This window comes from Streptomyces corchorusii (genome assembly GCF_001514055.1).
In the GTDB taxonomy this organism is placed as follows: domain Bacteria; phylum Actinomycetota; class Actinomycetes; order Streptomycetales; family Streptomycetaceae; genus Streptomyces; species Streptomyces olivaceoviridis.
Genome location: NZ_KQ948359.1, coordinates 206,826 through 250,240, shown reverse-complemented (window position 1 = coordinate 250,240; position 43,415 = coordinate 206,826). Strand labels below are relative to the sequence as shown.

Here is a 43,415-nt window from a genome sequence, read left to right as displayed (position 1 = left end):
TCCGCTGGACGGTGTCGCGCCGTTCGTGTGGCACGGCTCGATCCGCTCCCCGGAGATCGCCGAGCAGGCCGCGTACTACGGCGACGGCTTCTTCCACAACAACATCTTCTGGCCCAAGGAACACACCAAGAAGCTGATCGACCTGTACCGGCAGCGGTACGCCCACTACGGGCACGGCACGCCCGAGCAGGCCATCGTCGGACTCGGCGGTCACGTCTACATGCGTCCGAACTCCCAGGACGCCGTCCGGGAGTTCCGCCCGTTCTTCGACCACTCGCCGGTGATGGGAGGCGGGATCCCGATGGAGGAGTACATGGAGCAGACCCCGCTGACCGTCGGCACGCCCGAGCAGGTCATCGAGAAGACGCTCACCTTCCGTGAGCACTTCGGGGACTACCAGCGTCAGCTGTTCATGGTGGACGGCGGCGGAATACCGCTGGAGACCGCGCTGGAGCAGATCGAGATGCTCGGTGCGGAGGTCGTACCGGTACTGCGGCAGGAGTTCGCGAAGCACCGGCCGGCCGACGTGCCCGACGCGCCCACCCACGCGTCCCTGCGCGCGGCCCGCGACGCGGAACGCGCGCACACCACCGGCCCGGCGGCCTGAGGCCGAGGCACACGCAAGCCCCACGGCAGAGGAGAACGAGGAACGATGACCGACAACTTCACCGGGTACACGGCGGGCGACGGAGTCGCGCCCGACCGGTGGGCGAGCGCCCTGCACCTGTTCGACGACGGCGCCGGCGCGCCGCACGAGGAGACCACCACCGAGCGCTGGGAGCGCGCGCAGCTGCTCTTCGAGGCCAAGGACTACATCGGGGCCGCGCGGCTGCTCGCCCTCGTCGTGGAGGAGGCCCCGGAGCAGACCGGTCCCCGGCTGCTGCTGGCCCGTGCCTACTACCACTCCGCTCAGCTGCGGCGGGCCGAGGAACAGCTCCGCGCGATCATCGAGCGTGATCCGGTGGAGCACTACGCCCACCTGATGCTGGGCCGCACCTTGCAGCGCCAGGGGCGGCAGGACGAGGCCGAGCCCTTGCTGCGCATGGCCGCCGCGTGGTCGGGCGAGTTCCCGGAAGACGACTGAGGGACGCGGCGGCAGGACCCGTCCCGTGGGTTCCGTACGGGGGGTCCGGGGTCACAGCCCCGGACCCCCCGGCGGCTTTTCGTTCAGCCGCTCAGAGACGCTCGACGGGTGACCGTGTCGACGAATCCCTCCAGCACCTGGGCCACACCGTCCTCGTCGTTGGAGGGCGCGCGGTGACGCGCCGCCGCCAGGACGTCCGGGTGGGCGTTGGCCATGGCGTAGGAGCTCCCCACCGCGCCGAGCAGGGGAAGGTCGTTGGGCATGTCGCCGAAGGCGGCGATCTCATGGGCGCCGATGCCGAGCCGGCCGCTCCAGGTGACGAGGGTGGTGGCCTTCGTGACGCCGGGCGCACTGAACTCCACCAGCGACAGACCGGTGGAGTGGGTGGTCTCGGCGTCCGGCCCGGCGGCGTGGCGCGCCCGCTCGTAGAAGGCGTCGAGCGGGAGTTCCGGATGGTGGGCCAGGATCTTCAGCGGCGGTCTGCCGGAGCCGGGGGCGAGGATCTCCTCGGCCGTGCCGATCAGTTCGACGGCCTCGTCCCCGAACGACCAGGCCGGGTACGCCGGTTCGTGACCGAAGGCGCCGTCGAACTCGACCGCGAACGAGACGCCCGGGATCGCGGCGCGTACGTGTTCCACCAGCCGGGTGGCCTCGGCGGCCGGGAGGGGGAAGGTGTGGGCGACGGTGCCGTCCGGTGAGTGGACCGCGGCGCCGTTGGCCGCGATGACGGTGTGGGGCCCGACCCGCTCCAGCAGGTCCGGCACGCCGCGTGGCGGGCGGCCCGTGACGAGCACGACACGTATTCCGGCTCCCTCGGCCGACGCCAGCGCCGCTCGCGTGCGCCGCGACAGCGTGCCGTCGCTCCGGAAGAGGGTGCCGTCCAGGTCTGTCGCCACCAGTTTCGGCGGTGTGACCAGCGGTGCGGCGGGCGTGGGTGCCATGGGTGCCGGTACCTCCTGCAACCTAGATGAAGCATCAACTGGGCTTTCACTGTGCCTCACTGGGCGAGCCGACGCGTCGGCCGGCGCTGGGGGAGCGGCGCGCGGGCCGGGGCTCGGCCGTGTCCCGAGGGACGGTCATGGCGCCTGCGCGGCAACCCGGCGAGGGGCCGTGCCGGGTATCGCGGAACCGGCGACCCGGCGCGCGGTGAACGCCTTCGGCACCGGGCAGCGCAGCCGGGTGTGGTCGGGCGGGCCGGAGCGGAGAGGGTGCTCGTCATCGAGGCACGTGCGAACACGGTGAGCTGCGCGATGAGGCGGAGTCCGCCGCGTCGCGGACATGGCTGCCCGGCCTGGGCCGGACAGCGCGGTGAGCCCGTCCCCGTACCGGGTGACCAGCCGGGCCTCCGGACCGCGGGCGATCACCGCACGCCGGACCGGGCTGTCCTCGCGCGGCTTCCGGTGGAGCGGGACGGGGTTCGCCGGGAGGGCCGGGCCGGAGTACGGCAGGAGCACCGGCTGCCGACCCGTCGTGCCTTCCAGGCCGCCCCGGCCCATGCACGGCTCCGCGACCATGCCGCACGTCGGTGCACGGACGTGCACCGACGTGCGGCAGGTGACGGTGTGCAGCGGGGTACCCGGCTCGGGCGTGCGGCTCGGTCGCTCACCGGCGCCGCCCCCGTCGCCCTGTACCGCGCGGTGCTCGCGCTCTCCAGGGCAGCCGGGTGCCGGTCAGCGCGGCCCGTGGCCGAGCAGGGCGGCCCGCAGCTCGTGCTCGGTGATCTGTTCGGCGGGGCGGTGGAGCACCCAGCGGTGGGGTTCGCCCTCCATGGGCAGCACCGCGACGACGGTCTCCCGCGGTGGGTGGCCGGCCCGGCCGCAGCCGAGCTGACGGATGATGACGGCGGTGTCGTCGTCCAGGCCGAGCAGGGCGCGTACGGCGTCGTTCAGTTCGCGCAGGCGCGGGCTCGGCCAGGCGATTCCCGGGCGTGGTTGCAGGTACATGGGGTGTCCCTCGGGCGGTTCAGCCGGGTGGTGTGCGGGTGGTGGCCCAGGCGGCCGTGCCGACGGGCGGCCGGGCGGCGCGGGGGCGTCCGGCCAGGGTCACCTGCCAGACGGTGAGGAGCAGCAGCGTGCCGGTTTCGGCGAGGAGGCTGAGGAGGGCCTGTGGCGCGGGTCGCAGGCCGTGCTCGGTGAATCCGAACACTCCGACGGTGCGCGAAGCGATGAAGCCGCCCAGGGCGCCGAGCGCGGTGCCCGCCGCGGCCATCCTCAGCAGCAGGGGTGGTGTGCCGATCAGCAGCAGGACGGCGAGGGCGATCGAGGCGCCGGCCTGGAGCAGGAACAGGGGGCCGATGACGGGGATGGAGCGGTAGCCGTCGATGTAGAGCTGGGCGTGGAGGTATCCGCCGGCGGCGAGGGTCGCGGCGGTCGCCGTCCGCAGGGCGGGGGCGAGGAGCCGTCGGGTGTTCATGTGAGCCTCTGGTCCGTGATGGCCAGTTCGCGCTCGCCCCGGCGGTAGCCGACGGTGCGGATACCGAGTGCCTCTTTGAGCTGCCGGGCGGGGACGACCTGCGGGGTGGGGGCGGGAGCCCGGCCCGGGTGGGGCAGGGGGTAGGCGGTGGTGGTGGCGGAGTGGAACGTGATGTTGCCCTCCGTCTTGGTGAAGAGCTGGTGGACGTGCCCGTTGAGGCAGGTGACGGAGGAGAAGCGGCGCAGGAGGGCGATGACCTTCAGGGCGTCGTCCGTGCTCCAGCCCCACTTCGGGTACATGGCGAACAGCGGGATGTGGCTGAAGACCACGATGGGGGTGTCCGACGACAGTCCGGCGACGTCCTTGCGGACGAAGTCGATCTGGGCGTTGCCGAGGTGGCCGAGCTTCTCCAGGCTCAGGGTGTTGACCAGGGCGATGAAGTGCACGCCGTGGGTGTCGAAGCTGTACCAGCCGTCGCCGAGCGTGCCCGTGCCGAACGTCCGCCGGTAGGCGCGGCCCGCGTCGCCGATGGAGTCGTGCTCGCCCGGCACGGTGAAGACGCGGTCCGTCCGCATACCGCTCATCATCTGCTTGACCTGGTCGAACTGCCCGGCCGTGGACAGGTGGGTCAGGTCGCCGCTGTGCATCACGAAGTCGGGCCGGAAGCCGAGCGTGTTGACCTGGTGGATCGCCTCGGAGAACGAGCCGGCCACATCCATGTTGGCCGGACCCTGGAACCCGATGTGGCTGTCGGAGACCTGTACGAACCGCAGCGCCCCGCTTTCCGCGGCGGCGGCCCCGGCGACGCCCCGGGCGGTGCCTTCCCGGGCGTCGGCGATCTGGCTGATCACCTGTCCGCCGGCCACGGTGAGCACCACGGCCCCTCCGAACCAGGCGGTGTGCCGCATGAGTTGACGCCGGGTCATACCGTGCTCGGTGTCGGGCCGGCCGGTGTCGTCGGCCGGTGCTCCGTCGTGGCTGTTCCAGTGGGCGGTCATCGGGTCACCTCCACGGTGGCGGTCATGAAAGGATGGATGGTGCAGAGGTAGGCGTAGGTGCCGGGCTTGGTGAACGTGTGGCGGTAGGTGGCGTGGGTGGCCAGGGCGGCCGAACGCAACGGGCCGCCCGATCCGGTGCTGGTGACGGTGTGGGCGTCGGTGTCCTGATTGGTCCACGTCACCGTCGTGCCCACCTTGATCTCCAGCTTGGCCGGGGAGAACGCGAAGTTCTTGATCGCCACCGCGTCGCCGGTGACCGGCGCGGTCTGCGCGCCCTTGGCCGACGGGCTCATGGTCATGCTCATGCTCGGCATCGGTGAGGCGCCGGGAGCGGAGCCCGCCGCGCCCCCCGGCCCCGTGGCGCCGGACATCCCTGCCATCCGGTGCTGACCCGGGCCGGGTGTGAGGGCACCGGCTCCGGCCGCCGGGGAGTGCGACGACTGGCCGCATGCGCTCAGCAGCCCCAGAGCGCCGCCGGTGGCGACGATGACGACGGCCATCCCGGCCGCGGCGCGTGACCGGCGGCCCGGCGCGCGAAGGTTCAGGTACATGGTGTCCGTTCCTCGTTGATCAGGCGGAGGCGTGGACCGCGCCGGACCGGCGCGCGCACCCGCGCGAATGTGTGGTGGATGCCGTGTTCGTGGGCGCGTGCCCCTCACCGGCCGGCCGGCGGACGTACAGGGGTGCCGCCCCGTGCACGCCGCTCGCCTCGACGTGTCCCGCACCGCACCTGCGCCCCTGCGCACCGCGAAGATGCGGACGGGGCAGGGCGGACGGCGCCGGAAGCGCTTCCGTCGCGTGGCGTGTCCCGGCCACCTCTGCCCCCTCCTTCGCTGTGCGGGGGACCGGTGAGGAACCGCGCCGGAGTCGGCTCTTGTCCGGCTTCACGGACGGCGGGGGCCCCACGGTTCGACAGATGGGCACCTTTCCGGGACGAATCGGTATCCCCGGAGGTCAGACAGGGTTCCGGACGTCCCGCACGCCGGCCGTCGGCGGCGCCGCACGGTCCGAAGGAGCGCCTCGCCCGCGAGGCCCGCCGAACGCCGTCTGCGCCTTCTTGTGCATTACAGGACAAAGCGGTACATATGCGCGACGATCGACTCATGCCCTGGAACCAAAAACGTGGCCCGCGGACCCGTCCGGATCGCTCCGCAGACCGTGTCTCTGGTGAAGGGACCCTTTCGACCGCGGACGAGGAACTGCTGCGCGCTCTGTACGCCGAGCACGCGGGACCTCTGTTCCACTACGTACTGCGGCTGACCTCGGGAGACTGGCAATGGGCGGAGGACGTCGTGCAGGAGACACTGCTCCGGGCGTGGCAGCACCCCGCCGCGTTCGACCCCGCACGCGGCCCGGCCCGGGCATGGCTGTGCACGGTCGCCCGGCACCTGGTCATCGACGCCCACCGGGCCCGGCAGGCGAGGCCGGCCGAGGCCGGCGGCGAGGCGCTGGAGCGGGCCGCCGAGCAGAACCCGGGGGAGGACGAGATCGATCAGGCACTCCAGAGCTGGGCGGTCGCCGACGCCGTCCGGTCGCTGTCCCCGGACCACCGCGCCGTCCTGCTGGAGACCTATTACCAGGGCCGGACCATGGCGGAGGCGGCACGCGTGCTGGGCATCCCGCTCGGCACGGTGAAGTCGCGGACGTACTACGCCCTGCACGCGCTGCGGCTGGCGTTGCAGGAACGCGGGATCGAGCCATGACAGAGGTGTGCGGGAGGTGGCGACCGTGAGCGCGGAGCACGACGATCTCCGGCTGGCGCTCGGAGCGTACGTCCTGGGCACCCTGCCGCCGGAGGAAGCCGAACTGGTGCGCGCCCACCTCGCGCACTGCGCGGAGTGCCAGGCGGAACACGCCCGGCTGGCGGGACTGCCCGCGCTGCTGGCGACGGTGACCGCGGCGGAGGCTTCGGGGCGTACGGTGCCGGCGGCCGACGGGAACCTGGCCGACCGGCTGGTGGCACGCGCGGGCGAAACCGTGCGCGGCCCTTCACCCGAGGAGCCCACGGCGCCCGCCGCGCCCGCCGTGCCCGTGGCACCGCCCACGCCGGAGAGAGGCATGCTGGAGAGACTGCTCCAGCAGGCCGCGACCCGGCGCCGCAGAACCCGGCGCCTGCAACTGGCCGGCGCGGGCGCCTCACTGGTGCTCGTCGCGGCAGCGGCCGGCGGCACATGGCTGGCCGCCGTCGGCACCGTGGGCAGCGTGGCTACGCCGCCCGGGCCGAGCGCGCCCACGTTCACGCGCACCTTCTCCGGAAGCGATCCGGCCACCGGCGTCTCCGCCTCGGTGAAGGTCTCGCCCTCCGTCTGGGGCAGTGTCCTCCAGGTCTCGGCCAGGGGGGCGCCCGCCGGGACCACCTGCCGGCTGCAAGCGGTCGGGCCCGGCGGAGTCAGGGCGGACGGCGCCACCTGGTGGGCCGGCAAGTACCCCGCCGGCACTACGATCCCCGGGACGGTCGCCATGGCCCCCGAGGCCATCCAGCACTTCGAGATCCTCGCGGACAACGGCCAGAAGCTGGTCACGATCCGGGCGTGACCCGGCGACGGCCGCCGGAGGTGAGCGCGGGACGGGACGAGGAGCCGGGAGGGGTCCGGGCGGCCGACGTGAGGTGAGCCGCCCAGGACCGGCGGACCAGCCCGAGGGAGCGCGCCCAGGACGTCCGGCGTACGGCCTCTTCCGGCACGCGCGGGGCCACCGTCGCCGGCCGGCCCCACCACGCGGCACGGCTCCGGCGGCGGTGCGGCCGTCCGGCCACGGCAGCTCACGGGTCAGCGTGGGCCGTTCGACCACGGCAGCTCACGGATCAGCGTGGGGCCGTCCGACCACGGCAGCTCACCGATCAGCAAGGCGACCTCGGCAGCGGGCACCGGTACCTCCGTGGCCGAGGGGCTGACCGGCGTGTCCCGGTCCGGTACGCGGGCGGGGGCGTTGCTCTCCGGCTTCGTGCGCGACGGTCCACAGGGGCGTTGCTCCCGGCTCCGCGGCGCGACGGTCCGCAGGGGCGTTCCTGACCGGTTCAGTGACGCCGCGTACCGGCACCCCGCGTGAGCCCGGCCGGGCCGCCGCCCCGATGGGAGCCGTAAGAAGCCGAGCAAAAGGGGCCGACCACCGAACCGTTCAGCGTGCGTCAGCCGTGAAACCGGATGAGCGCGCCATGCAGGACCAGCCCGCCGACAACCCGAAAGGTTGCTGCTGGTGGTCCCCCTTCCCGGTCTCCGCATCCTCACAGAAGAGCCAGAAGACCATGTTCGTGACCGACTCCCCCCGCACCAGTGCACAGCCCGGCCGGCCCTGCCGCCACGAGGCGCTGCTCACCCTGCCCGCGCAGGAGGCGCACGTCTGCGCCGTCCGTCACTTCGCGGCGGATCTGCTGGAAGCCTGGCAGGTACCCACGAGCGAGCGGGACTCCGCCATTCTCATCGTCGACGAACTCGCCGCCAACGCAGCCCAGTACGGCCGCGAGCGCATGACCCTGCGGCTCGTCCTCCACGACGGCACGCTGCACATCGTGGTCACCGACTCCGGCGGGGCGGTGGAGCGGCACCGCCCCGACATCGCCGCCGACGAGCACGGCCGCGGCACCGGCATCGTCCAGTACCTCGCCCAGTCGACCGAGGCCCACCAGACAGGCGGTGGCCGCGAGGTCCGCGCCTGCCTGAGCGCTCGTCACGACGAGGAGGAGTGACCGTGGACAGCGCGCCGGACGACGGCGAGGGCATCGACGTCCCGCCTCCGCACGAGGCGTACGCCAACGCACCGGGCCTGCGCCGCGAGATGCACCAAGTGCTCGCACTCGATGCCGAGCGCGACGGCCGCCGGGCCGGGCCCGGCACCGGTTCCCCGGCCGATGCGACGGCCGCCGAACGCGCCCGACTGCTGCGCCGGGCCGCCCTCATGGACCGACTGGCCTGCGCCGCCCCCGGTCCCGGCCCGATCGCCGCCGCCGCGGAAACCGCCGAACAACTCGTCCTGTACGACCGCCGCCACCCCGACCTGGTGGCCGGTCCGCACCGTCCCGACACGATCACGCTCGCCCGCAGCCACCGCCTCTACGTCCGCCAGGAGTACGCCGCTTGGACGGCTGCCGGGCGCCCCGGAACCTGAACGGCCCCGACCCGACCGGGAGCCGGCCCCGACCCGACCGGAAGAAGGAAACATGACCAGCTACGACCGCGACACCCGGCCCGGCTCCGCACCGGCCGCCCAAGCCCCCTCACCTCGCCTCCCCGGGCCCACAGCCGTGCGGGAACGCGCCGACCGGCAACAGGAACGGTCACGCGGTACGGGCGCCGACACGTTCGAAAGGGCGGTGTGACGATGTTCCGCAACGCGCTGGAGCCCTGGCACCTGCTGATCCTGGTCGCCGTGGTGATCATGATCTTCGGCTCGAAGAAACTGCCCGACACCGCCCGGGCGCTGGGCAAGTCCCTGCGGATCCTCAAGAGCGAGACCAGGGCGATGAAGGACGACGGCGCCTCCGACGAGGCTCCTCCCGAGGTGGAGCCCGGACCGGGCCGACGGACGGCCCCGGACGCTCCCACGGACGCCGCCACCGCCCGCACCACGCCCACGCACGGCACGACCGGCCACCCGGACTGAGCGGGTCCGCCGCACGAGATGAGGACATGGCATGCCCCAGTCGGTCCGAAACAAGAAGAAGGACCCCGAGGGGCGGATGCCGCTCGCGGAGCACCTTCGTGAACTCCGTTACCGGCTCGCCAAGGCCGTCCTCGCCGTCCTGGTCGTCACGGTCGTCGCGGCCTTCTCCTACAAGAAGATCATCAACTTCCTCACCAGGCCGGTCCTGGCGTCGGTCGGCTGCCCGGCCTCCTTCGCGGATCTGGCCCGGCGGCCCACGCACAGCGCCTGCGCGCACCTCACGATCAACGGTCTGCTCGCGCCCTTCACCCTGGCGCTGAAGGTATCGCTGGTGGCCGGCGTGGTGCTGGCCTCTCCGGTCTGGCTGTACCAACTGTGGGCGTTCGTCGCCCCCGGCCTGCACGAACGCGAGCGGAAACACGCCTACGCGTTCGTCGGCGCGGGCGTCCCGCTGTTCCTCGGCGGCGCCTTCTTCGCCTACAAGGTGCTGCCCAGGACCGCGAAGGTGTTGATCGGCCTCACACCGCACGGGGTGAACAACCTGCTGCCGCTGGACGACCTCCTCGACCTCGTCACCCGCATGGTGGTCGTCTTCGGTCTCGCCTTCGAGATGCCGCTGCTGCTGGTGATGCTCAACCTCACCGGAGTGCTGTCCGGCCGGCGGATGCTCGGCCGGTGGCGCGCCATGGTCGTGGGCATCACGGTCTTCTCGGCCGTGGCGACGCCGAGCACGGACCCGCTGACCATGCTGGCGCTGGCCGCGCCGATCTGGGCGCTCTACTTCGCCGCCGTCGCCTTCTCACTCCTCGGTGACCGGCGCAAGGCACTGCGCGAGCATCCGTTCTAGCCGCCCTCTCGTTCGCCGGCCGGGGCCCCTTTCCGGGACCCCGGCCGCGTGCCGGTGAGCGCGCACGACCGCGGAGTGCGCCGCGTGAACGCGATGCCGATCAGATGATCCGAACGGAAGGGCCTAGCCGCGCCAGGGACCGGTCACCGCGAACGTGGTGCCGGGCGTGTAGCAGTTGACGTACATCGTCTCGCCGTCGGCGGAGAAGGTGACCCCCGCGAACTCGCCCCACTCCGGCTCCTGTGCCGTACCGCCCGCCGTGAGGACCTGGCGGCCCCGGGCCATCGGGTACACCTCGCCCTTGCGGGTCACGCCGAAGACGTGCTGGGCCCCGTTGCCGTCCTCGCACACCATCAGGCCGCCGCCGGGGGCGAGGCAGATGTTGTCCGGGGACTCGCCGGGCAGCTGCACATCGGTGTCCGGGCCGAACACGACGACCAGCGTCAGCCGGCGGCGCGCCGGGTCGTAGCGCCAGATCTGGCCGTAGTGGTCGGCCGCGGAGCCGTCCGCGCCGCGGGCGAAGGACGACACGAAGTACACACAGCTGCCGCCCCAGTAGCAGCCCTCCAGTTTCTGCGCGTGGGTGATGCCGCCGGGTCCGTAGTCCTGTAGGCGGGTGGGGGTGGAGGCGGCCAGCGGGTCGGGTACGTCCACCCACTCGATGCCGTCGAAACGCGTCCCCGGCTCCTGGACCGGGGACAGGTCCGGCACGCCGGGCACCCGCATCGCCTGGAGCCGGCCGCCCGCGCGCAGCGAGCCGACTCCGCCGAGCGGCTTGTCCGGCAGGAAGCGGTAGAAGAGGCCGAACGGCTTCAGGAAGGCGTCCTCGGTCTCGTAGACGATGCCGGAGCGCGGGTCGATCGCGACCGCCTCGTGCTGGAAGCGGCCCATCGCGGTCAGCGGGACGGCGCCGGTGCGGTGCGGGTCGGTGGGGTGGACCTCGAAGATGAACCCGTGGTCCTTGGTGTAGCCGTTGGTGCCCGCCTTGTCCTCGGTCTCCTCGCAGGTCAGCCAGGTGCCCCAGGGGGTGCGGCCGCCCGCGCAGTTGACGGCCGTACCGGCGATGGCGACCCGCTCGGACAGCACGTGCCGGCGCGCGTCGAGCGTGAGCGCCGTGCAGCCGCCCTTGCCGGCCGGGTCGTAGGTGAGGCCGCTGACGGTCGGGACCGGGATCGGCGCGGTGACGCGGTTCTCGTGGTTGCGGACGAGGTGGGTACGGCCCCCTCGGCCGGCGAAGGCGGCCATGCCGTCGTGGTTCGAGGGGACTCTGCCCTCTCCGGAGCGGAGCTGGTCGCCCTCGCGGGAGAGCACGGTGTAGCGGAAACCTTTCGGCAGGTCGAGCAGGCCATGCGGATCGGGGACGAGCGGGCCGTAGCCGGTGTGGCCCAGGCTCTGCGCGGCGGCGGTGCCCGCGAAGAGCTCGGACAGGGCCCCGGTGAACGCGATGCCCGCTCCCAGGGCGCTCGCTCGGGCCAGGACCTGACGGCGTGTTGCAGACATGCGGCGGCAACCTTCCTGTTGGCGGACAGGAACTGTGATCCCGCAGTGTCTATCACCTGCCGCGGGCCGCGGGAACCACGCGTGCACCACGTGTCACGCATGGTGACGCACCCCGGGGTGGGCATCCGGTATTACAATATTCAAGCGCAGTCGGGGGAAAGGGCGGACATGTCCGGACAGGAGGTCGCGTTCGGGCCGTTGCTGCGCTCGATGCGACGGGCGAAGTCGCTGACCATCGAGGCCCTGGCGGAGGTCTCCGGGGTCAGCGAGCGGGGCATCGGCGACCTGGAACGCGGCCGGCGGGCCGCACCGCAACGGCGGACGGTGGCCGCGCTCGCGGACGGCCTCGGCCTGGACGACGCCGACCGGGAACGGCTGCTCGCCGCCGCCCGCGCCGGACGCACCCCGGGATACAGCCCCGTCGGCGTCCGCTCCTTCCCGCGGGGCATCGACGACTTCGCCGGCCGCGCGGACGAACTGGCCGAGCTGGAGGCGCTGGCCGCGCCGCCCCGGCAGGACCGCGCCGCCGGGGAGGGCGGCGGTGTCCCGGAGGGCCAGCCCGTCGTGGTCGTCATCCACGGACCGCCCGGCACCGGAAAGACCACCCTCGCGCTGCGCGCCGCCCGCCGGCTCGCGGACCGCTTCCCGGACGGCCAGCTCATGGTCGACCTCAGGGGGACCGACGACAGCCCGCCCGCCCCTTCCGAGCTGATGGTCCGGGTGCTCAAGGCCTTCGGCGTGCCCGACCGCGACCTGGCCAAGGCGGGACCGCAGGCCCACCCCGCCCTCTACCGGCAGGTCCTCGCCGACCGCCGCTGTCTGCTGGTGCTCGACAACGCCCGTGACGAGGCGCAGGTGCGCCCGCTGCTGCCGGGCTCGGGCGGAACCCTCGTCCTGGTGACCAGCCGCCGCGTGCTCACCGGACTGGACGACGTGCACCGGCTGCCCCTCGGCCGGCTCGAACCCGCCGAGTCGGCCGCCTTCCTGACCTCCCTCGTCGGCGAGGCGCGCGCGACGGCCGAACCCGAGGCCCTGGAGGAGGTCGCCCGGCTCTGCGAGCACCTGCCGCTGGCCCTGCGGATCGCGGGCAACTGGCTGGCGACCCGCACGGGATGGACCGTGCGACGGCTCGCGGACCGGCTGGCGAGCGAGGAACGGCGGCTGGACGCGCTGTCCGCCGGCGACGTACGCGTCGCGACCGCCTTCGACCTGTCCTACCGGCAGCTCACGCCCACGGCCGCCCGCCTGTTCCGGCGCCTGTCCCTGGTCCCCGGCCCCGACCTGGGTGCCGCCTGCGCCGCCCGGCTCACCGGCCAGGACGTCCACGACGCCGAGGACACCCTGGAGGAACTGGTCGAGGCCGGCCTGCTCGGCAGCGCCGAGGACCGCTACCGGCTCCACGACCTGCTGTGCCTGTACGGCCGTGGCCGTCTCGTCGCGGAGGACGACGAGGCCGACATCGAGCGGGCCCGCCGGTCGATGTTCCGCTGGCTGCTGGAGACGGCCGTCGTGGCGGGGCGGTGGTACGAACCCGGCCACGGAGCCCCACCCGCCTCCTGGCGCGGCACGGTCGACCTGTCCAGCGCCGACAAGGCCCGCGAGTGGCTCCAGACCGAGTCCGCGAACTGGCTGGCGGCCCTGCACGCCGCCGCGGCGGAGGGCGACCACGCCACCGTGGTCGAGGTGGCCGAGTCCCTGCACTGGTTCTCCGACCAGTGGATCTTCTGGGGGCACTGGCCGGAGGTCTTCGGCGCCGCCGTCCGCTCCGCCGAGGCGCTCGGCGACCCCCTGCTCGAAGCGACCCAGCTCAACTACCACGCCTGGGCCGTGATGCTCTGCGAGGGCCGGCCCCGCGACAGCATCCCGTACACCGCCCGTGCGCTCGACGCGGCCCGGCGGGCCGGTGACGCCGGGCAGCAGGGGTGGGCGCACGCGTACGCCTCCTGGGCCCACCGTGCGCTGGGCGAGGACGGCCCGGCCGCCGAGCACAGCGACCACGCCATCGCGCTGTTCGAGGCCGCCGGCGACCTGCACGGCCTGCTCCAGGCCCTGATCTCGCGCGCCGCGCACCTGAGGGGCGTGGGCCGCGACGAGGAGGCGATCGAGACCTACCGGCAGGTCCTGACCCGACTGGACGAGGCCGGTGACCGCCTCGAACCGCACATCGCCGCCTTCACCCGGGCCAACGCACTGGCGGGCGTCGGCGGCTGCTACGGCAGCCTGGGGCGCTGGGAGGAAGCGGTGGAGTACCTGCGGACCTCGGTCGAGCTGTCCCGGACGGACGGCAACATCGCCCTGGAGAGCCGCTACCTCCTCTCGCTCGGTGACATCCTCCTCCAGGCCGGCCGTCCCGCCGAGGCCCGTGAGGCGTTCACGCGGTGCGTCGCCCTCGGCAGCGACGCGGACCCGCGACGGGTCGCCGAGGCCCGCTCCCGGCTCGCCCGCCTGGACGGCGACCGGCACCGCCCGCCGCCTGGCGTGGGCGTCAGGTGAGGGTCGGACCCGCCGGCTGCTCGTCCTCGCCCCGCTCCAGGTGCAGGGTGCGCCATTCCCGGGGGGAGACCCCGTACGCGGCGCGGAACGCCCGGCTGAAGTGGGCGGGATTGACGAAGCCCCAGCGCCGGGCCACCGCCGAGACGGTGGGCGTCACCCGTCCGCGACGGGCGAGTTCGCGCCCGCACGCCTCCAGTCGCCGCTGCTGGATGAGACGGCTGACGGTGATGCCCTCGCCCTCGAAGAGCCGGTGCAGATAGCGGACGGATATGTGGTGCGCCCGGGCGATGGATTCCGGTGACAGGGAGGGGTCGCCCAGCTTGCGGTCTATGTGATCCCGGACGCTCAGCACGAGATGGTCGCGGCCGTCGTCCGGGTCCCGCAGGGCCTGATCGGTGATCAGGGTGGCGAACAGGTCGACGACGTGGCCGGCCAGCCGGTGCCCGACGGCCGCCGGGTAGGAGGGGGCCGCGTCGGCCAGCGTGGCGAGGAAGGGCCGCAGCACCGCGCCCAGGCCGTGTGCCGTGCCGATGGCGGTGCCCGTGACCCGCCGGATGTCACCGTCCGCGACGCCCAGCACATGCCGCGGCAGCTGGAAGACATGGGTGGCGAACCGCTCCGGATAGGTGAAGGAGAACGGCCGCGCGGTGTCGTAGAACACCAGGTCGCCCCCGGCCATCTCGGCCCGCCGGCCGTCCTGGATGAAGGTGGCGCTGCCCGACACCAGCAGGCCGACCGCCACGAGGGCCTCGGGCGAACGCTCGATCAGGGCCGGCGTGCGGCTGACCCGCCCGGCGTCGGCCTCCATGCGCGAGACCCGCAGGTAGCCCAGGCAGTCGCTGGCGATCCTGCCGTCGAACCGCCGGCCGTCGCGGGGGGCCACGGTGACCGGCACGAGTGCCCTGCTCACCGCGTCGTTCCAGTACGCGACCTTCTCCTGGTCCGGCACCGTGTCGGTCGTCAGCACCAGGCTCAATTGGCTCTCCCTTGGCATGCGTGGCACCGGGGCGCCGTACTGGTTCTGTTCCCTCGGCCAGCCAAGCAGCGGGAACCGGCGAGCACCAGGAAGGAAGCAGGCAGAAATTGATCAAGCGAAGTGCCGCCACAGCGCGGCCACCGCCGGTGACGCCTCACCCGGAGGGCGCACCAGCATGATCTTCCAGCGGGGTGCGTGGTGCCGGAAACCATACGCGGTCAGGTCGGGGAAGCGGTCGGCGATCGACCTGGGCAGGATGCAGACCCCCAGATCGTTGCGGACCAGCTCGGCCGCCGCAACGATGTCGTTCACCTCGAACGTCGTGCTGCGGTCGACGCCCGCGGCCCGGAAGGCGCGGTCCACCGAGTGACGGATCGCCCAGCCCGGGCTGAAGTCCACCAGCGGCAGCCGGGCGGCATCGGCGAGTTCCACCTCGCCCCGGGGCGTCGTGGCCCCTACGACCCGGCGCGGGGAGGCGACCAGCACCATCTCCTCCTCGGACAGCAGCCGGGTGGTCAGCCCGCGCTGCTGCTGGCGGTCCAGCGCCACCACGGCCAGATCGACCGTGCCCTCCCGCAGCGCCTGCCGGATGTCGGCGACCGCCGCCTGCCGCAGCTGCACGCCGAGCCCCGGGTGCTCCGCCCGCAGCGCGGCCAGGGCGTGGTGCAGCCCCGCCCAGACCCCCTGCATCGTGCCCACCGTGATCCGGCCGCGCAGTTGCCCCCGCACCGCGTCGACCGCCTCCCGGGCGGCTTCCGCGGCCCGCAGGGCGGCGCGCGCCGCCGGCACGAACGCCTCGCCCGCCGGCGTCAGCGCGACGCGGTGCGTGGTGCGGTCGAAGAGCGGCGTGCCCAGCTCGCGTTCGAGTGCGCGGACCGTGCCCGACACCGCCGACTGGACCACGTGCAGCTGTCGCGCCGCCGCCGTGAAGCCGCCCGCGTCGGCCACCGCGACGACGACCTCCATCTGCCGCAGATCCATCGTGTGCTCCTTCGGGCGGGTGCGGGGGTGGTCGCCGGCGGGCGGGACCCGTGCCGCATCGTAGGGGTGCGCCTGACGGCGGGAAGTCCGTCAGGCGCCTGTGAGGGGTGTGTCGGCCGGCCTTGCCCGGCGTCCTCAGTCGCGGGTTTCCGCGGCCGGGGTCCGCCGCGCGGCGCCGGGCCGCTCGAAGGCCCAGTAGACGAGCGCGGCCAGCGGGAGCGCGGCGCCCAGGACGGTGAGGCCGGCCCAGCCTCCGGCGTGGTACACCATGGACCCGAGCTGGGAGCCGGCGGCGCCGCCGACGAAGAACATGGCGATGAAGGCGCTGTTCAGACGGGCCCGGGCGCCGGGGTCGAGCGCGTAGATGGTGTGCTGTCCGAGGATGAGCGTCGCCTGTACGGCCATGTCGATCAGGATCGCGGCCAGGGCTATCAGCACGATGCTGTGTCCGCCCAGACCCGCGAGCAGGAAGGCCAGCGCGGCGACCACGAACGCGGCACCGGTCATGGGACGCGTCAGCCCCCGGTCGGCCCAGTGGCCGGCGAACGGGGCCACCGCCGCGCCCGCCGCGCCCACGAGCGCGAAGACACCGACGCCGACCGGCGAGTAGTGGAAGCGGGGACCGGTCAGGACGAAGGAGACCGTGGTCCAGAAGGCGCTGAACGCACCGAACATCGCCGCCTGGTACAGCCCGCGGCGCAGCAGCGCGGGATGGGTGCGCACCAGCCGGACCGTGGACCGCAGCACGTGGTGGTACGGGACGGAGGTGGTCGGGGCGTGATCGGGGAGAGCGACGCGCAGCGCCACCGTGAGGACGGCCATCAGGGCGGCGGAGCCGAGGAAGACCACCCGCCAGCCGGCGACGTCGGAGACCAGACTGCTCAGGGTCCGGGAGAGCAGGATGCCGGTGAGCAGACCGCTCATGACCCGGCCGACGACCCGGCCCCTGGAATGGTCCGGGGCCAGGCTGGCCGCGAAGGGCACCAGGATCTGGGCCACGACCGAGGTGGCACCGCTGACCAGCGCGGCGATCAGCAGCACGGGGAAGTTCGGGGCCAGTCCCGCCACCACGAGGGCGGCCGTCGTGACGATCAGCAGGACGGAGACCAGGTTGCGCTTCTCCAGCCGGTCGCCGAGCGGCACCAGGAAGATCATGCCGAGGACGTAGCCGATCTGGGTCAGGGTGATCAGCGTGCCGGCGGTGGCCTCGCTGATCCCGAACACTCCGCTCAACGACGACAGCAGGGGCTGCGCGTAGTAGAGGTTGGCGACCGTCATCCCGGACGCGACGGCCAGGAGCGCGACCAGCCAGCCGGGCACGCCCTGGGCCTCCCGTACGGCGTGGGTCCTGCGGCGGAGATCAAGTGGTGTGGACATGGGCACCTTCTTTCGTCATGCAGCACAACGACCTGACCGCCGGCCGCCTTCCTCACCTGGCGCGATCGTTCGGGATGTCAGTCATCTCGCATGGAGATGAGCATGCGAGCGCCGGGCGTCGACCCTAGAGGCGGGTGGACGGTGCTTCTTGCCAGGTGACGCACGCGACGATGCCTCACCGCGCACGACTCATGCCCCTGCCCGCACGGAACGCCGGACGGCCCCCCGCGCGCTGCCCGGGCGCCCCAGGCTGACATGCGTGGACTCCCCACCGGACGTCCACCGCCGGACCGTCCCGGCGCGGAAACACCGTTTCAACCAGGGGACCCCATGAATCCGATGCCCCCGCCCACCGGAACCGGCAGCGCCGCCGGCCGACCCCCGTACCCGGACCTGACCCTGGCGAGCGCCCCGGTGCCCGCGCTGACGCGCGCCTTCCTGCCCGCCCACGTCCGTGCCACCGCCCGCTTCACCGCACCGGCACAGGTCCGCATGCTCGGCCTCCTCCAGGTCAGCACCTACCGCGGACCGGCACGGTCCTTCGTCCGCTCCACCGAGGACACCACCGAGCCGCATCTGACGCTGGGCGTCCACTCCTCCGGCAGGGCGACCCTGGTCCGGGGGGACGGCACCACGGCCTGCCGTCCGGACGACATCTTCGTCTGCGACCACGCGGTGCCCTTCCTGCTGCACGAGTCGGTGGACTTCGAACTGCACCTCGTCCGGATCCCACGGATCGCGCTCACCCTGACCGACCGCCAGGTGCGGGCGCTCAGCGCCCGGGCACCCTTCGCCGACGGCCCGGTGGCGCCCCTGCTCGGCCCCCTCCTGCGGGGGCTGCTCGACACCCTGCCCGCGTACCCGCCGGCGACGGCCCTCCGCCTGGCCACGACCGTCACGGGGTTCGTCGGTTCGCTCGCGGCGGAGGGCCCGGGGCACGGGCAGGACGTGGAGGACACCGTGGACGTGGCGAGGCCGGAGGGCGCGGCGGGCGCCGAACCCGCGTCCGGACCGGCGCAGGAGCACCAGGACCTCCTGTGGCGCGTGCGTGCCTACGTCGACGCGCGGCTGTGGGACCGCACCCTGACCCCCGCCACGATCGCCGCGGCCCAGCACATCTCGGTCCGCTATCTGCACAAGCTCTTCGAGGGCCAGGGCAGCACGATCGGCCGGTGGATCCAGCACCGCCGCCTGGAGGAGGCACGGCGCGAGCTGGCCCGGCCCGAGGCGTGGGACGTCGCGGTGGGGGCGGTGGCCAAACGGTGGGGCTTCGCCAACGCCACCCACTTCAGCCGCAGTTTCCGCGCGGCCTACGGCATGTCACCCCGCGAGTGGCGCAACCGTACCCGGCCGTCCGAGGACCCGGCGAGCGGGGACGGCTGACGGCGGAAACTGTGCACGCAGCGGCAAGTATCCACAGCACGGTGCCGCCCGCATCCCGTTCGCCGCGCCCTAGGCTGGGCACTTGTGCCGGTGGAGCCGCCTTCGGCGCCGCACGCCTGCCTGCCCGGTCGCGGGGGAGGGGCCGGCACCCTTTCCGACGGCCCGGTCCCTTGCACGGCCGGGCCCCCGCGCAGGAGTTCTCTTGCAAGATGACGTTCCCGCCCCTGGGGCCGCACCCGTCCTGGAGCGGCTGGCACGCGCCTTCGTCGAGACGTACGCGCTGCCCGCGTCCTCGGACCCGGACGCGGCCGGCGCCAGGGCGCGGATGGCCTCCTTGTGGGCCGGTGACGACGGTGACGAGCCGGACATCGAGGAGGAGTGGCTGGCGCTGCCGGGCAGCGACGGCCACCGCGTCCGGGTGCGCATCCTCCGCCCCGCCGGCAGTGACGAACCGCTGCCGGTGGTGCTCTACCTGCACGGACTGGGCTGGATGCTGACCGATGCGTACGCGCACCGGCACCTGCTGACCGACCTCGTCCTCGGAACGGACGCCGCCGTGGTCATACCGGAGTACGACGCGCCGGAGGACGTCCGCTACCCGGGCGCCGTCGAGCGGGCGTACACCGTGGCCCGGTGGATCGCCCTGCACGGCTCGGGATGCCGGCTGGACGGGAGCAGGATGGCCGTCGTCGGCGCCAGCGCGGGCGCCCAGCACGCCGCCTCGCTCGCCCTCCTGGCGCGGCAGCGCGGCGGCCCGGCCCTCCGGCACCAGGTGCTGCTCTGCCCGGTGACCGACGCCGCGATGGACACCCCCTCCTACGCCCAGTTCGCCGACGGCTACTTCCTGAGCCGCGCGGCCATGCGCGACTACTGGGAGCAGTACGCACCCGACCCGCGGATCCGGACGCACGACACCGTCTCCCCGCTGCGCGCACCCACCCGGTCGCTGCGCGGCCTGCCGCCGACGCTCGTCCTCACCGCGGAGGCGGACGTGCTCCGCGACGAGGGCGAGGCCTACGCCTCCCACCTGAGGGAGGCGGACGTCCCCGTGGTGTCCCTCCGCTACCACGGCACGATCCACGGCTTCGTGCTCTTCGACCCCCTCCGCGACACCGACGCCTCCCGCGCGGCCCGCATCCAGATGACGGACACCCTGCACACCGCGCTGCACGCCGCCTGACCCGTCCGCCCGGGGCGCCGACGCGTGCGGCGCGCCCGGCTCACCCGGCCGCGCCCATCGCCTCCTCGCGCTTCAGCCGCCGCCACTCGCTCGGCGCCACCCCGTACGCCGCCTGGAAGCGCCGGCTGAAATGGCTCGGGCTGCTGAACCCGCAGCGGGCGGCGATCGCCGCCACGGTGAGACGGTCGTACCGGGCGGAGGCGAGCATCCCCCGTGCCTTGCCGAGGCGCTCGGTGATCAGCCACTGCTCCAGGCTGAGCCCCGCCCCACTGAGCAGCGCGTAGAGCCGGCGCACGGAGATCGCGTGCTCCGCCGCGATCCGTTCGGGCGTCAGATCGCGATCCGCGAGGTGGCGCCGCGCATGGGTCATGATCCGGGTGAGCAGGGTGTCGTCCATCACGGACCGGACCGCGGCGGACTCCTCGGCGTGCGCGGCCGACACCAGCAGCGCGCGCACCAGATCGGTCGTCGCGGACGCCAGGTGCCGCGCGCCGGGATCGGCTTCCAGGCCGTCCGGGTCGCGCCACACCCCGCGCAGATGAGTCAGGACCAGGTCGTGCAGCGGGCTGGCACGCAGCCGTTCCGCCGCCCGCACCACCACGTCCACCGGCAGGCCGAGCCGGTGCATGTCGAACATCATCGACTGGGACGCCCCGTCACCGGACCAGCCGTACACCCGCGGCGACAGCTCGTGGAAGACACAGATGTCGTCCGCGCCCAGCAGCCGCCGTGCGCCGGAGACCTCGGCCCGGTGCACACCCTCGGGCTGGAGCGAGACGGACACGATCGGGTCGCTCCGGTGGTGCCGGACGTGCCGCTCCGTGCGCCGCACCTCGAACCCGGAGTTGCGGGTGGCGAAGAGACACAGATCGCCCACCCGCCACATCCGCATCCGGGCGTGGATGCCGGACGCGGGCTCCTCGTGGACCACGTCGTTGGGTACCGACGAGTCCGTCAGCGCGTGGTGGAACGCGTCCGCCCGGTCCCGTGGCGCCACGGTGGCGAGATCGAGCAGCAGCACACAACCCCCCGAATCGACTTCCCAAATGCCGCGGTCCCGACGATACGACGCCCCCGGACGGGCCGGTGGCCGCTGAGCGCGCACAGGCCACAGATGGTGCACAGACAGTCAATCCGCCCCCTTGCGCCCGCCCTAGGGTCTCGGAGGTACCGGCGGCTTCGCCCACGGCGCGGTGGCGCGTTCCCCGCGCAGGAACCGGACCATCGACCCGTCCGGACGTCTCACGGCCCCGGCACCACCCACGAGCCACCCACCCGCCCGGCAGCCGGGCACGGGCCGGCACCCACCCCACCGATCAGAGAGTCCTCCCATGTCCCGTACCGACGGACCGACCGTCGTCCTCGTCCACGGAGCCTTCGCCGACGCCTCCAGCTACGCGGAGGTCATCCCCCGGCTGATCGCCCGCGGCCTCGACGTCGTCGCCCCGGCCGTGCCCAACCGCAGCCTCATCGGGGACGCCGCCTACGTCGCCGACATCGTCCGCCAGATCGACGGCCCCGTCGTCCTGGTCGGCCACTCCTACGGTGGTGCCGTCATCACGGTCGCCGGCACCGAGGACAACGTCAGCGCCCTGGTCTACCTGGCCGGCTACGCCCTGGAGGAGGGCGAGAGCCTCGGCGAGCTGCAAGGCCGCTTCCCCGACTCCGACCTGGCGGGCGCCCTCGTCTACACCCCGTTCCCGGTCGAGGGTTCGGACCAGCCCGGAACCGACGTGTCGGTCCAGCCCGGCAAGTTCCCGGCCATCTTCGCCGCCGACGTCGACCCCCGCCTCGCCTCGGCCCTCGCCGTGTCCCAGCGCCCGCTGGCCGCCCTGGCCTTCACCGAGGCGGCCCCGGCCGCGGCCTGGAAGACCAAGCCGTCCTGGGGCCTGGTCGCCTCCGCCGACCACACCATCAACCCCGACGTGGAGCGCTACGGCTACCGGCGGGCCGGCATGACCACCGTCGAGGTGGACTCCTCCCACCTGGTCATGCTCGCCCACCCCGAGCGGGTCGTGCGCCTCATCGAGGACGCCGTCCGGGCCACCTCCCGCTGACCCCGGCCCGCACCCACCCTTCCACCCCTGACAGAGAGCGAACGATGAATCCTCCGATCTCGCGCCGTACCGTGACCACGTCCCTCCTGGCCGGTGCCGCTGCCCTGGGCACCGCCGGCATCGCGAACGCCGCGCCGGCCGCGGGCCGTCCGGCCACCGGACACGGCCGCCCGGCCGACCCCACCGTCGTCCTGATCCACGGCGCGTTCGCCGACGGCTCAAGCTGGCGCGCCGTCGTCCAGCGCCTGCTGCGGCAGGGCCACCGCGTGCTGGCGCCCGCCCTGCCCCTGCGCGGCCTGGCGAGCGACGCCGCCTACATCCGCAGCGTCCTGGAGAGCGTCAGCGGACCGATCGTCCTGGTCGGGCACTCCTACGGCGGCGCCGTCATCAGCCAGGCCGCGGCCGGTCTCCCGAGCGTCAAGGCGCTGGTCTACATCGCCGCCTTCGTTCCCGAGGTCGGGGAGAGCGCGCTCCAGCTCACCGGCAAGTTCCCCGGCAGCACCCTGGGAGAGGCGACTGTCACCCAGCACTACCCGCTGCCCGACGGCGGCCAGGGCGACGAACTGGTCATCAGGAAGGACCTGTTCCGCAACCAGTTCGCCGCCGGTGTCCCCGTGCCGACCGCCCAGGTCATGGCCGCGGGCCAGCGCCCGATCACCCTGGCCGCGCTCCAGGAACCGGCCACCGCCGCCGCGTGGAAGAAGATCCCCAGCTGGTACCTCGTGGCCACCGAGGACCGCAACATCCCGCCGGCCGCCGAACGCTGGATGGCCGAGCGCGCCCACGCCCACACCGTCGCCGTGCGCGCCCCGCACGCGGTGTCCGTGAGCGACCCCGGTCCCGTCACGGACCTGATCCTGCGCGCGGTCCGCTCCGTCCGCACCGGCCACTGACCCGGCCGCCGCACGTCACCGCGCCGGCCCGGTGCCGGCGCACACCCCTGCCGCGGCGCCCGTGAACCCCGAGCGCCCGTGAGCCCCGAGGAAGAAGCACCATGACGCTCCGTCGCATCCTGCCCGCCGTACTCGCCTGCTGCGCCGTGCTGACCGCGTGTACGAGCCACAGCGCGGACGGCACGTCCGGCGGCGCCCCGCCCACGTCCGCCGCGGCCACCGGTACGCCGTCGGCGACCGCCTCGGGGCCCGCCGGCGGCGACACCGCCGACCCCTCCGAACCGACCGGCACCGGTACCGGTACCGGTACGGCGGCGGCGTCACCCGCCGCCCCGGCCCCCAAACGCTGCCGCACCTCCGACCTCAAGGCGTCCCTCGGGTCCGACCACCCCGGGGCCGGGCAGGAGAACTTCGCCCTCGTGCTGACCAACCGGTCCCCGCGCACGTGCAGCCTGTACGGCTTCCCGGGCGTGGCGTTCGTCGACGGAGCGGGCGACGCCGTCACCCCGGACCCCGAGCGGGCCATCGACCAGCCGCAGCAGCGGGTGACGCTCGCCCCGGGGGCCGACGCCTGGTCGGCGCTGAGCTACACCGATCCGGCGATCACCGGCGTCACCACCGTCACGCCGCAGGCCCTGCTGGTCACCCCGCCCGACGAGACCACCTCGCTCTCCGTCCCCTGGACCGGCGGCAAGGTCTCCAACACGGGAAAGGCGTCCGTCCCCCGGGTGAGCCCCCTCAGGCCGGGCAGCGGGGCCTGACACACCCGTCACGGCCCCGGCCCCACCCCGTCCCGTTGTGAACCAGCACGTCAGGAGCCAGTGTGTCCCGCGCCCGCCTCCGCGGTTTCTCCCGATCCGACACCACCCGCGCGGAGGCCTTCAGCGACGGCGTGCTGGCCATCGCCGTCACGCTGCTGGCCCTCGGTCTCTCCGACCCACCGCACCGGCCGGGCGGCCTCGGCCACGCCCTGCTGGCCCAGTGGCCCGCCTACCTCGGCTATCTGGCCTCCTTCGGATACGTGTCGGTCATCTGGCTCAACCACCACCAGGCCTTCGTGCGGGTCCGCGTGATGGACCGGGGGCTGCACGCCGCCAACCTGCTGCTGTTGTTCAGCACGGCGGCGCTGTCGTTCCCCACCGCGGTCGTCGCGGACGCGCTCCAGGCCGACCCCGACGGTTCCGACGCCCGGGTCGCCGTCGCCCTCTACGCCGGCCTGGCGGCGGTGATGTGCCTGAGCTGGGTGGCCTTCTACCACCAACTGGCCCGCCACCCCGAGCTGTTGACCCCCGAGGTGGAGAGCACGTACGTACGGCACGGCCGCCTGCGCTCCTGGGCGGGAGCCCTGGCGTACAGTGCCGCCGGGCTCCTCGGCGTCGTCGTCGCGCCGCTGGTGGCCGTCGCCGTCTTCGTCGTGCTGCCGGTGTTCTACTTCGTCACCAGCGACGGGTTCCCCGAGGGACGGTGAGCGGACGCCGCCGCGTCAGGCGGCGGGGTCCTGCGGCGTCCGGGCCGGGAGGGTGAGCACGGCCAGGAAGGCCAGGGCGGCCACCGTGGCGAAGAAGTAGAAGCCCCAGGGGTGGCCGATCCCGGCGGAGACCAGGGCGCCGGTGACCGACGGGCCGACGATGGAGCCGATGCGGCCGATGCCGGACGCGGAGCCGAGCGCGGTGCCGCGGACGGAGGCCGGGTAGTACTGCGTGACGTAGGCGTAGACGAGCACCTGCGCCGAGAAGACGAACACGCCGGTGAGGAAGACGACCGTGTCGAGCAGCAGGTCGCTGTCCATCTTGACGCTGAGCCAGGCCAGCATGCCCACCGAGACCGCGAACCAGCCCAGCGTGGTGAGCTTGATGCCGCGCCGGTCGGCCACGAAGCCGCCCAGCACCAGACCGGCCACACCGCCGGCGTTGAGTACGAGGAGCTGGGTGACCGCCGTGGGGACGGGGTATCCGGCGTCGTTCATGAGCTTGGGCAGCCAGGTGTTGAGGCCGTAGACCAGCAACAGGCCCATGAAGGAGGCCACCCAGATCCCGATGCCGGCGCGGAGGTACGTCGGCTTGAGCAGCTCGGTGAACGATACGCGCTCGGCACCCGGCGCCTCCTTGGCGCGGACGAACGCCTCCGACTCCGGCAGGCGGAACCACTGGACGACCGCTACGGCCAGTCCGGCGACGCCCAGGACGTAGAAGAGGACCTCCCAGTCGTCGGTCACCCGCAGCGCGAGCAGCGAGGTGATCACGGCGCCGGTGTGGTAGCCGGTCATGGTCAGCGTGCTGGCGCGCGCCCGCCGGTCCGCCGGCATGTGTTCGGCCATCATCGTCAGGGACACGGGCATGCACGCGCCGAGCCCCAGGCCGGCTATGAGGCGGAGTACGGCGAACATCGTGACCGAGCCGGCGCGCGGCACCAGCAGGGTGAAGACCGAGAACAGCACCACCGAGCCGATGAGCAGCAGGCGCCGGCCGAGCCGGTCGGCCAGCGGACCGACCAGCACCGCGCCGATGGCGACGCCGACGAGCGACAGCGTGGCGACGGTGGTCGCGTCCCCCGCGGTCATGCCGAGGTGACGCGTCTTGAGCAGGGTCGGGATGATGGCGCCGAGGACGACGAGGTCGTAGCCCTCCAGCAGGACGGTGGTCCAGCACAGGACCACCGTCCAGAGGTTGCGTCCGGCGGTGCCGGTCCCCGTGGTGGTGCCGGACGCGCCGGACGAGGCGATGGATGCCATGGCGGTGTTCCCCCTGTGAGCGGCTGCGGGAGATGGAGATGGAGATGGAGATGGGGTGAGTGCTGAGCGGTGGTGCCTGGGGCGGTGCCGGACTCTCGTTCAGAACGGGTAGTCGGCGATGTCCGGCCGCACGGTGAGCCACTGCGTCTCGGTGAACGCCTCGACGTTGGCGGCTGCTCCGCCGAACCGGGAGCCCGTGCCCGACGCCTTGACCCCGCCGAAGGGCGCGTGAGGTTCGTCGCCGACGGTCTGTTCGTTGATGTGGACCTTGCCGGAGTCGATCCGGTCGGCGAGCCTCATCGCCGTACCGACGTCCCCGAGGATGCCGACGGACAGCCCGTACTCGCAGTCGTTCACGATCCGCGCGGCCTCCTCCAGCGTGGAGAAACCGATGACGGGTGCGACGGGTCCGAAGATCTCCTCACGCCACGCCGGCATGTCGGCGGTCAGGCCGGTCAGCACGGTGGCGCGGTACCCGGCGCCCACGATCTCGCCGCCCGCGGCCAGTGTCGCGCCCGCCGCGACGCTCTCGGTGACGATGCCGTGCACCCGTTCCAGCTGCCGCCGGTCGATGATCGGGCCGAGTGCCACGTCCTCCCGGGCCGGGTCGCCGACGGGCAGCGCCCGGGCCTTCACGGCGAGCGCGGCGGTGTACTCCTCCAGCAGGGACTCGTGCACGACGTGCCGGCCGGTCGTCATGCAGATCTGCCCCTGGTGCAGGTACGAGCCGAACGCACCGGCCGAGGCCGCCTTGCGTACGTCGGCGCCGGGCAGCACCACCAGGGCGTTGTTCCCGCCGAGTTCGAGGTGGGCCCGCTTGAGCAGACGGCCGGCCCGCTCGCCGATGGCCCGCCCCACCGGCGTGGACCCGGTGAACGAGACGACCCGCACCTCGGGGGCCTCGACGACCGCCTCGCCGACCGAGCCGTCACCGGGGAGCAGATGGAGCACACCGGAGGGCAGTCCGGCCTCCTCGAAGACCCGCGCGATGACGACACCGCCGCTCACCGCCGTACGGGGATCGGGCTTGAGCAGCACCGCGTTGCCCAGCGCGAGTGCGGGAGCCACCGAGCGCAGCCCCAGGATCAGCGGGAAGTTGAACGGCGCGATCACGCTCACCACCCCGGCCGGGCGACGGCGGGCGAACGACCAGCGGGGGTCCTCGGACGCCAGCACCTCACCCTGCGGATGCGTCGGCAGCGCCGCGCACTCGAAGCACTCGCCCCGCGCCAGCCCCACCTCGAATCCCGCCTTGGCCCGGACGGAGCCCGCCTCCCGCACCAGCCAGTCCTCGATCTCGGCGGCGTGCTCGGTGAACAGCTCGCCCGCGCGGCGCAGTACGGCCGCCCGCGCCTGCGCGGGGGTGGCCGCCCAGGCCCGCTGCGCCTCGGCGGCGCGGGCGGCGGCGCGGCCCACCTCCTCGGCCGTGGCCAGGCCCACGGTGCCGATCCGGTCCCCGGTCGCCGGCTCGACGACCGGCTGCTCGCGGGTGGCGTCCGTCCAGCCGTCGCCGAAAATCTTCTTGCTCCAGACGTCGCTGTCCAGGAGTGTCATCGCAAATTCCCTTCGTGGAGCTGCCGTGGAACGGAGGACTCGCGGGCGCGGCGAGTTCAGGAGGGCGTGGTGAGCGCCGTGTCCACCTGGACGAGCCGGGGGCCGTCCGGGCGTTCGGCGAGGACCGCCCGCAACTCGTCCACGCCGCCTGCGTGCAGGGCGGGCATCCCGTAGCCCTCCGCGATACGGGTGAAGTCCAGACCCGGGATGTCCAGGCCCGGAGCGTCCGGCACGCCGAGGAGGTCGCCGAACCAGCGCAACGCGCCGTACGTCCCGTTGCGCAGCAGCACCACGGTGAGCGGAACCCGGTGCCGGGCGGCCGTCCACAGCGCGGTGATGCCGTAGTTGGCCGAGCCGTCCCCGATCACCCCCACGACCGGCCGGCCGGGTTGGGCCATGGCGACCCCGACCGCGCCGGGCAGGCCGAACCCGAGACCGCCCGCCGCCGGGAAGTAGTAGGAGCCGGGCCGGCGCAGATCCATCTGGCGCCACCAGGAGGAGTTGGTCGAGGTCGACTCCACCACGTACGCGGTGTCGGCGGGCAGTTCGTCCCGCAGGGCCGCGAAGACCTCCTCCGGGTGCAGGCGCGGCCCCTCGGCGGAGCGCGGCGCCGGCACGGGCCGGTAGTCGGCCAAGGGCACCGGGGACGCGTCGAGCGCGTTCGCCAGCAGTTCGATCACCGCGCCGGGATCGGCGACCAGCGCCTCGCCCATCGGCGCCCGCGCGGCGGCGGACGCGTCCTCCGTCACCTGGATCAGCCGGGTGCCCGCCGGCAGGTACCGCCCGGGGAGATGCTCGTGGTAGCGGAACACAGGGGCGCCGAGCACCAGCACCAGGTCGTGGCCCTCGAAGGCCCGGCGGACCGGCTCGATGCCGGCCGGGAGCACACCGCGGAACAGCGGGTGGCGGTTGGGGAAGGGCAGCCGGAAGAGGGAGGGCGCCGCCCACACCGGGCCGCCGAGCCGCTCGGCCAGCCGCACCGCGTCGTCGAAGTGCCCGGCCGTGTCGATGTCACCGCCCAGGACGAGCGCGGGCCGCCGGGCGCCGGCCACCGCCTCGGCCAGCCGGTGGCCCTGCTCACCGGCGGGCACCCCCGCGCGCCCGACCCACCGGTCCAGCACGGCCGGCGCGTTCTCGCCGGCGTCGGCCGCCCAGTCGTCGTACGGGACGGAGAGGTAGGACGGCCGGCGCTGCAACCGCGCCTCGAAGACGGCCTGGGCGAGCGCGCGCGGCACGTCCTGGGCGCACGCCGGTTCGGCGGCCCAGCCGACGAGCGGCCTCATCAGCGCCGGGGCGTCGACGTTGGCGAGGTTGGCCTCCGGCCCGATGGCCGGCCGCACCTGCTGACCGGCCACGATCACCAGGGGCGTCCGCGAGGCCACGGCGTTCGTCAGCGCCCCCATCGCGTTGCCGGAGCCGGAGGCGGCGTGCAGGTTGACCAGCACCGGCCGGCCCGTGGCCTGGGCGTAGCCGTCGGCCATGCCCACGACGGCACCCTCGTGCAGGCCGAGCACGTACCGGAACCCGTCGGGGAGACCCGTGAGGAAGGGCAGCTCGTTCGAACCGGGGTTGCCGAAGACGGTGGTCAGCCCCTGGCGCTCCAGGAACTCATGGGCGATGCGGCGCACGGACGGCACAGGCGTTCCTCTCCGAAGTGACGCAGCACACGCTAGGGAGCGCGCGACCAGGCCACCAATAGATGTTGGCGCGCCGCGATATAGAGTCGATCGATATGAGCAGCTTCGATCTCAACCTCGCCCGGGTCTTCGTGCTGCTCTACGAGACGGGCAGCGTCACGGCCACCGCCGAGACCCTCCACGTCACCCAGCCGACCGTCAGTTACAGCCTGGCCAAACTCCGCCGGCACTTCGACGACGACCTCTTCCGCCGCACCGGCCGCGGCCTGACCCCGACCGCCGGCGCCCGCCGCCTCTACGAGCCGCTGCAACGCGCCCTGGCCGACATCGACGGGGCGATCCGCCAGGGCGACGACTTCGACCCCGCGACCATGGCGGGCCGCTTCACCCTCGCCCTGTCCGACCTCGGCGAGGTGACCCTGCTGCCCCGTCTCGTGGCGGCGGCCCGCGCCCGCGCGCCCCGGGTGTCCTTCACCGTCCGCGCCCTCGACGTCGACGACGCCGAGGGCCAACTGCGCCGCGGCGAACTCGACGCGTTCGTCGCCACCCCCGTCCTGACCTCCCACCGCACCGTGCGCATCCCGCTCTTCCACGAGCGCTACGTCGGCATGGTCGCCGCCGACCACCCGCGCGTCCGGGGCGCGTCCGTCACCCTGGCCGAGCTGGCGGCCGAGCACCACGCCACGGTGTACGGCCCCAGCGGTCACGTCGTCCCCCGGTCCGTGCTCGCCACCTACGGGCTCCTGGACCGCGCGGCCGTGGACGCCACCCGCTTCTCGATGCTGCCGTACCTGCTGGAGCGCACCGACCTGATCGCCATCGTCCCCGAGTACGTCGGGGAGGTCTTCACCGCCTCCCACCGCCTGCGCCTGGTGCGCCTGCCGTTCGAGACCGAGCCGATCGAGGTCGCCCTCTACGCCCGGCACGAGGCCTCCCGCAGCCCGTCCCAGCGCTGGCTGGTGCAGTTCATGGCGGAGGTCCTGGGCGAACGGGTCAGCCCGGCCCAACTGCCGCCCAGCGCCTAGGGGATCCGAGGACAGGACCGGTCCCGCACCGGCGTGCCGCCGCCCGGCCGGTCACGCCGGCCGGGCGGTGGGGGCCTGCCGTGTGCCGCCGCCGCTCAGCCCGCGGGATCGAGGACGACCGGCAGCTCCGCCAGGCCCCGGAAGGCCGGGAACGGGACCTCCAGCCACCGCGGTGCGCCGGCGGGGTCGGCCAGTGCCATCCGGGGGAACCGCTCGAACAGGCGGGTGAGGGCCAGCTGGGTCTCCAGCCGGGCCAGCGGGGCTCCCAGGCAGTAGTGGCTGCCGTGCCCGAAGCCGAGATGGGCGTCCTGCGCGTTGCCCGGCCGCCGCACGTCCAGCTCGTCCGGCGCGTCGAACTTCCGCGGGTCGCGGTTGGCCGAGCTGATCGCGATCTGCACCAGGGCGCCCTTGGGGATCAGTGTCCCGCCGTACTCCACGTCCTCGGTCGCGTAGCGGAACGTCGCGCTCTCCACCGAGCCGTCGTAGCGCACCAGTTCCTCGACCGCCGCGCGGATCAGCTCCGGGTCCTCCCGTACGGCGCGCAGCTGGGCGGGGTGGGACAGCAGGTGGTGCACGGCGTTGCCGATGAGGTACGCGGTCGTCTTGTGCCCCGCGAACATCAGCAGGAACGCCGTGGAGACCAGTTCGCTCTCCGTCAGCCCGCCGTCGTTGTCGCGGGCCGCGATGAGCGCGCTGAGCAGATCGTCACCCGGACGCTCGCGCTTGGCGGTGAGGAGGTCGGTGAAGTAGGCGTGCAGACCCTCCTCCGCCTGCTGCTGGGCCCGCTTGGCCTCCTCGCCGAAGCCGGTCTGCGCCACCGTGGTGGACAGGTGCTGCATCCGCGTCCGGTCCTCGGGGGGCACGCCCAGCAGATCGCAGATCACGATGATCGGCAGCGGGAACGCGAACGCGGGCAGCAGGTCGAAGCGCTCCCGGGCCGGGCACTCGTCCAGCAGGTCCCGGACGATCTCCTCGATCCGGGGCCGCAGCGCCTCCACGCGCCGCGGGGTGAACGCCGAGTTGACCAGCCGGCGCAGCCGGGTGTGCTTCGGCGCGTCGGAGTTGAGCATGTTGTCGTCCAGCGCGACGGACGAGTCGCCGAAGATCCTCCGGTAGGCGTCCATGGCCCCGTACATGTCCTTGCTCAGCCGGGGGTCCGACAGGGCGGCCCGCGCGTCGTCGTACCGGGTGACCAGATACGTCTCGTTGCCGTGCGGGGGTCTCATGGGGCAGACGGGCGCCGAGTCGCGGAGGTGGGCGTAGACCGCGTGCGGGTCGCGGCGGAACTCCGGGGTGCACCGCTCGGCCGCGGCGACGGCCTCGTGCGTGGTGGTCACGGACGGCTCCTGAGGTCGAAGAGGGTCTGGGCGTTGCCGCCGAGGATGAGCCGCTGGGACGCCTCGTCGACCGGCAACTTCTCGATCATGTGGATGAAGTCCTCCAGCGGCGCGGCCATCGGCGGCGAGTCGGTGCCGAACAACATCCGTTCCGGGCCCAGCACTTCGGCGTTCAGACTCAGGTGCGCGGCGCTGAACGGGCTCGTGTCGACGTACATGCGCCGCAGGGCGGCGGCCGGGTCGGCGGCGGGCCGGCCGGCCGCTCGCTCCTCGGCCGCCCGGTCGCCGGCCGCCCGGGACTTCGCCTCCGGTGGGGCGGAGGCGGGCGGGCCGGCCGTGGGCCGCCCGGAGGGCGGCGCGCCCCCGGCCCAGTGCCGGGGGCGCGCCGCCGTCCGCAGGCGCTCCGGCAGCAGCGCCATCGCGCCGCCGCCGGTCGCGCCGATCAACCGCAGACCCGGGTACTTGTCCAGCCACCCCGCGAACGCGATCATGGCCATGCCCATCGTGACGTCGCCGAAGCGGCCGATCTGCTCGACGAACCCGGTCTCGTCCACCCGCTCGGTGCCGGCCGGCTCGGCCGGCGCGTGCACCAGCACCGGCACCCCCGCCTCCGCGGCCAGCGCGAAGAAGGAGTCGGCGCGGGGCGAGCCGAGCAGCTCGCCGTGCACGCTGGACGTGGTGATCAGACCGACGAAGGCCGGGTCCGCGAGGGTCTCCCGGACTCCTTCGAGGTGGTCGTCGTCGCCGAACGGGTTGGCGTACACGTAGCCGCGCAACTGGTCCGGGAACGTCCGGATCAGCCCCGACATCCAGTCGTGGAAGCGGCGCAGCCGGTCGCGGGGCTGGGCGTAGTTGTCGACGCCCGGCACCCGCGCCATCGCACCGGCCCCGACGGGGCTGCCGATGACGGTGAGGTCGATCCCGGCCTCGGCGCGGGCGGCGAGCATGCCGTCGACGTCGGTCAGGCTCGGGGGCATGGGGAAGCGTTCGGCCGCTTCCGGTGGGGACAGATGCCCGTGGATGTCGATGATCACGTGTCGGTTTCCGGTTTCGGTACGAGTGCGCGGGTGACCGCGGCACAGTCCTGGTCGCCCAGTCCCTGCTCGGTGGCACGGACGTGGGTCTCCGCCGCGGCGGTCGCCAACGGCAGGCTCAGGCCGACTGTCGCCGCCTGCTTGGAAGCGAGCATGAGGTCTTTCGCCATCAGCCGCAGCCGGAAGTCCGGCTCGTCGAAGCGGCCGGAGGCCAGGCGCCGGGACTTGAACGCCATGACCGGCGAGGCGAAGCCGCTGCCCGCGATGGTCTTGAGGACCTGCTGCCGGTCGAGGCCGCAGGCGCCCGCCAGTTCGGTGGCCTCGGCCAGGGCCTGCACCTCTATGCCCATGAGCAGGTTGAGGAGCAGTTTCATCCGCATGCCGGACCCGAGTGCGCCCAGATGGACGACCTCCTTGCCCAGCGTCTTCAGCAGCGGGCGCGCGGCGTCGAAGACGCGCTTGTCGCCGCCGGCGAACAGCCGCAGCTCTCCGTCGCGGGCGTGGTCGCGGTTGCCGAGCATGCCGACGTCCAGGACGGAGGGCGCCTCGCCGGCGATCTGCACGACCTCGTCGGGGGCGACGGTGCTGGCGCAGATCAGGACGCCGGGGTACGGGCCGTCGGCCAGCACGCCGTGCGGCCCGTGCAGCACGGCGCCGAGGGCCTCGCCGTCGGAGACGACGCAGAGGGCGGCGCTCGTGCCCGCGACGGCGTCGGCGGGGTGGGCGGCGGCGTGGGCGCCCGCCTCGGCGAGCGGCTCGGCGCGCTGCGGGGTGCGGTTCCAGACCCGGACCTGCATCCCCTGGTCGAGGAGGCGAGCGGCCAGGCCGGCGCCCATCGTGCCGAGACCCAGGACGGCGACGGGGCCGTTGACGGTGCCCGTCATGCGGACACCCCCTTGGTCTCCTTGACCACCCGGAACCGCATCGACTGCCGCTGGTCGACCCACTGGCGCAGCGGGGCCACCAGCTCCTGGTGCTCCTCGCTCTGCTGCCAGGCGAAGAAGTCCTCGGCCGACCGCCACTCGCTGGTGATCACCCACTGGCGGGAGTCGTCGGCGGGCTCTCCGAGCCGCTCGACGATGTGACCGGGGGTGTTGGACACGGACTTCCGGAGGTGCTCGTACAGATCCAGGAAGCCCTGCTCGCCGCCCTCGACCACGCGGACCGCGAACACGACGTTCAGCTTCTCGGCCGGCAGGCCGTTGTGGTTGGTGCCCATGTGTCTCCTCCTGAGTGAGATCCGGCAGGACACGACACCAACGGACTCATGTCCCTCGTACGGCCGCAACTCCGAACGGGGGAGGGGCCAGTCGGCACAAGGGGCACCCGTTCCGGCATTAGTCATTTCGAGTGACTGAGGGGCGCCACTCCGACGGGTGACCCGCCGTACGGCGGCCGGGTGACGGCTCGTCGCCGGGGATGAAAGGATGATCACCCTGTGAGGTGACACCGGGGCGGACCTCCCCGGGAGGGGAGTGGCGCGGCGTGCCCGACAGGCCGGCGGAGGAAACGGCAGGCGAGGCGGCGAGGACGACCGGTGCGGCGCCGTGCCGGGTCGTGGTGTGCCGGGACTGCTGCTGCGGCAGCCCGAAGGTGACAGGCGTCGACCACGCGGCGCAGACCGCGCGGCTGCGGGCCGAGGTGCCCGTGCGGGTCTCCGACTGCCTCGACGTCTGCGACCAGGCTAACGTCATCGTCGTCCAGCCGTCCGCCGCCGGCCGGGCCGCCGGCGCGCGGCCGGTCTGGCTGGGGCTCGTCAACGATCCGGACGCGACCGAGGACATCGTCACCTGGGTGCGCGCGGGCGGCCCGGGCGTGGCTCCCCTGCCGGACATCCTCGGCCTGTACGCCTTCACACCGCCCCGGCGGCGCACGGATCCCTGAGACTCCGGGCCGTGCGGGGGTGCCCTGCACGGTCGCGCCACGGCGTGGGGGGCCCACGGGGGCGCCCATGAGCCGGCCGCGCACTGACTACCGCCGACCACCGGCGGGCCCGGGTGCCGTCCCCGCACAATCCCCGTGCGGCAGGCGGCTGTTCGGTGCCCGGTGCCCGGTGCGCACAGCGGACGCCCCAGCCGCAGATTCCACCGCCCGGCCCGGCCGCTGAGTTCGGTGACGGTCAGGGGCGGGCGGGTACCTCCGGGCGCCGGAAGGCCGCGACGGGCAGGCCCAGTGCCGCGGCCGTTTCGCGATCGGGGCGTCGACGACGCGGAGGCCCGGCGTGCCGGCTTTCCGGCGGAGGGTGTCCCGGCGGTGCTCCGGGGCGGTGCCCGCGCGCCGAGCCGGCGAGAGTGGTGTGCTCCTCCGCGGGGGTGGTGCGGGCAGCGCGGGCCGAGGGGCCGGACCCCGTGCGGCCGGGCGGGCGGCCTGCGCCCTGGTGATCGCCGAACGAGTGGGCAAGGCGGTGCGTTCCCCGGCCAAGGACACCCTCCTCTCGCACGCCACGACCGCGACCGGACGCGGCCGGGGCTTCGCCGTCCACGAGGCGATGGACCGGGTGGGCGCGCTGGTCGGTCCGTTGACCGTGGCGGGCGTGCTCGCGCTGAGCGGGAACGCCTACGGCCCCGCGCTCGGCGTGCTCGCCGCGCCCGGCGCCGCGGTGCCGGCGCTCCTGTTCTGGCTCCGGCCCGCTGCCCGCCGCCTTCTGGACGTACGCGGCGTTCACCGCGGTCACGACGGCCGGCTTCACCACCTTCGGTGTGCTGTCGTACCACCTCGTCCAGCGGCACCTGATGACGACGGCATGGGTGGGCGGCGCGCTGACCGGAGCCCTGTACGGCTACTCGGTCCCGCTCCTGATCACGGTGGTCACCGCGATCCAGGCCGTCGCGTTCGTCCTGCTCGCCGTCCTGCGCGGGCCGGACGCCCGCAGGGGCGGGCGCCGGCTGCCGGTGAACAGGGCTGCGCAGAACGGTGCGGACGGACAAGCGTGGGGCAGGGAGCCGCGGGGACCATCGAGTGGCACGAGCACGTGCAGAAGTCCGGGGCGGGGAGTTCAGCGGGCCCCGCGGTGCAGCAGGAGGTCGGCGACCACCGGGCGGTGATCGGAGGCCGTGGTCCCGGACTCGTGCGTGGCGGTGACGGTGACGTCCGGTGAGACCGTCACGAGGTCGATGCGCTTGACCGGGTCCACCGCCGGATAGGTCTTGCCGCCGCTTGGGGCCGCGTCGGCCAACGGGCCCCAGAGTCGCGCCAGTTCAGGGGCGTCCGGCTCGGCGTTGAAGTCGCCGAGGAGCACCTTCGGGCCGGAGTCCGCGGCCAGGACGCCCAGCATGTCGTCGACCTGGGCGCGCCGGACCGAGGGGTCGGTGCGGTAGTCCAGGTGGGTCGCGTACACGTGCACCAAGGTGCCGCGGACCTTGACCGCCACCTCGGCGAAGCCGGGCGCGGGGGCCGGCACCGGGTCGGGCGTCTGGGTGGACAGCCGGGTGATCTCGTGGTTCCACGCGCCCCGCACCGGCCGGCGGCTCAGCAGCGCGACGCCGTACTGCCGCCGCTCCCCGCCGGGCGTGGCGGGCGGGAGGTCGTAGACCGGCGCGAAGAAGACCCGCATGCCCAGCTTCCCGGCCAGTTCCCGGGCCTCGTCCGTGAAGCCGCTGCGCGCACCCCAGTGCACGTCGACCTCCTGCAAGCCGACCACGTCGGCGTCCAGGTCCCGGATCGCCGCCGCCGTGCGGTCGAGGTCGAAGACGCCGTCCTGGCCGGCTCCGGCGTGGATGTTGTACGTGGCCACGCGCAAGGGCACACGGGACGCGGCCGGTCCGGCGCCGGGCACTCCGTCCGCCGCGCTCGCGCCGGGCGGTGCGGCGCCGAGCGCGGGGGTGAAGGCGAGCACGACGGCGGCCAGTACGCGCGAAGCGGCGCGTCGGGGCTTGCGGTCCACTGAATCCTCCCGAGGTGGTCCTTGCGGGTCGGCTGGGCGGTACCCCTGCCTCAACCGGCATGCGCGGGTGCGGGGTTGCCCTGGTGGGTGATGGCCGCCCAGTGGTGAAGGCCGTGCAGGTCGGGGCGGGCGGCCTCGTGGCGGAGCGTCCCAGCTCCTCGTACGGGTGGTCACCGGTCCCGGACAGCAGGGTGGCCAGCATCCAGAGCAGGATGCGGGTGAACGTCGCCGTGCTGCGCGCACCGGCGAGGGCCACCAGACCGCGTACGGCGTCGAGCAGCGCGGCCTCGGGGTCGCGCAGGGCATCGACCGCCCGCCCGCCGCCGGGCACGGCCGTGCGCGCGCCCGCCGCCGGGCCCGCCGGGGTGGGGGACGGCGTGTCGAACAGGGTCGTGCCGGGCGCCGGCATCCGCTCGATGACCCGCTTGACGTTCGCGGTCCCCTGCTCGAACTCCACGCCGATCGGCGCCGCCGCGATCTGGTCGACGATCTCCTTGGCCTCTCCGAGATCCCGGCGCACCGACTCGGTCAGCAGGTCCTCCCCGTAGCCGGGCGTGAGCAGCGCGCTCCGCAGGACCGTGTCGGTGCCGTCGGCGCGGGGCAGGGCCCAGGGCACGAGCAGGAAGACCAGCAGCATGCGGGCCTGTACGACGAGCAGGTCGTCCACCGGCCCGTTCCGGTCCGCCCACCGCAGGCGCCGCAACGCCTGGGCCCGCTCCTCGGCGCTGGAGCCGGACGACGCGTGCTCACCCCCGCGCAGGTGGCGCGTCCCGAGCACGAGGCCCACGAAGACGAAGACGACGGAGAAGTCCTCCCCGTGCTCCCGCAGCGCGGTCTCGACGCCGGTCAGCCGTTCGATCACCGGACTCCACACCCCGGCGGGCTCCTCGCCCGTCGCCGCGTGCAGCAGCCGGCAAGCCTCCTGGAGGGCTTCGGCCAGCTCCGCCTGCCGTCCCGCCGCCCCGCCGTCGTCCCCGTCCCGCCGTACCTCGCCGACCATCGGCCCCCCGCCGCCCGCCCGCCTCGTCCCCGCATGATGCCCGCCCGGGGGCGGCTTGACCACCGAGCCGTCCGGGGCCGCGGCTGACGGCCCGTTCTCCGGCCGGGCCGGTACCGCGGCGCGGACCGGCGCCGGCGTCGCTCAGATCCTCGCCGTCCCCGGCAAGGCCGGATACCGGCCGTTTCTGGGTACACGCGAGGTAGGGATCAGGCGCTCAGGCAGAGGGCGGTCGGTATGGACGAGGGTGCCCGGAGCGAGGATCGACGGACGGACCGCGCCCGACCCGTCATGACCTCGGCCGCGTACGAGGGCAGCCCCGCCGACATCGCGGCGGCACGCGACCTGGCCCGGGCGTTCCTGACGACGGTGCAGGCCGATCACGGCGTGCCGGTGTCGGAGCGGGTGATGGGCGTGGTCCAGCTGGTGGTCAGCGAGCTGGTCACCAACGCCTGCAAGCACGCGCCGGGCCCGTGCCTGGTCGATCTGGAGCTGTCCGGGAACAGCGTCGGGATCGCGGTCTGGGACACCACGCCGGTGCTGCCCGTGGCCAAGGCGGCCGATCCGGGCCGGGTGGGGCAGCATGGCCTTGAGATCGTGATGGCCGTGTGCCAGGGCTTCGAGGTGCACCGGGAACCGGTCGGCAAGCGGATCACCGCGTCCGTGATGCTGGCGGACGATCCCGGCGGGGACGTGGCCGGCCGCTCCCCGGTGTGACGGCCGCTGAGCGGCCACCGCCTCGTACCCGGTGGCTCCCACGGGCCGTGGCACGCTCCGACCGAGTGGCAGAGGAGAAGCGGGGTATGGGTGGAACGGACGTCTCCCGGCCCGGCCGGGGCCGGCCCGTGGCCGGTGCCGGCGCGTCGCCCACCGGTCTGCTCGATCTGCTGAGCGTCGCCGCGGTGGTGCTGGACACGAACGGGCGCGTGGTCTTCTGGAGCCCTCAGGCGGAGGAGCTGTTCGGTTACACCGCGGACGAGGCACTGGGCCGGTTCGCGGCCCGGCTGCTGGTGCACGAGGAGCACTGGGACGAGGTCATCACGCTGTTCGCCGAGGTCATGGAGTCCGGCACCGACTGGGCCGGGGCCTTCCCGATCCGGCACAAGGACGGCAGCACGCGCCTGGTGGAGTTCCGCAACATGCGCCTGCTCGACGACCTCGGCGACATCTACGCCCTGGGCCTGGCCGTGGACCAGTCGACCGTGGTGCGCGTCGAGCGGGGCGTCGCCCTCTCCGCACGCCTGGTCACCCAGTCCCCGATCGGCCTGGCCATCCTCGACCCCGATCTGCGCTACCTGACCGTGAACCCCGCCCTCGAACGCATGCACGGCCTCTCCGCCGGCGAACAGCTCGGCCGACGGGTCCGCGACGTCCTGACCTTCCTGGACGCCGAGGCCATCGAGAGCCGTCTGCGCCGCGTGCTGGAGACGGGGGAGCCGGTGACCGACCACTACGTCGTCGGCCGCCCCGCCGCCGATCCGCACCGGGAGCACGCCTGGTCGGCGTCGTACCACCGGCTGGAGGACGCCACGGGCCGGGTGCTCGGCGTGGCCACGTCCGTCGTCGACATCACCGAGCGGCACGAGGCGACCATCGCCGCGACCCGCGCCCGGAACCGGCTGGCCATGATCGCGCACGCCTCCGCCTCCATCGGTACGACCCTCGACGTGGAGCAGACGGCGCACGAGCTGGCCGGGGTCGTCGTACCGGACCTGGCCGACATCGCCTCCGTCCACGTGCTCGACAACGTCCTGCGCGGACGTGCCCTGTCCGTCACCGGTCCCGCCCGCTTCCGGGCCGTGGCCACCGCGGCGGCCCACGCCCGCGAAGCCGCGCACGCGGCCGAGCCGCCCGGCAGGGTCGCCACCTACGACAGCGACTGCCTGCTCACCCGGTGCGTGCGCACCCGCCGGCCCGTACTGGTGGCCGAGACCACCCGCCAGGACCTGCGGAACATCGCCCGCACCGGCGAGGCCGCCTCGCTCCTGGAGACGACGGGGGTGCACTCCTACCTCGCGGTGCCGCTCCTGGCCCGCGGAGAGGTCCTCGGAGCGCTGAGCCTCGCGCGCGCGGGCACCCCCGCGCCCTTCGACGAGGACGACACGCTGCTCGCCTGCGAGCTGGCCGGCCGCGCCGCGACCTGCATCGACAACGCGCGCTGGTACCAGAGCGCCCGCGACACCGCCCTCACCCTCCAGCGCCGCCTGCTCCCGCAGCTCCCGGCCCGCCTGCCCGGCCTGACGATCGCCTGCCGCTACCTGCCGGCCGGAGCCGTCAGCGAGATCGGCGGCGACTGGTTCGACGCCATGCGCCTCCAGGGGGACAGGAGTGCGCTGGTCGTCGGGGACGTGATGGGCAGCGGCATCAACGCCGCCGCCAGCATGGGGCAACTGCGCAGCGCCACCCGCGCGTTCGCCGGGCTCGACCTCGACCCGGCGGAGGTGCTCCGGCAGCTCGACCGCCTCACCGAGGACGTCGAGCACACCATCGCCACCTGCGCCTACTGCCAGTACGACCCCGAGCGCGGCCGGTGCCGCATCAGCCTCGCCGGTCATCTGCCCCCGGCCCTGGTCCGGGCGGGCCGGCCGGCGCAGCTCCTGGACCTTCCGTCCGGTGTGCCGCTGGGCGTCGGCGGCACGCCCTTCGAGACGACGGCGTTCGACTTCCGCCCCGGCGATCAGCTCGCCCTCTACACCGATGGACTGGTCGAAACCCGCTGCGACCCGATCGACGCCCGTCTCGACACCCTGCTCGACGCCCTGACCGCGACAGCCGGCCAGGATCTCGAAGAGACCTGCGACCGCGTCCTGGACAGGCTCCGGCCGCCGGGAGGCGACGACGACGTGGCTCTGCTCGTGGCCCGCGCGGAGGGCTGACCCCCGGCACGGACCGACCAGAGTCCCGTCGGCCGGCTCCCGCGCGCACACCGGAAAGGTGCCCGTACCGTCAGCCCGCCCACTCCAGCAGGCGCTCGCCGGCCTCCGGTGCCCGCAGCCGGCCGAGGGACTCCTTCTCCAGCTGGCGGACGCGCTCCCGGGTGAGTCCCACCTGGTCGGCCACCTGCTGCAACGTACGGGACTGCCCGTCGTGCAACCCGTACCGCAGACTGAGGATCATGGCCTCACGGGGTGCCAGCGTGCCCAGGGCGTCCCTCAGCTCCTCGGCGAGCGCCCGGTACTCGGCCACCTCCGGAGCCTGGAGCACGTCGGCGGCGGGGATGAGATCGCCGACCACGGTCTCGCCGGTGTCGTCCACGGGCGTGTCGAGACTGAGGGTCTGCCGCCCGACCCGGCGCAGCCAGGCGACGCGCCCCTCGCCGAATCCGCTCTCCCGGGCGACCTCGTCGTCCGTCGGCTCATGGCCGAGGCGCAGGTACAACCGCCGCTCGGCCTTCGCGAGCTTCTGGAGCTCCTCCACGACGTGCATGGGCAGCCGCACCGTGCGGGCGTGCTGGGCCAGGCCCCGTTCGATCGCCTGGCGGATCCACCAGGTGGCGTACGTGGAGAACTTGAAGCCCTTGGTGTGGTCGAACTTCTCCACGGCCCGGATGAGCCCGAGGTTGCCCTCCTGGATCACGTCGAGCAGCGGCACGCCCCGGTGCGCGTGCCGCTTGGCGATCGACACCACGAGCCGCAGGTTGGCCCGGATCATGTGGTCCTTGGCGTGCAAGCCCTCCCGTACGGCCGCCTCCAGCTCCCGGCGCCGGTGCGGAGCGGGGCCGCTCTCGCCGTCCTCGGCCCGTTCCAGTTCCGCCGCGGCGTCCACACCGGCCTCGATGCTCCGGGCCAGCCGCACCTCGTCCTCGGCGGTGAGCAGTGGGGTCGCGGCGATCTGGGCCAGGTACTGGCCCAGCAGATCGGGTTCGTCCCCGGTCTCCGGCACCCTGCTCCGCGGACGTGCGGAGCGGGCGGCGGCACGGCGGCGCTCCCGGGGATCCGCCGCCGCGGATCGTGCCGGCGCAGGCATGGTTCAGGCCCTCCGACTCTGTCGCTCGCTTTGCGCTCTTCTCGACTTCCGACGGGGTGCCGGGTACCCGGGCGGGAGGCCACGACACAGAGGGCCCGGCCATGGCCGGCCCACCGCTCCACGACAGTGGCGTTTCGGCCAACCTCGGTCCGTCCGAAACACGGGTGTTCGATATCGCGGCCCGGTCGTTGAACCCGGCGACACCACCGGACGACCACCGAGGGGGACCGCAGGTGACCTGCACCCTTCACACCGGCGGGGAAGCACCCCGCCCCGCGGCACAGGACGACCAGCCGTCCGGGACCGGGGGAAAGGAGACGCCGTGAGCCGTGTCTGGCTCCCGCCCGAGGAGTACGCCGAGCAACTGATGAAGGCGACCGGATTCGCCTGCGTCCACTTCACCGACGAGCGGGACCGGCCCGTCCAGCTCCACTCCCGGTACAGCCCCGCGCACCCGTGGCACATGCCCGGCGGCACGATGGAGCCCGGTGAGCGGCCCTGGGAGACGGCTGTGCGGGAGTGCCACGAGGAGACCGGCATCACGGTGTCCGGCCCGCCGCGGCTGCTGGCCGCGGTCTACGGACTGCCCGGCGAGGAATGGCCGTACAGCACCATGGGCCTGATCTTCGACGGGGGCCGTCTGAGCGACGCGCAGATCCAGGGCATCACCCTCGACCCGGAGGAGCACGACGAGTTCCGCGTGCTGCCGCTGGAGGCGTGGGGCCCGCTGATGCCGGCCCAGGACTTCGCCCGGCTGAACGCCGTGACGAAGGCCCGCCGCACGGGCGTGGCGGAGTACTTCGACACCTGGGACTGGGGGGAGGCGTGAGCGCGGAGTCCGAGCGACGGCCGGACGCACGGGCGGCAGCCGTGCCGGCCGGTCTGCTTGCCGTCTTCGCGCACCCGGACGACGAAGCCCTCCTCGCCGGTGGTCTGCTGGCCCGGCATGCCGCCACGGGCGCCCGTACCGCCGTCGTCACGGCCACCTGGGCGCCCGGCAGTTGCCGGGCGGGCGAACTCGCGGACTCGCTGGCGGCCCTGGGCGTCCGGGAGCCGCCACGGATGCTCGGTCATGCCGACCACCGGGTCCCCGCGTCCGCTCCCGCTGGTGCGATGTACCGCTCGACGAGGCCGTCGGCCACCTCGTCGCCCACATCAGGGAGGTCCGGCCCGAGACCGTCGTCACCCACGACGCCTACGGGCAGCTCACCGGGCACCCCGATCACCGGCACACGCACCGGATGGTCATGCTCGCGGTGACCGCCGCGGGGCTCGGGCACCTGTACCCCGAGGCGGGTGAGCCGTGGCAGCCGCGGGCCGTCCGGCTGGCGACCCATCCGCACTCGGCCGTGGCCGAGCTGGGGGAACTCCTGGCACGGGTCGGCAAGTCGGTGCTGAGCGTGCCGGACGCGCACGTCACCGACACCGTGGACGTCCGGCCGTGGAGCGGCCGGAAGTGGGCCGCGATCCTCGCGCACCGCAGCCAGGCGGAGGGGGAGCGCGCCTTGCCCGCGCTCCTCTCCCGGCTTCCGCAGGAGACCCGGAACCGCCTGCTCGGCACCGAGTACTACACTCGCGTCACCCTCGGTCCGGCCGTGCCGTGAGCGCGGCGAAGCGGTCCACGTCGATGTTGCCGCCGGACGCGATGACGCCGATCCGCCGGGGCGGGTCGCCGATGCGACCGGCCAGCAGTGCGGCCAGGGGCGTCGCGCCGCTCGGCTCCAGGACGATCTTCAGGCGTTCGAAGGCGAAGCGCATCGCGGTGACGATCTCGGCGTCGCTGACCAGGGCGATGGCCTCGACCAGGCGCTGGTTGAGGGGGAAGGTGAGCGCGCCCGGCGTGTCCAGGGCCTGACCGTCGGCGATGGTGCGCGGGACCGGGACGGTGACCCGTGTGCCGGCCTCCAGGGAGCGCTTGGTGTCGTCGCCGGCCTCCGGCTCGACGCCGATGACGCGGATGCCCGGGTGCAGCGCCGTGGCGGCGGTGGCGCTGCCGGCGATGAGGCCGCCACCGCCCACGGGCACGAGGAGGGCGTCCAACGGGCCGGTCTCCTCCAGGAGTTCCAGCGCGGCGGTGCCCTGGCCGGCGATGACGTGGGGGTGGTCGTAGGGCGGGATCAGGGCGAGACCGCGGTCCTCGGCCAGGGCGTGGCCGAGCGCGGTGCGGTCCTGGGTGTAACGGTCGTAGGTGACGACCTCCGCCCCGTATCCGGCGGTCGCCTCCCGCTTGGAGCGGGGAGCGTCCTCGGGCATCAGGATGACGGCGGTGGTGCCCAGTTCCCGGGCGGCCAGCGCGACGGCCTGGGCGTGGTTGCCGGAGGAGTAGGCCGCGATGCCCTTCGCCAGCTGGTCCGGGGGCAGTTGGGCGGCGGCGTTGTAGGCGCCGCGGAACTTGAAGGCGCCGATCCGCTGGAAGTTCTCCGCCTTGATGAACACCTCCGCTCCGACCAGGGAGTTCAGCGTGCGGGAGG

General features: G+C 73.6%; 42 protein-coding genes and 1 pseudogene (1 of these 43 only partly in view). 23 read left to right on the top strand and 20 right to left on the bottom strand.

Going from position 1 to position 43,415, the window contains the following annotated elements:
- The coding region (locus tag AQJ11_RS24620) for an LLM class flavin-dependent oxidoreductase (protein ID WP_159061689.1) at positions 1-607 on the top strand (607 nt) is incomplete at its 5' end.
- Positions 608-652: 45 nt separating this feature from the next.
- Positions 653-1,084 (top strand): tetratricopeptide repeat protein, encoded by a 432-nt coding sequence (locus tag AQJ11_RS24615; RefSeq protein WP_014670994.1) that lies wholly within the window; start codon positions 653-655, stop codon positions 1,082-1,084.
- An 83-nt stretch (positions 1,085-1,167) separates the two neighbouring features.
- Here AQJ11_RS24615 and AQJ11_RS24610 read toward each other — a convergent pair whose 3' ends face one another.
- The 5 genes from AQJ11_RS24610 to AQJ11_RS51175 all read right to left on the bottom strand — a co-directional run bounded on the left by AQJ11_RS24610 (position 1,168) and on the right by AQJ11_RS51175 (position 5,045).
- Positions 1,168-2,025 carry an HAD family hydrolase gene (locus AQJ11_RS24610; protein WP_059264404.1) on the bottom strand — a complete coding sequence of 286 codons (858 nt, stop codon included), beginning with the start codon at positions 2,023-2,025 and terminating at the stop codon, positions 1,168-1,170.
- A gap of 729 nt (positions 2,026-2,754) precedes the next feature.
- Complete coding sequence (locus AQJ11_RS24600; RefSeq protein WP_059264402.1) at positions 2,755-3,027, bottom strand: hypothetical protein; 273 nt, start codon at positions 3,025-3,027, stop codon at positions 2,755-2,757.
- Between the two features lie 19 nt (positions 3,028-3,046).
- Positions 3,047-3,496 carry a hypothetical protein gene (locus AQJ11_RS24595; protein WP_059264401.1) on the bottom strand — a complete coding sequence of 150 codons (450 nt, stop codon included), beginning with the start codon at positions 3,494-3,496 and terminating at the stop codon, positions 3,047-3,049.
- Complete coding sequence (locus tag AQJ11_RS24590) at positions 3,493-4,494, bottom strand: metallophosphoesterase family protein (RefSeq protein ID WP_014670989.1); 1,002 nt, start codon at positions 4,492-4,494, stop codon at positions 3,493-3,495. Before AQJ11_RS24590 ends, AQJ11_RS24595 begins: the two co-directional genes overlap by 4 nt.
- The gene (locus AQJ11_RS51175; protein ID WP_244218334.1) at positions 4,491-5,045 is read right to left on the bottom strand and encodes a cupredoxin domain-containing protein; all 555 of its coding nucleotides are present in this window, start codon (positions 5,043-5,045) and stop codon (positions 4,491-4,493) included. The genes AQJ11_RS24590 and AQJ11_RS51175 overlap by 4 nt, the downstream gene beginning before the upstream one ends.
- Positions 5,046-5,597: 552 nt before the next feature.
- On the opposite strand from AQJ11_RS51175, the gene AQJ11_RS24580 reads away from it, so the two are divergent.
- From AQJ11_RS24580 to tatC, 7 genes are all read left to right on the top strand, one after another.
- Positions 5,598-6,197: a sigma-70 family RNA polymerase sigma factor gene (locus AQJ11_RS24580; RefSeq protein ID WP_086011639.1), complete on the top strand. Its 600-nt coding sequence runs from the start codon at positions 5,598-5,600 to the stop codon at positions 6,195-6,197.
- Between the two features lie 25 nt (positions 6,198-6,222).
- Entirely contained in the window at positions 6,223-7,029 is an 807-nt protein-coding gene (locus tag AQJ11_RS24575; protein ID WP_059264511.1) for an anti-sigma factor family protein, read from the top strand.
- Between the two features lie 619 nt (positions 7,030-7,648).
- Positions 7,649-8,179 (top strand): ATP-binding protein, encoded by a 531-nt coding sequence (locus AQJ11_RS24570; RefSeq protein ID WP_059264400.1) that lies wholly within the window; start codon positions 7,649-7,651, stop codon positions 8,177-8,179.
- Positions 8,180-8,181: 2 nt separating this feature from the next.
- A complete protein-coding gene (locus AQJ11_RS24565; RefSeq protein WP_059264399.1) occupies positions 8,182-8,598 on the top strand; it encodes a hypothetical protein in 417 nt (138 codons plus the stop codon).
- Between the two features lie 52 nt (positions 8,599-8,650).
- Positions 8,651-8,809 (top strand): hypothetical protein, encoded by a 159-nt coding sequence (locus AQJ11_RS49300; protein ID WP_159061687.1) that lies wholly within the window; start codon positions 8,651-8,653, stop codon positions 8,807-8,809.
- Between the two features lie 2 nt (positions 8,810-8,811).
- On the top strand, positions 8,812-9,093 hold the full coding sequence (gene tatA / locus AQJ11_RS24560) for a Sec-independent protein translocase subunit TatA (RefSeq protein ID WP_058079435.1): 282 nt from the start codon (positions 8,812-8,814) through the stop codon (positions 9,091-9,093).
- Between the two features lie 31 nt (positions 9,094-9,124).
- Positions 9,125-9,940 carry a twin-arginine translocase subunit TatC gene (tatC, locus tag AQJ11_RS24555; RefSeq protein ID WP_059264398.1) on the top strand — a complete coding sequence of 272 codons (816 nt, stop codon included), beginning with the start codon at positions 9,125-9,127 and terminating at the stop codon, positions 9,938-9,940.
- Between the two features lie 123 nt (positions 9,941-10,063).
- Here the strand turns inward: tatC and AQJ11_RS24550 are convergent, their stop codons facing one another.
- Positions 10,064-11,440, bottom strand: a complete 1,377-nt coding sequence (locus AQJ11_RS24550; RefSeq protein ID WP_059264397.1) for an alkaline phosphatase PhoX — start codon at positions 11,438-11,440, stop codon at positions 10,064-10,066.
- A gap of 168 nt (positions 11,441-11,608) precedes the next feature.
- On the opposite strand from AQJ11_RS24550, the gene AQJ11_RS24545 reads away from it, so the two are divergent.
- Positions 11,609-13,933 carry an ATP-binding protein gene (locus AQJ11_RS24545; RefSeq protein WP_059264396.1) on the top strand — a complete coding sequence of 775 codons (2,325 nt, stop codon included), beginning with the start codon at positions 11,609-11,611 and terminating at the stop codon, positions 13,931-13,933.
- Here AQJ11_RS24545 and AQJ11_RS24540 read toward each other — a convergent pair.
- The 3 genes from AQJ11_RS24540 to AQJ11_RS24530 all read right to left on the bottom strand — a co-directional run bounded on the left by AQJ11_RS24540 (position 13,926) and on the right by AQJ11_RS24530 (position 17,267).
- Positions 13,926-14,909 carry an AraC-like ligand-binding domain-containing protein gene (locus AQJ11_RS24540; protein WP_014670979.1) on the bottom strand — a complete coding sequence of 328 codons (984 nt, stop codon included), beginning with the start codon at positions 14,907-14,909 and terminating at the stop codon, positions 13,926-13,928. The two genes, AQJ11_RS24545 and AQJ11_RS24540, sit on opposite strands and share 8 nt — an antisense overlap.
- Positions 14,910-15,020: 111 nt before the next feature.
- The gene (locus AQJ11_RS24535) at positions 15,021-15,890 is read right to left on the bottom strand and encodes a LysR family transcriptional regulator (protein WP_059264395.1); all 870 of its coding nucleotides are present in this window, start codon (positions 15,888-15,890) and stop codon (positions 15,021-15,023) included.
- Between the two features lie 135 nt (positions 15,891-16,025).
- Complete coding sequence (locus AQJ11_RS24530; RefSeq protein ID WP_014670977.1) at positions 16,026-17,267, bottom strand: MFS transporter; 1,242 nt, start codon at positions 17,265-17,267, stop codon at positions 16,026-16,028.
- Between the two features lie 330 nt (positions 17,268-17,597).
- Here AQJ11_RS24530 and AQJ11_RS24525 point away from each other — a divergent pair, with 330 nt between their 5' ends.
- Together AQJ11_RS24525 and AQJ11_RS24520 are read left to right on the top strand one after the other, a co-directional pair.
- On the top strand, positions 17,598-18,650 hold the full coding sequence (locus AQJ11_RS24525; RefSeq protein ID WP_059264394.1) for a helix-turn-helix domain-containing protein: 1,053 nt from the start codon (positions 17,598-17,600) through the stop codon (positions 18,648-18,650).
- A 202-nt stretch (positions 18,651-18,852) separates the two neighbouring features.
- Positions 18,853-19,830 (top strand): alpha/beta hydrolase, encoded by a 978-nt coding sequence (locus AQJ11_RS24520; protein WP_059264393.1) that lies wholly within the window; start codon positions 18,853-18,855, stop codon positions 19,828-19,830.
- A gap of 40 nt (positions 19,831-19,870) precedes the next feature.
- Here the strand turns inward: AQJ11_RS24520 and AQJ11_RS24515 are convergent, their stop codons facing one another.
- A complete protein-coding gene (locus AQJ11_RS24515; protein ID WP_059264392.1) occupies positions 19,871-20,851 on the bottom strand; it encodes a helix-turn-helix transcriptional regulator in 981 nt (326 codons plus the stop codon).
- A 310-nt stretch (positions 20,852-21,161) separates the two neighbouring features.
- On the opposite strand from AQJ11_RS24515, the gene AQJ11_RS24510 reads away from it, so the two are divergent.
- From AQJ11_RS24510 to AQJ11_RS24495, 4 genes are all read left to right on the top strand, one after another.
- A complete protein-coding gene (locus tag AQJ11_RS24510; RefSeq protein ID WP_059264391.1) occupies positions 21,162-21,887 on the top strand; it encodes an alpha/beta fold hydrolase in 726 nt (241 codons plus the stop codon).
- 44 nt (positions 21,888-21,931) lie between these two features.
- On the top strand, positions 21,932-22,780 hold the full coding sequence (locus tag AQJ11_RS24505) for an alpha/beta fold hydrolase (protein ID WP_041664979.1): 849 nt from the start codon (positions 21,932-21,934) through the stop codon (positions 22,778-22,780).
- Positions 22,781-22,881: 101 nt separating this feature from the next.
- On the top strand, positions 22,882-23,541 hold the full coding sequence (locus AQJ11_RS24500) for a DUF4232 domain-containing protein (RefSeq protein ID WP_059264390.1): 660 nt from the start codon (positions 22,882-22,884) through the stop codon (positions 23,539-23,541).
- A 62-nt stretch (positions 23,542-23,603) separates the two neighbouring features.
- Positions 23,604-24,248 carry a TMEM175 family protein gene (locus AQJ11_RS24495; RefSeq protein ID WP_014670970.1) on the top strand — a complete coding sequence of 215 codons (645 nt, stop codon included), beginning with the start codon at positions 23,604-23,606 and terminating at the stop codon, positions 24,246-24,248.
- A 15-nt stretch (positions 24,249-24,263) separates the two neighbouring features.
- Here the strand turns inward: AQJ11_RS24495 and AQJ11_RS24490 are convergent, their stop codons facing one another.
- The 3 genes from AQJ11_RS24490 to mdlC all read right to left on the bottom strand — a co-directional run bounded on the left by AQJ11_RS24490 (position 24,264) and on the right by mdlC (position 28,702).
- Complete coding sequence (locus AQJ11_RS24490; RefSeq protein WP_059264389.1) at positions 24,264-25,511, bottom strand: MFS transporter; 1,248 nt, start codon at positions 25,509-25,511, stop codon at positions 24,264-24,266.
- Between the two features lie 99 nt (positions 25,512-25,610).
- Positions 25,611-27,065, bottom strand: a complete 1,455-nt coding sequence (locus AQJ11_RS24485) for a benzaldehyde dehydrogenase (protein ID WP_059264388.1) — start codon at positions 27,063-27,065, stop codon at positions 25,611-25,613.
- 56 nt (positions 27,066-27,121) lie between these two features.
- Positions 27,122-28,702: a benzoylformate decarboxylase gene (mdlC, locus tag AQJ11_RS24480; RefSeq protein WP_059264387.1), complete on the bottom strand. Its 1,581-nt coding sequence runs from the start codon at positions 28,700-28,702 to the stop codon at positions 27,122-27,124.
- 95 nt (positions 28,703-28,797) lie between these two features.
- On the opposite strand from mdlC, the gene AQJ11_RS24475 reads away from it, so the two are divergent.
- The gene (locus AQJ11_RS24475) at positions 28,798-29,727 is read left to right on the top strand and encodes a LysR family transcriptional regulator (RefSeq protein WP_014670966.1); all 930 of its coding nucleotides are present in this window, start codon (positions 28,798-28,800) and stop codon (positions 29,725-29,727) included.
- A 95-nt stretch (positions 29,728-29,822) separates the two neighbouring features.
- Here the strand turns inward: AQJ11_RS24475 and AQJ11_RS24470 are convergent, their stop codons facing one another.
- The 4 genes from AQJ11_RS24470 to AQJ11_RS24455 are packed head-to-tail and all read right to left on the bottom strand — an operon-like array spanning position 29,823 to position 33,317.
- Positions 29,823-31,064 carry a cytochrome P450 family protein gene (locus tag AQJ11_RS24470; protein ID WP_014670965.1) on the bottom strand — a complete coding sequence of 414 codons (1,242 nt, stop codon included), beginning with the start codon at positions 31,062-31,064 and terminating at the stop codon, positions 29,823-29,825.
- On the bottom strand, positions 31,061-32,098 hold the full coding sequence (locus AQJ11_RS24465; protein WP_059264386.1) for an amidohydrolase family protein: 1,038 nt from the start codon (positions 32,096-32,098) through the stop codon (positions 31,061-31,063). Before AQJ11_RS24465 ends, AQJ11_RS24470 begins: the two co-directional genes overlap by 4 nt.
- Positions 32,095-32,982: an NAD(P)-dependent oxidoreductase gene (locus AQJ11_RS24460; RefSeq protein ID WP_059264385.1), complete on the bottom strand. Its 888-nt coding sequence runs from the start codon at positions 32,980-32,982 to the stop codon at positions 32,095-32,097. The genes AQJ11_RS24465 and AQJ11_RS24460 overlap by 4 nt, the downstream gene beginning before the upstream one ends.
- Positions 32,979-33,317, bottom strand: a complete 339-nt coding sequence (locus AQJ11_RS24455; RefSeq protein ID WP_014670962.1) for an antibiotic biosynthesis monooxygenase family protein — start codon at positions 33,315-33,317, stop codon at positions 32,979-32,981. The genes AQJ11_RS24460 and AQJ11_RS24455 overlap by 4 nt, the downstream gene beginning before the upstream one ends.
- 338 nt (positions 33,318-33,655) lie before the next feature.
- Between AQJ11_RS24455 and AQJ11_RS24450 the strand changes: the two genes are divergently transcribed.
- Positions 33,656-33,982: a hypothetical protein gene (locus AQJ11_RS24450; protein ID WP_014670961.1), complete on the top strand. Its 327-nt coding sequence runs from the start codon at positions 33,656-33,658 to the stop codon at positions 33,980-33,982.
- A 1,111-nt stretch (positions 33,983-35,093) separates the two neighbouring features.
- Here the strand turns inward: AQJ11_RS24450 and AQJ11_RS24440 are convergent.
- On the bottom strand, positions 35,094-35,981 hold the full coding sequence (locus tag AQJ11_RS24440) for an endonuclease/exonuclease/phosphatase family protein (protein ID WP_059264383.1): 888 nt from the start codon (positions 35,979-35,981) through the stop codon (positions 35,094-35,096).
- A gap of 191 nt (positions 35,982-36,172) precedes the next feature.
- Here AQJ11_RS24440 and AQJ11_RS24435 point away from each other — a divergent pair, with 191 nt between their 5' ends.
- The 3 genes from AQJ11_RS24435 to AQJ11_RS24420 all read left to right on the top strand — a co-directional run bounded on the left by AQJ11_RS24435 (position 36,173) and on the right by AQJ11_RS24420 (position 39,854).
- Positions 36,173-36,529, top strand: coding sequence for a hypothetical protein (locus tag AQJ11_RS24435; RefSeq protein WP_159061686.1), 357 nt, complete (start codon positions 36,173-36,175; stop codon positions 36,527-36,529).
- 740 nt (positions 36,530-37,269) lie between these two features.
- Positions 37,270-37,695 (top strand): ATP-binding protein, encoded by a 426-nt coding sequence (locus AQJ11_RS24425; protein ID WP_014670958.1) that lies wholly within the window; start codon positions 37,270-37,272, stop codon positions 37,693-37,695.
- An 86-nt stretch (positions 37,696-37,781) separates the two neighbouring features.
- Positions 37,782-39,854 carry a SpoIIE family protein phosphatase gene (locus tag AQJ11_RS24420; RefSeq protein ID WP_059264380.1) on the top strand — a complete coding sequence of 691 codons (2,073 nt, stop codon included), beginning with the start codon at positions 37,782-37,784 and terminating at the stop codon, positions 39,852-39,854.
- 70 nt (positions 39,855-39,924) lie between these two features.
- On the opposite strand, the gene AQJ11_RS24415 is transcribed toward AQJ11_RS24420, so the two are convergent.
- On the bottom strand, positions 39,925-40,944 hold the full coding sequence (locus AQJ11_RS24415) for a sigma-70 family RNA polymerase sigma factor (protein ID WP_059264379.1): 1,020 nt from the start codon (positions 40,942-40,944) through the stop codon (positions 39,925-39,927).
- A 322-nt stretch (positions 40,945-41,266) separates the two neighbouring features.
- Between AQJ11_RS24415 and AQJ11_RS24410 the strand changes: the two genes are divergently transcribed.
- Both AQJ11_RS24410 and AQJ11_RS24405 read left to right on the top strand, forming a co-directional pair.
- Positions 41,267-41,773 carry an NUDIX domain-containing protein gene (locus AQJ11_RS24410; protein ID WP_014670955.1) on the top strand — a complete coding sequence of 169 codons (507 nt, stop codon included), beginning with the start codon at positions 41,267-41,269 and terminating at the stop codon, positions 41,771-41,773.
- Positions 41,774-41,814: 41 nt separating this feature from the next.
- Positions 41,815-42,548 (top strand): annotated as a pseudogene (locus tag AQJ11_RS24405) (PIG-L deacetylase family protein).
- On the opposite strand, the gene AQJ11_RS24400 reads toward AQJ11_RS24405, so the two are convergent.
- Positions 42,523-43,415 carry the 3' portion of a threo-3-hydroxy-L-aspartate ammonia-lyase gene (locus AQJ11_RS24400; RefSeq protein WP_014670953.1) on the bottom strand. The gene runs 91 nt beyond the window's last position, so 893 of the gene's 984 nt are visible here — the last part of the coding sequence; the start codon falls outside the window, past its right edge; it ends in the stop codon at positions 42,523-42,525. The pseudogene AQJ11_RS24405 and the gene AQJ11_RS24400 sit on opposite strands and share 26 nt — an antisense overlap.

Coding starts and splice junctions, on each gene's coding strand:
- AQJ11_RS24570 (WP_059264400.1), top strand. CDS start 7,649: ATGCAGGACCAGCCCGCCGACAACCCGAAAGGTTGCTGCTGGTGGTCC.
- AQJ11_RS24420 (WP_059264380.1), top strand. CDS start 37,782: ATGGGTGGAACGGACGTCTCCCGGCCCGGCCGGGGCCGGCCCGTGGCC.
- AQJ11_RS51175 (WP_244218334.1), bottom strand. CDS start 5,045: ATGTACCTGAACCTTCGCGCGCCGGGCCGCCGGTCACGCGCCGCGGCC.
- AQJ11_RS24500 (WP_059264390.1), top strand. CDS start 22,882: ATGACGCTCCGTCGCATCCTGCCCGCCGTACTCGCCTGCTGCGCCGTG.
- AQJ11_RS24545 (WP_059264396.1), top strand. CDS start 11,609: ATGTCCGGACAGGAGGTCGCGTTCGGGCCGTTGCTGCGCTCGATGCGA.
- AQJ11_RS24490 (WP_059264389.1), bottom strand. CDS start 25,511: ATGGCATCCATCGCCTCGTCCGGCGCGTCCGGCACCACCACGGGGACC.
- AQJ11_RS24505 (WP_041664979.1), top strand. CDS start 21,932: ATGAATCCTCCGATCTCGCGCCGTACCGTGACCACGTCCCTCCTGGCC.
- AQJ11_RS24595 (WP_059264401.1), bottom strand. CDS start 3,496: ATGAACACCCGACGGCTCCTCGCCCCCGCCCTGCGGACGGCGACCGCC.
- AQJ11_RS24610 (WP_059264404.1), bottom strand. CDS start 2,025: ATGGCACCCACGCCCGCCGCACCGCTGGTCACACCGCCGAAACTGGTG.
- AQJ11_RS24415 (WP_059264379.1), bottom strand. CDS start 40,944: ATGCCTGCGCCGGCACGATCCGCGGCGGCGGATCCCCGGGAGCGCCGC.
- tatA (WP_058079435.1), top strand. CDS start 8,812: ATGTTCCGCAACGCGCTGGAGCCCTGGCACCTGCTGATCCTGGTCGCC.
- AQJ11_RS24485 (WP_059264388.1), bottom strand. CDS start 27,065: ATGACACTCCTGGACAGCGACGTCTGGAGCAAGAAGATTTTCGGCGAC.
- AQJ11_RS24460 (WP_059264385.1), bottom strand. CDS start 32,982: ATGACGGGCACCGTCAACGGCCCCGTCGCCGTCCTGGGTCTCGGCACG.
- AQJ11_RS24510 (WP_059264391.1), top strand. CDS start 21,162: ATGTCCCGTACCGACGGACCGACCGTCGTCCTCGTCCACGGAGCCTTC.
- AQJ11_RS49300 (WP_159061687.1), top strand. CDS start 8,651: ATGACCAGCTACGACCGCGACACCCGGCCCGGCTCCGCACCGGCCGCC.
- AQJ11_RS24615 (WP_014670994.1), top strand. CDS start 653: ATGACCGACAACTTCACCGGGTACACGGCGGGCGACGGAGTCGCGCCC.
- AQJ11_RS24455 (WP_014670962.1), bottom strand. CDS start 33,317: ATGGGCACCAACCACAACGGCCTGCCGGCCGAGAAGCTGAACGTCGTG.
- AQJ11_RS24550 (WP_059264397.1), bottom strand. CDS start 11,440: ATGTCTGCAACACGCCGTCAGGTCCTGGCCCGAGCGAGCGCCCTGGGA.
- AQJ11_RS24475 (WP_014670966.1), top strand. CDS start 28,798: ATGAGCAGCTTCGATCTCAACCTCGCCCGGGTCTTCGTGCTGCTCTAC.
- tatC (WP_059264398.1), top strand. CDS start 9,125: ATGCCCCAGTCGGTCCGAAACAAGAAGAAGGACCCCGAGGGGCGGATG.
- AQJ11_RS24590 (WP_014670989.1), bottom strand. CDS start 4,494: ATGACCGCCCACTGGAACAGCCACGACGGAGCACCGGCCGACGACACC.
- AQJ11_RS24525 (WP_059264394.1), top strand. CDS start 17,598: ATGAATCCGATGCCCCCGCCCACCGGAACCGGCAGCGCCGCCGGCCGA.
- AQJ11_RS24535 (WP_059264395.1), bottom strand. CDS start 15,890: ATGGATCTGCGGCAGATGGAGGTCGTCGTCGCGGTGGCCGACGCGGGC.
- AQJ11_RS24580 (WP_086011639.1), top strand. CDS start 5,598: ATGCCCTGGAACCAAAAACGTGGCCCGCGGACCCGTCCGGATCGCTCC.
- AQJ11_RS24600 (WP_059264402.1), bottom strand. CDS start 3,027: ATGTACCTGCAACCACGCCCGGGAATCGCCTGGCCGAGCCCGCGCCTG.
- AQJ11_RS24530 (WP_014670977.1), bottom strand. CDS start 17,267: ATGTCCACACCACTTGATCTCCGCCGCAGGACCCACGCCGTACGGGAG.
- AQJ11_RS24425 (WP_014670958.1), top strand. CDS start 37,270: ATGACCTCGGCCGCGTACGAGGGCAGCCCCGCCGACATCGCGGCGGCA.